This is a genomic window from Terrisporobacter petrolearius (assembly GCF_020748185.1).
In the GTDB taxonomy this organism is placed as follows: domain Bacteria; phylum Bacillota; class Clostridia; order Peptostreptococcales; family Peptostreptococcaceae; genus Terrisporobacter; species Terrisporobacter petrolearius.
This window is the reverse complement of sequence record NZ_JAHZMO010000024.1, coordinates 1-49,922: the sequence shown is the minus strand read 5'-3', so window position 1 is coordinate 49,922 and position 49,922 is coordinate 1. Positions and strand designations below refer to the sequence as shown.

The following is a 49,922-nucleotide window of genomic DNA, read 5'->3' as shown; positions in this document are numbered from 1 at the left end:
AGGTGTACTTGACATGCAATTAAATTGGAATTACATTCAAATTAAGGCATGGATACATAATTTTCATATCCATGCCTTAATAAACTTATCATAGAAAGCTATTTACAGAAAAAACTTCACAGTCTCATATAAAAATAGGTAGCTATATTTAGCTACCTATAAACTTATAAAGTTTTTTTCCACTTAGTTACATAGTCATCAAGTATTCTTCTTAAAGCTATACCAATAGTAGCATATGCTTCATCATATAGGTTAGCAAGTGAAATTCTTATTGACCACTCAGGTCCGGCAAATCCACCACCACCAAGTAAAACAATTGATGAGTCTTGGGCTAAATCAAATAATATATCTACAGGTTTGAAGTTTGATTTTAAATATTTTGCAAATTCTATACCGTGATTTTTTTCAGCCCATTGTAATAAGTCAAACTCAGTATAGTAACAAGCATCATTTGGATCATTATTTAATTCTAAACCTAAAGAATTAAATAACAATTTCTTACGTCTGATACATATATCCATAGTCTTTTTCTTGTAATCATTTTTTCTATCTATAAGAGTGAATGCAGAGAAGAAGGCCATTTGAACTTGCTGAGGAGTAGAAAGACCAGCAGTATGATTTAGAGCAACTTGCCTACTATCAGCAACTATTCTATCTATAAAAGGTACATCTTCTGGTATTGGGTTCATATCAGAGTATCTTTTATTTGTTCTCTTTCTTATAGAATAAGGTAATTGTTTTATTAATTTATCAAATACATTTTCTTCATGTAAAGCAATAGTACCAAGTCTCCAACCTGTTACACCAAAGTATTTTGAATAAGAGTAAGTTCCTATAGTATTGTATGGTAAATCTGCCATTAAAGATCTGAAGCCTGGCACAAAAGTGCCATAAACATCATCAGAAATAATCATTAAATTAGGATTATGATTATTAACTATATCTACTATTTTTGATATGGATTTATCACATATGGATACTGAAGGTGGATTACTTGGATTAACTACAAACAATGCTTTTATATCTGAATCTGCTAGTTTATCCAATTCTTTTTGTGAACATTGCCAAGTGTGTTCACCTTTTTCATCAACTTCATCAGAGTTTATATATACAACCTCAAACTCGTATCTTGGAAGATGAGGAATCTCTAAGTAAGGTGTAAATACTGGAGTCATTATGGCAATTTTATCTCCTTTAAGAAGTAAGTTATTTGCTATTAATGAATCAAATATATAACACATGGCAGCAGTGGCGCCTTCCACAGCAAATACATTAAAGTCTCCACCTTTTTCTAAGTTATATTTCATTTCTGATTTTAAATATTCTTTGACTATTTTTTCTATATGAACAAGCATTCTATCAGGAAAAGGATAGTTATCCCCAATTATTGCATCAGTTAGTTCATGTAAAAAATTGTCAGCATCAAATTTTAAATCATTAATACCATAATCTATAATTTCTTTTAAAGTATTTATGCCTGGCATAGAAGTATTTTCTTCAACAAATTTACAAAAACGATCATATACCCCTGTTTTTTTAGGTATTCCAGTTAAATCACCATTATCCCAAGAATGTCTACTTTCTGTTACGGCAAAATGACCAAAAGTAAAAAATGCTTCTCTAGGTGTAGCAGCAACCCAGTTTGGATTTCCGCGGCCAGCATCAAGTAAAGTTCTAGTACTTTTCCTATTTGATATGGTAGCAAGTTCTATAAGTTTATTTTTGAACTCAAAAGGACTTATTTGACCATATATATTTTCTAATTCTTGTCTATTAAGATTTATACCCGTCATTAAAAGATTCCTCCCTATGTATATTTATAAAAAGTTTTGTCATTTATATTATGTCATTAATATTTAAAATCTACTTATCTTAAGTTCGATTTAATAAGTAAGGTTAAATATTCAAATTAATTATAACATATAAGGTATATTGCTTGGAAGTCTTTAATATAAAAAGATATATTTGAAAAATACAAACTTATTGTAAAGTGGAAGGTTGTTTATTATAATGAGCACATTTATTATTAGGTCACTTACATAAAAAAATGCGCAAGCTATTAAGTTTACGCGTTTTTTATGTAATGAAATTATAATTTATTTATGGTCTAATTCTTTTATAGTTTCACCTATAATTCTAACTCCCTTTTCTATATCATCATCATATAATCGAGATAAACCTAACCTAAGGGTATTTTTACCTTTATCATCAATATAAAATAAGTCACCTGGCATAAAGATTACATCTTTTTTATAGCACTCATGAAGAAGTTTTCTAGTATTTAAATTTTTAAAAACTAGAAACAAATGAAGCCCTCCATCACCTAATATATAATCACATTCTATATATTTTTCAACACACTGTTTGGCAAAGTTAAATTTATCTCCATAAAACTTTCTAGTCTTTTTTATATATTTTTCAAAAGCTCCATTTTGTAAATAGTCATATAAGATGCCTTGATCTAAGAAAGAAACATGAATATTAGTGCATCTTTTTACACTTTCTAATCTATTTATTAAATTTTTATCACATAAAATCCATCCTATTCTTAGTCCTGGAAACAATATTTTAGAAAAGCTTCCAATATAGATGACACCATTACTATTGTTATCTAAAGAACAAATAGGAAATATATGAGAAGAAGAATAAAGAAGTTCTTCGTTGAAGCCATCTTCAATAATTGGTATATTATTTTTTTTCATTAAATTATAAAACTTATATCTATTTTCTGGAGACATAACCATACCTGTAGGATTATGATAAGAAGGAGTAATATAAGAAAATTTTATTTTGCTTTTATATTTTTTTAACTTCGTATCTAAGTCTTTAAAATCAAGACCATTTTCATCCATATTTATTGGTATAATATTAAGACCATAAGATCTCATTATTTTAATAGAGGTATTATGGGTAGGATTTTCACAAAGTATATAATCACCTTTATTAGTTAGTGTTGATATTATAAGATCTAATCCTTCTGTAAAACCGTTGACTATTAGAATGTCTTTATTTATAGTGTTTACACCCTTTTTGTTCATATACCCATGTAAATAATCGATTAATGGTTTGTATCCTTGGGCATATCCATAGTTTAACAACTTATGACCTTCTAAATTAAATCTATTTAAAAAAGATTTTTTTAATTCTTCCATATCAAATAAATCTCCATCAGGAGATATACTTTTGAAAGAAATTTGACCAGATTTCCATCTTATTTCACTTTTTATAATATCCATGTTATTTGCTATTTTCATATAATCATTTTCAAAGTTTTTGTAATTGATATTCCAATGACTATTGCTAATATTATTATCACTATTTACAAAAGTTCCTTTTCCAGAAATAGAATAAATAATACCATCAGACTTTAACTCTTCATAAGCTAATACAATAGAGTTTCTGCTCACATTTAAAAGTAAACTAAGCTCCCTTGTGGAAGGCAGCTTAGAATTGTGAGGAAGAAGTCCTTTTGAAATCATTTCTTCCAAATATTTTTTTATCTGAATATATATTGGTTCATTTTCATTAATTGTTAAATCGGAGAATAACAAATTATCACCTCTAAGCTTTATTTATATAAATTAATTATATTAAATAAACTTATTTTAGTCTAGGTTATTATTTTATTGATGTCTCCATTATTTTGTCTACTAATTGACTGTAAGATAAGCCTTTAGCATTAGCACTTCTTGGGATTAAACTTGTTGGTGTCATTCCGGGAAGTGTGTTTAGTTCAAGAACATAAAATTTCCCGTTAGATAATATAAAATCTACTCTTACATAAGCTCTACAGTAGAATATATCCCAAACTGTTTCAGATGCTTTATCAATTTGTTCTTGTAATTCATCATCTAAATAAACTATTTCTTCTTTTGCTGCATTAGCACCAGTTGAATATTTTGCTTCATAGTCAAAGAAACCTGTAGTACTTGATATTTTTATTGTTGGATAAATTTCACCATCTAAAACGAAAGAAGTGTATTCATCACCTGGTAGATACTGTTCTATCATTACTACGGTATCTACTTCTAAACCAGCTTTTACAGCAGCTTCAACATCTTCTTTTTTTTCTACTTTGAAAGTAGCAACAGAAGAACCACCACTATTTGGTTTTATAAAAACTGGATAACCCATTTTTTCTATTTTGTCATAGTCTATATCATCTATTGATTTTGCTATAGTCCAGTCTGCAGTCGCAATACCTGAATCCCTTAACATTTTTTTAGTAATGTTCTTGTCCATGCACATGGCAGAAGTTAAAGGTCCACATCCAGAATAAGGAATATCCATAGATTCTAATATTGCTTGTATAGTACCATCTTCACCGTATTTACCATGTAACATTAAAAATGCAAACTCGATACCTTCTGGCATTTTATTTATAACATCCATTTTATTATTTAAGATTATTTCATGTACTTCATATTTCTCTCTATCTAAAGCATTAAGAACAGATCTTCCTGAATTTAAAGAAACTTCTCTTTCTGTAGAAATTCCACCCATTAAAACAGCAACTTTTTTCTTCATAATTAACAACTCCTCAATATACCTCATGTATAATACATAAGATAAAATTCACATATTTTATTTTTTCCCACCATCATTTAGCTTTAATCAAGCTAAGAATTTCTAATCACTTGTATTTTGTGGTAAATTTATTTTTCTAATAACAATTATATGTTTAAGTTGTTAAATCTGAAAGTACCACAGATAGCTTAATTTTTAAATACTGTGGTTTTTAAAATAAATACTCCAAATATTTTATATAAACGGTCGACTTTAAAGGGAGTACTTCAAAAATGTGCAGCTTCTTAACTTTATTAAGTTAAATAATATTGAGGTTGATTATGAAAAAGTCATGCCGTAAAGGAGTATTTTTCATGAGTATATTAATAAAAGAATTAATTTTTTATTAAATATCCTAAACTAATCTAAAGAACAAACTGATTTATAGTCTCCTTCTTTCATTTTAAAATTACTAATTGTATCTTTTAGTATTTGAGCTTGTGCTGATAATTCTTCACTTGATGCAGCACTTTCTTCTGCTGTTGCACTATTGTTTTGTACTACGTCTGATATCTGCTCAACACCTATGTTTACCTGGGTTATAGCTACTGCTTGCTGGTTATTTGCATCTGCAATATTTTGTATCACTTGAGCAGTTTGATTAGAGCTATTTACAACTAGTTCTAAGGATCTTGCCGTTTCATCCACAATATTTCTTCCATTTTCTACTGAATTAAGAGCAGTTTCAATTAATATCGCAGTATTTTTTGCACTCTCTGCAGATTTACCTGCTAGATTACGAACTTCATCTGCAACAACTGCAAATCCTTTACCGGCTTCTCCTGCCCTTGCCGCTTCAACTGCTGCATTTAAAGCTAATATATTTGTTTGAAAAGCTATATCATCAATATTTTTTATTATTTTACTAATTTCATTTGAAGCGTTACTTATGTCATTCATAGCTGCAATCATTTGATTCATTTGTTCATGTCCTTTAGTTGTAGCTAAAGTTGCTTCCCTGGAAACTTCTTGTGCTCTTTGTGCATATTGAGCTGTTTCATTTATTTGATTTGAAATTTCATTTACCGTTGATGCTAGTTCTTGAACGGAACTTGCTTGTTCTGTAGCTCCTTGAGCAAGTTCTTGTGCTCCAGCAGATACTTGCTGTGAACCTATAGCAACTTGATCTGAAGTTGATGAAATTTGAGACACCATAAAGTTTAGCCCGTATATTAAATCATTTATATTGGTTTCTAATTTTTTAAATTGACCTACATATTCTTTTTCAAGTTGTATATCTAGATTACCACTAGCTATTTTTTCTAAAGATATAGATATTTCATCTATATAATCTTGATACTTATTAAGTTGAGAAATTGTTTCATTGAAAGCCTCCGCCAGTTGTCCAGCCTCATCATTTGAATCAATATTTAAATCAACATCAAAATTTCCTTGTGATATATCATGAGCTACTTCAGTTATTTTTTTTATTGGTTTAGTTATTGAACTAGCAATAATATAGATTAAACCAGCTACAAAGATTAACACTAGTAGCGCTACACTTACTACTCCTATGATTGTTTTTTTATTACCATCATTTATCAGTCCATCTACAGTATCTATAGGAACTCCACAAAAATATGCACCTATTATATTGTTGCTATCATCATGCATTGGCACATAACCTGTTAAATATTTCTTACCTTGTATCTCTGCTTCTCCAAAATAAGATTCACCTTTTGATAATGCTTTGTATGCTTCTCCTGATGCATCTAAAGTTGTTCCAACAGCTCTTTTACCTTGTTCATCTTTTACAGTTGATAGTATTCTCGTATATGTATCATCTTTTTTAGCAAAAACTGTTGCAACTAAATTCATGCTTTCAGAAAATTTATCAATATAATCATTACTATCTTCTATTGATTTACCATTAACATCAACTAGCTCACCATTGTTATTTTTTATAGATCCAAATTGTTCTTTTAAGTATAACTGTAACATATTGTTGCTACCTTGTATTTTCTCAGTATATTCATATCCTATAACTTGCTCAATCGTTGATGAACTTTTTCTAATTCCCATTCCTACCACCAATAATAAGGAAAGAATAAACATTATTAATACACTAGAAATAATTTTAATTTTTATACTTTTCATTCTGATTCTCCTCTGATTTTCATACACAATATTTTTAATATTACTTATCTTTTATTTACGACATAAACAACAAAATCTGTACATATACACAGATTTTATTTTTAAATAATACAGGATTTTAATAAAATAGATTTACACAACAAATTGCAAGATGTAAAAGTATTTCTTTGTATAGATAATGTAGGTGAAATTTTGGAAGGTGATCTTGAGAAACCAGGACTAACTCTAGAAGTATCGACCTATGTAGGGAAGCAGAAAGTTCCTGTAGAAAACGTAAATAAAAATTCCAGGGTGAACTTCGTATGAATACAGCAACATTTCTAGAAATATTAACAGTAGCAGAAAAACTAAAATGCAATACTAGGCACTCATGGACATCAAGCGGACGCCATGAAAGTGTAGCAGAACATAGGCATTAATGGCATTATTAATGCGTAATGAATTAACAGAACTTTTAAAGGAAATGAATTAACATTAGACTGATGAAGTAAAGCTTTACAAAGCATTAGATAATTTAGAAGCAGTCATTTAACATAACGAGGTGGATATTAGTACTTGGATTCCGTTAGAATATGACTTACAGTTTACTTATGGTTCGGATAAGGTGGAATTATCTCCTTATTTAAAAGAACTGAAGAAAGAAATAGATCAAAGAATCACAGAAAAAATAGCTCAAAAGAATGAAGTTTAGTTATTTAGAATAAATAACAGTTAATATCTCATAAATAAGGATACTAATTTTGATTAATAGTGCAATTTAAAACGTATCACAATTAAGTGATACGTTTTAAATTGCAAGGATAGAATAATACAATATAGATAAGTTAGAAATTTTAATACATTACGAAGTAATTTAAGGTAATTACATTCCTAAATTTTCACCTACTAAAATTACTTTAATCTTATTCGCTGGACGAGAGATTCTAGTTGCTACCATATAGGCACATATACTATCTGGACTCTTGCAATCTGAGCAAGCACCATTTATATAACAAGGTGTTTTACATCCATCAAATCTTTGAGTATTTGCTGGAGCAGCAATTGTTCTTGCTCTAGTGTAAGCATCCTCAGCGCTTTTTACAACTTTGTTCATACCAGCTATAACTATAACGCTTTTAGGTCCAAAACACATGGCTGCAACTCTATTTCCATTTCCATCTATATTAAATAATTGACCATCTTCGCTAATTGCATTGCTACTCATAAGGAAAGTATCACAAAGTAAGGCTTTACGCATTAAATCCATTCTTTCTTCTAGGGTTTTACCTAAATCCCTATCTATTACCTCAAATCCTTTTTCTTTTAAAGTTTCTTGAATATTTAATTCAGATAAAGTTTGAGATCCACCCCAAGATACAACATCTTCCTTTGGTATTAATTCCAAAAGTTTTTCAAGTGCTTCTTGAGATGTAGTGCAATAACATGCATCAAAATGTCTTTCTTTTAATGATTTAACAACATTTGGACCTAATCTATCATATTTTTTTTGCATTGGTAATTCTCTATTCATAAAAATTCCCCCTATTTAATGTTTTTTATTTATATACAACAACTATATTATAACAGTTAATTGACAACCTTATATTTAATATCTATTATAAAAGAATAATTACTTTACGCAAGTACGTACATTTTTGATATTTACTATCATAAATGATAGTTTGGGAGTATATGATTTATCAGTATGATAGACTTGAAAAGGAAATGAACATAATGAATAGTGGCCAAGAAAGATTTTTAAATTTCATAATTGCAAGAGTAAAGTTAGAAAATCAAGATAAAGCAAAAGACTTACTAAGTGAAAGTTTTGCAAGGCAAAGTGAAGGAACTTTTGATAAAGAATATATGAAAAACTTTATTCCAAGAATGCTAGAGCTAATAAATCCTGAGTTTCTAGAGGAAGTTAAAGATATAATGATTAATCATAAAGTATAATATAATATTTTATAATTTCAAAATATTGTCAAAGTAGGCAATACCTTAAACAAATAAAAGATAAGAAGTTCCCAACTTGAGAAGGATGGCAATTTCTTATTTTTTTACTTTATTGCTTCGTATATTTATCTATAAATGCTAAAATATTATCAAAATACTCTTTTATATAGAGATAGTATCAAATTATAATTTAAGTATACAATTTGATTATAATTAGGAAATAGTTAAATAAGAATTTTAGTTGAGGTGAATTATGGATATACAACTTATTTATGAAGTACCAACTGCAAAAGACTATGTAAGTCTAAGATTGCGTTCAGGCATGGGGAGTAAGGATTTACAAAGAAGTGAGATAGCTTTGCAAAACTCACTATTTACAGCATCAATATATGATGAAGATAAATTAATTGCTTTTGGAAGAATAGTAGGTGATGGTGGCATAACCTATGTGGTAAGCGACATTATGGTAGATGAAAACTATCGTAGAAAAGGATTAGCAGATTTGATAATGAAAGAGCTGGATAATTACTTTGAGAAAAATACATATGAGGATAGCTATATTTGTTTAATAGCAAATAATCCTGCTGATTTGCTATATAGCAAACATAAATTTGAGTATTTGTCAGAAGATAAATGTGGTATGTTGCGAAATCAAAAGAGTAGTGAAGAATAAAATGAAAAAAATTATAATACTAATTAATGCGATTCTATCAATAATATTTATAACAGGTTGTACCAATAATGATACAATAGGCAACACAGAGGGAGAAATATAACAATACTTAAATGAAGGTGATTTTTTAGATGTTATTGGCAATGATAATCTAACTATTTTAGATAATGTACATATTGATAATTCCAAAATGGTAGTTTTGTATTAGATACTGGACAAGGATATCTTGTATGCGAAAAAAATAAAAAAGAAGATTATATAATGACTGAGAATAAAGTAGAGGGTGTTGGGCAAGATGGTCTAGGAGTAACTAATTTTGCAGTTAGATATAATCATAATGATGGACTAGATAATAAGCATTTGGCATACATGGAAGTAATGTTTCTACTGTAGAGATGTCAATAAATAACCACATATTCAATGAAAAGCTGAAAATTGGCAAACCATCAATGGTCTTACTAAAGAATGTATTATCAGATGATGAACAAAAAAAATCAATAGATTTTGATTGTAAATATTTTGATAAAAATGGTAAAGAATTAGAGGTTGAATAATTAGTTACAAAGGAACAGTTCACAATTATTATATAATTGGAAATAAATAAACGTTTATTACTATATTATGAATAGGAATTTAAAGAAGTATTAATGGGGGATAAGCATGAAAAATTCATTAGATGGGGTATGTAAGATATTATATTTTATATATGGTATATTTTTGATTTATCCTATAAAAACTCTAACAAATATGGGCTTATTAAATGAGAATATAAAAATATTTAATATTATTAGAGAAATTCCTGAAGGAGAAGAAATTTATTATATTATTTTTCAAATAATCTTTATGGGAGTTTCATATTTTTGTATAAAAACTAGTGAAAAATAACTAATAACAGTGGAAAATGAAGTATGCCAAGAGACAATAAATGAAAATATTTTTGCCTATAAATTAAATATCTTAGTTACTATAATTTTTTCTATGTTTATTATTTATATAACAGGGGATAAAAGTCTACTTCTAACAAGCTTATTAATGCTGATTACTAGTGGATTGATATTTTATGCTAGAAAGTTATATTATAAAGCATGTGAGATAGATAAATTATCAAATTTAAACACTAAAGATAATATTAATAGCATATTGTGGAGATTTAAAGCTTGGCATGATAAAAAAGAGAGGGTAGAATTTAAATATAGAAAAGTAGAAATTATTGTAAACATATTATATATACTACTGAATACGATCATACTTAGAAGCCCTACAATTGGATTTTTTGAATTATTATTTATATATTTTATATTGCAAAATTCTTTTGCTCTTTTAGAAAATATATTTAATGTATTTACATCTATAAATGGCACCTGCACTGGTATATATGAACATAGAACAAGGTTTAATAGAAGTTATTATAAAGTAGTGATTACAGATTATACAAATAAACGAGAAGTTAAGGTGAAAATAGACTCTGATTCATTTATAAGTGAAGGAGATTCTTTAGAGGTAATTCATGGTGTATTCTCGAAGCAGTTAGTTTCTATTAATTGTGTATTGTATTCTAGGGGTAATAATAGTAAGTTAATGTTTCCAATTGAATGTATAATTATTATTTTGCTTTTAAAATAATAATTATATTTAATTTGTAGTTCAAAATTTTAATACGTTGCTAGGTAAAATTCAAATGGCTTGTTAGACTTATAAATTTATCTTGTGAAATATTTTGGATTCTTTGATAGTTTTGCTAATTGTTGGCGGTACAGGCTAGGTGATTATGAAGATGAACGCTTAATTTATAATAAGCGTAGAGCAGGTATGATAGCACTTTATATAGGTTTTGTACTAGCTATTGTATCAAGTGTATTAATTAGGTTATTTACAGTAGATTCACTAACACTTTACAGATTGCAAGTCTTGATAATAGCACTTACTTTTGCAATATCAATGAATTTATGGGCATTCTTAATTTAAAAATTTGATTTAGGATACTAAGAAATTTATTAGTAATTTAAAGAATTAACTCAAGAATAATTAGTTAATAAAGTTAATGTTAGAAGAGAAACTATCGCTCGTTTAGAGAATGGAAAATACAATCCTTCACTTGAATTAGCTGTTAGAATTTCAAAGGAATTAAATACTCCTGTTGAAGAATTATTTATATTTGAATTTGTTACATAGTACTAACGGTTATTGTTCTATTTATCACAAAAGGGTATTTCCTTTAAATCGCAATTCAGCAACAACACTTATTGAAACAGCAGTACAAAATGCACAAAAACATTTAATACATAAATAAAAAATAGTTAATAATAAAGTATTAACTATTTTTTATTTTGAAGGAAAACAATAATCGATGAATATGAATTTAGTTTTGATGATTATGCATATTTTTTTTATTAAAGCTAAATTGTTTGTAGCTGTTTTGGGGAGTATATCAAGTATTAAAAATTATACAATATGGATATTAGAAAATAGCTATAATAAACGCGTCCATTTATATTTTAATGGTCATAGGTTTTTGCATATTTGTAAAAAACAATTCTTTTTATAAAAAATATTATTTGAAACATAGTGAAAAATTTTTAAAGAAAAATCAGAAATATCTGAGTGAGTAGTAAATAAGATTAGAAGATTATGGTGTTTTATATTATATTAATAATACAACTAAAGAAATTGACCTTAATGATATGAAAAAGGTTATTTTAAAAAATAATACTATAGTAGTACTTGGCAAAATAAAGGTACTTCTTTTTATGGTGCCAACTCATGTTTTTGCTAGTGAAAATGAGAGATATAAGTTTATTCAGGCTTTGAATAATAATTCTTAGTTTAATGATTGTAATTTATAAGTCATCTATACACACAGTGAATTTATTTAAATATCATAGAATATATATTATATATGCATAAAAAATGTAATAATGGAGTGATAATATGATAAATAGATGCATTAAAAGTTATATAAACTTATACCAATCCAGCCACTTTTCAAAAAGTATAAACGAAGCTATTTATAATCTATGCAAGCATAATAAAAAATTATTAAGTCTAAATAAAATAGGGGAATCAGTACAAGGAACACCAATACTATCTATAACTATAGGTAAAGGAAGTACAAAAATATTAATTCAAGGAACTCATCATGCTAGAGAAGCTATTACAACTATATTGCTATTAGACCAAATCAACTATCTTTTAAAATTATATAAAATGGACAAAAGTATAAATAATATGAGTATTAATAAACTTTTGCAATATATAACTTTTGTTTTTGTGCCATTAGTTAATCCAGATGGTGCAGATTTAGTAATAAACGGAGGTAAATATATACCTTCAGAGTATAAATATAAACCCTATCTAAAAGAAGAATTGTTTCCTCGTTGGAAAGCTAATATAAATGGAGTAGATTTAAATAGAAATTATCCAACTAAGTACCCGGATGATGATAGTGTAACCCATCCACAATATGCTCTTTATAAAGGTCCGTATTATTTCTCAGAACCAGAAACATATGCCTTAAAATGTTTAACAGAAAAATACTTATTTGATGGGACAATTTCTTATCATTCTTCAGGAGAGATAATTTACTATCAGTATAATCAATTAAATATAGAAAGGGATTTGGCCATAGCTAGCAAAATATCTAAGGAGACAGGATATGTATTAGAAGAAAAACAACCTGTCACAGGTAGTGGATATAAAGATTGGTTTATTGAGAATTATAAAAAACCAGGACTAACTCTAGAAGTATCGACCTATGTAGGAGAACAGAAAGTTCCTGTAGAAAACTATAGAGATATATTTGAAAGAAATAAAAATGTACCTATGTTATTTGCTCAAGAAGTTTTTTATAGGGTAATATAAATATTGAAGTCTCACATTTTTTTATATTACAATGATTTAACAGACAGTATTTAATTAGAATAAAAATTTAATAACATATATAAAATGGTCAAAGTTTACAACTGTTATATAATGCAAAATAAAGAAACGTTTGATACTATATAGATAAACCTGCTAATAAAAATCAAGTCTTTTTTAAAAAATTATTAGATATTTTTAATTTCTTGTTTTTAGTTGTGCATTTTTCTATCTGTTCCTATGAATTTTCCTGACTGGTATGGTGGAGCATAGATACCTGCGTACGAAACTAGAATTTTAGCACTATGAAAACGTCTTACATCACCGATTTCTCCGATTAATCTTGGAGCAATTACATCTCCAATGCCACCCATGGATCTTACAATTTTATATTCTGGTAGGGGCTTGGCTAATTCTTGCATTCGTGGTGATATTTTTGTGAGAGTAGATTCAATTTCTCGTATTATCTTTACCGATTCATGTACCAACATCTTGGTTGATGGGGTACGAGATGGTAAAGTAGAGATACCTTCTTTAGCAAGAGTATAAATCTTTTTAGCTTTATCCTCGCTTTGACGGTATCTATTTTTTTTGATCATCTATTATAATTTTGAATAAATTATATTTAACTCATCTTTGTAATATTATCAAATTTTATTTCATCATCAAATCGACTTATTAATGTTAAAAGATTATTTAAATCATTTTCTGCATGTGTAACCTCAAATGGCTTTATTATAGTCTAACCACATGGTTTTACAATGCATACAGTACTTTTTTCTTTTGAAACATCTATACCTACGCTAATCATAAATAACCTCCGGTTTTAAAGTTCTATAATTGTTTTCCACCCATACTTATTACTATTCATTTTCGTTAGTTACACGAACGCCCTAAAAGGATTTCAACCTGTTTAATCAAATACTTATAATAAGGGGATGGCTGACAGTTTATCTAACGGGTGCGATAACCCAATGGAATTACGTCAAACCAATTATTCACTTACTTATAATAAAAATAAGTACAGATAGTTAAGGTGTTTTTCTTAACATCCATACTTATATATAGTACGAAATAGGAATTTAGAGATTTGATTATTTAAGATTAATAATTGATTTATCATATTAAAACTAGGGGAAGGAGAAATTTAGTTGAATATAAATGATATAATAGATAAAGATTTTAGTGGAGTAATACTTATAAAAAAATGTAAAAATATAATTTTAGAAAAAGCGTTTGGACTGGCAAGTATTTCATATTGTGTACCGAATGAAATTGATACAAAATTTGCTATAGCTTCAGGAGGAAAAGTTTTTGTTGCAATAGCAATTCTAAAATTGATAGAAGATGGAAAACTTGTTTTTGATGATTGTATCGGTGATATTTTAGATATAGATTTAAAAGAGATCAATCCTAAAATTACAATTCATCAATTATTAAATCATACTTCTGGAATTCCAGATTATTTTGATGAATCTGTTATGGAAGATTATGGTGAACTATGGAAAGAATATACTAACTATGAAATAAGAAATTCTATGGATATATTACCACTTTAGATATATTACCACTTTTCATAGATAAGTCAATGATGTATCCGAGCGGAGAGAAATTCCAATATAATAATACAGGGTATGTAGTTTTAGGTCTTATTATTGAAAATATTTTAAATATTCCGTTTGATAAATATTTGGAAGAGATTATATTTAAACCTTGTAGTATGTTAAATACAGGATATTATGAACTTGATAGGCTACCATCAAAATGTGCTACTGGCTATATTTATGATGATGAAAGAAAGGAATTCTATAGTAATATTTATAGTATAGATGTAAAAGGTACTGGAGCAGGAGGTGTATTTACGACTGTTTCAGATATTGAGAAATTTTGGGGGAATCTATTGAATAGAAAAATACTTTCAGATAAAATGTTATCCAAAATGCTATCACCACAAGTAGATGAGCAGTGTTATGGTTATGGAATTTGGTTAAAAAGAGTATCAGATGATATATTTATTCCATATTTGCAAGGATGCGATCCAGGGGTTAGTTTTCTAACATCTTTTGATAGGGAGATAAATACGTGTACCATACTAATAAGTAATTTTGGTTCTAATTTATGGAAACTATATAGGGATATCATAAGTGAGTTATTGTAATAAATAAAAGACAAATTTGATATGAAGTGGAACGGTAAATTACAATTTATGGAATAATTATAGTAAATGGTTTTTATATATTTGAAATTCATACTATATCAATGCTATTTTTTTCTGACTTTATTTTAATAAATATTTATAATATGACACACTCATGTCTATCACCTTAGATATACTTTAAGAAAAAGTAGATAGGAGAATTGGTTATGAATTATGAAATAGTTAATTTAAAAGAGAAACAAGTTATAGGTTTAATAAAAGAAACTATTAATAACAACAATAAGTTAGTTGAAGATATTAAAACATTATGGGAAGAATTTTTAATGAAAGGTCATTATGAAAAGATAAAAAACAGAAAAGGTAATAAAACTATTGGGCTATATACAGATTACCAAGGAAACTTTACTCAGCCATATAACTTTCTTTGTTGTTGTGAAGTGAACAAAATTGATAGAATAGAAAATCCATTAGTAAGCAAAATAATCCCAAGTGGAAAATATGCTAAATTTATTATAAATGGCGATGTTCAAAATTCAGTAGGGGAGTTTTGGATGAAATTATGGCAGATGGATTTAGATAGAAAGTATTCTTGTGATTTTGAAGAATATCAAAATAATACAGAAGATATGCAAAATCAAGAAATTCATATTTATATTTCTATAAACAATAGAATTAAATAACTTTTTATACTAAAATAGGAGCTAAATAAAATAAATTATTCAGCTCCTATTATACTTTGCAACTAGTTAATATCTAAACTCACGACCAGCAGCTTCTGCATCTGCTTTAGTTGGCTGTATTGTGTCTTTTGGATGCTCAGGTGGAGCATAGATAGCATATAGTTTAAGCGGTTCACTTCCTATATTTATAATATTGTGCCACTTGCCAGCAGGTATCATAACAGCATGGTCATCAGATATCTTTTTTTGAAAACTAAGATTATCCTGGCTATTTCCAATTTGAACAAGTGCATCACCATCTTCAATTCTTATAAATTGATCTCCTGTTGTATGAACTTCAAGACCTATCTCATCACCAACATCAATACTCATTAGGGTAACTTGCAAATTCTCACCTGTCCACAATGTTGTACGGAAAGTATTGTTTTGTTTTGTTGCATCTTCAATATCAATCACAATAGGGTTTGGACCATAATCCTTTAATTTGATGTTATCTCTTTTATATATTGTTTTAGTGTATTCAAAAGGGTATGGGTACATATTGTACATTTGTTGGTTACCCCAAAAAGGGTATGAATACATGTTATACATTGGTGGTGGAATAATACAAGGATATGGGTAGGGATTAGGAACATTAGGCATATTTATTTATCACTCCTTTTATAAACTTTATAAAATTATATGATTAACTATTAAATAAATTACTTGGAATTCACAAATAGGTTTATACAGTAGATATTAAGGCTATGACTTGTTTAAAATAAAGTAAAATTAAAAATAGTAATTTATCCAAGTGTTATACTTTTATTTAATCGTAAAATGTTAATAATATGTTATAGAGTAATTTGTATTGATACTAATTTTAGAGGTGAATAATATATATGATTATTTTTATAAATATACTTATAGTATTTTTTCTAGTATTTTTAAATGGATTTTTCGTTGCAACAGAGTTTGCTATGGTAAAAGTGAGGAAATCTAAGATAGAAACACTGATACTTCAAGGAAATAAACGTGCTAAGAATACTTTGATTATAGTTAAAGACTTAAACTCATACTTATCAGCTTGTCAGCTTGGAATAACATTAGCATCTTTAGGACTAGGGTGGGTAGGAGAACCTGCAATTTTACGTTTGTTAATGCCAATATTTAATCTATTTCATTTGCCATCAAGTTTGACACATTCAATTTCATTTGTCATTGCCTTTTCAATTATAACTGGTTTTCACATTGTACTTGGAGAATTGGTTCCAAAATCACTGGCAATTATAAGTTCAGAAAAAGTAGCTTTAAGTACAGCTCTTCCACTTATACTTTTTTATAAAGTAACCTATCCTGTAATGTGGTTATTTAACCATAGTACAAATTGGATACTAAAGGTATTTGGACTTTCTCAAGTTGATGAACATGAATCTGTTCATACTGATGAGGAAATAAAGCTATTAGTTGAAGAAAGTTATAATCATGGCTTAGTAGATAAAACTGAGTTAAATCTTTTATCTAATATATTTGATTTTACTGATAAAACTGTAAAAGAAATAATGGTACCACGTACTGATATTAGAAATATTTTTATAGAAGATTCTTTTGACAATATTATATCATATACATTTAATGAACAGCTTACTAGATATCCTGTATGTAAAGGTAACAAAGACAATGTTATTGGATTTATACATATTAAAGATTTATATAAGCAAAAGATTGATGGTAGTGACCAAAGTATAAAAAATATTATTCGTGAGATAAAATTTGTACCAGAATCTATGCCGATCAGTGAACTTCTCAAAATATTTAAAAAAGATAAAGGACAAGTTGCCTTAATTATTGATGAATATGGAGGAACTTCCGGACTAGTAACTGTGGAAGATATTTTAGAAGAAATTGTTGGTGAAATTCAAGATGAGTTTGATGAGGAAGAAGACGCAATTTTTAAAACTGAAGACAACAGCTACATTGTAGATGGAAAGGTACTTATTGAAGACATAAGCCAACTTTTAAATATAGATATTGATGAGGAAAATATTGATACTATGGGAGGATGGGCTTATACCCAACTAGAGTCATATCCACAAGTAGATGATAAATTTACTTATGAAGATTATGAGTTTACTATATTAAAATGTGATAGAAAAAGAATAAACAAGTTATTGATTAAGAATTTATCTAATAAATAATAAAAAGCCCTTTTGGTAACTAAAAAGAACTAAAGGGGCTTTAGCTGTTTTGCAATTTTTAATTTAGTTAAAATATTTTGATTCATATAATATAATATTGATAAAAGTTACTTGATAGATTATAATTTACATTAAATAAAAATTTACCCAATGGTATTTAATGAATCTTTATTTTAAATTTTAATTATTATTTTAAGGAGGAAGAAATGGATAATTTAGATCCAGACCCCGGGGCCTTTATGCCTCAAATAATTTTAATAGCATTACTTACTGCTATTAACGCATTTTTCGCATCGGCAGAAATGGCCATAGTCTCTGTGAACAAGTCAAAAATAAAACAATTAAGTTCAGATGGAAACAAAAAAGCTCAGTTACTTGAAAAGTTAATGGAAAACCCAAGCAACTTCTTATCAACTATTCAAATAGGCATAACTTTAGCTGGATTTTTCTCAAGTGCATCAGCTGCTACAGGAATATCTACACATCTTTCAACGGTATTAGCTCCATTAAATATATCTTATTCTAAGGAGATATGTATATTTGGAGTTACGTTAATACTTTCATATTTTACATTAGTATTTGGAGAATTAGTACCTAAAAGAATTGCCCTGAAAAAATCAGAAAAGATATCTTTATTTTCAGTGAAGCCAATTTACATGATATCTAAAATTACAAAACCATTTATAAAGCTTTTATCATTTTCAACTAATGTGGTTTTAAAACTGACAGGAAATAACGATAAAGATATTGAGGAGAGCGTAACTGAAGAAAAAATTAGATCATTGATATCACAATCTCAAGAAGATGGATGTATTGAAAATGAAGAAAAACAAATGATATATAGCATATTTGAATTTAATGATAAAACTGCAAAGGAAATTATGACATCTAGACATGATATTTTTGCCGTAGATATTGATGATGATTTAGAAGATATATTAGAAGGTGTAATTACTTCGGGATATTCTAGAATACCTGTATATGAAGACAACAAGGACAATATAATAGGTATATTATATGTAAAAGACTTATTAGCAAAAGCTAAGAAGATTGGATTTGAAAACATAAACTTAAAAACAATGCTTCATGAGCCATATTTTGTATCAAAGTCAATTAGAACAAATGAGTTATTTAAACTTCTAAAGGAGAAAAAAGTACACCTAGCATTATTAATTGATGAATACGGTGGAATAGAAGGATTAGTAACTATAGAAGATTTAATTGAAGAAATTATGGGAGATATTGAGGATGAATACGATCAAACCCAATCTACCATAACACAGATTGATGAAAGTAATTTTATTGTAAAAGGATATTTGACAATAAATGAATTTAACAATAAATTTGATATAGATATAGAACAAGGTGATTACGATACTTTAAATGGATACCTACTTACATTGTTAGGTAATTTCCCAGAAGAAGGTAGAGAAATCGAATTAGATGATATTAAGTTTTTAATTGAAAATGTAAACAAAAGAAGAATAGAAGACATAAGAGTAACTATAAAAAATAGATGTGGAAAAATATCAAAATAAGTTTTTATGTACTTGAAATGTTAACGAGAATGAGTAAAACCTTGCAAAATAGGGCTTTGCTCATTTTTTATATTATGAAGAATTTAAACTAAAATTATACAAAAAATTATTAATTTTAAGTTTTTCTAATATTATAAGGATATTATCTGATAGAATGGTTAACTTATAATAATAAGTTATAAATTTTATAAGAAATGCAAAATATTATTTTATTAAAGGAGTGTCTTCTATGGAATCTAATAACAATGAAAGAGTAAATGATGGTAGTCTAATAAGATGGATAGGGAGATTCATATTAGTTGCCATTATTCTAATGATAACATCATATGTAACACCAGGATTTACGATTAGAGGAATGTGGTCATTTTTAATAGCTGCTGTTGTAATATCACTATTAGACTATTTTGTAGAATTGTTTATGGGAGTTGATGCATCTCCTTTTGGAAAAGGAATAAAAGGATTTATAATAGCAGCAATAATAATATACGCAGCACAATTTTTTGTTCCTAACATGGGAGTATCTATTTTAGGAGCAGTACTGGCAGCTGTTGTTATAGGAGTTTTAGATGCAATATTTCCTGTTAGAGCTATGTAATAGAATAGTATAATTTTTAAATAACACAAAGAGTCATATGATAAGTAATGTAGACAAATAAAAATATTATATAAATCAGTTAAGTATGTATTAATGTAAAAGTTAATACATACTTTTTATTTTTGTATCATATTCAATATTTCAAAATGATATTAGTAGAATGGATAATATGTCTTACAACAATAAAGATAAGTACTATCTATGCAATAAACAATAAGAAATTAAATATTAATTTAATCAATATATGACAAAGATTTATAAAAATTATCAATTTTTATAAATCTTTTTTATATGGTAATCTATAAACAAACAATAGTATAAAATCATTTTGCAAAATAAAGAAAGAGATGGCTGAAAAAGTTGTAGACCTAGCTTGAAGCATCAGCAGGATACAAAAGATTATTTTTTAATGTTTGAAGTTTCCAAGCAATTGATAATATATGGGATTTTAGGAGGAGTATATAATGCATAAAGATGATCAAATGACACCCAGGGAAAGATCAGCAGCGTTTTTCGCAGGAAAAGAAATAGATAGAATACCAACAATGCCTTTTGTTACATCAATATCCGGTAAAGTAGTAGGAATGACATTTAGAGAAAAAACTAGCTGCGCAAGAAATCATGCAAATGCACAAATTGCATGTTACAAAAGATTTGGAAATGATGGTATTTCTATAGAATATGGACTACATGGAGTTGGAACAGCAATAGGAAGTAAAACAAATAATCCAGAAGATAGTGTACCAGCTATAATAGATCACTTTTTAAAAAATCTTAATGATTTAAGTGGTTTAGATTTATCAAAAGTTGAAAGAAAGAATGATCCATGGCTTCAACTAAATTATGATGCCTACAATATAGCACTAGATGAATGTGGAGATGAAGTAGAACCATCATTTAGTATGGTTGGTCCAATAACAGCAGCAGGAAGTCTTTATCCTGTGGAAAAATTATTAAGATCAATTAGAAAAGAACCAGAAAAGGTACATGAATTATTAAGATTTAGTACAGATGCACTAAAAATAGTAATGCAGGACTTTTTAAAGGCCGGATCAGATATATCTTTATGTGATCCAATTGCTTCAGGCACACTTATAGATAAGAAAACTTATAGAGAATTTGTACTTCCATACACAAAGGAATTAATAGATTATGTTCATAAATATGGAAGAACTGTTGCATATCATGTTTGTGGAGATACTTCTCACATGACACTAGACTTAATTGAAACTGGATGTGACATGCTAAGTATAGATAATAAAGTTAGTTTATTAGAGACAAAAAAATTAGTAGGACATATACTGCCTATCGTAGGTAATGTGGATCCAGTGGAAGCAATTATGCTTGGTACTAAGGAAGATGTATATGAATCCGTAAAAAATTGTATCAAAGATGGTTATGATAGCCCTAAAAAATACTTATTAAGTACAGGATGTGGTATACCTATTAACTCACCAGTTGAAAATATAGATGCCATGATGAGTGCTGCCAGAAAGTATGGTAAATGGCCAATAAATCCTAATAATTTTGAATAAAATATAGAAATTAATTTCAGGATTTCTATATTTAATTATATTAAATATATTTATATAACAAAGCAAGGCTATCTCACTAAAATAGTGAGATAGCCTATATTATTCTTACAAAAAGCAACAATGAATCAGAAAAATAAAAATATTACTATAAAAAAAATCGATATATAGGGACGTAATATTGAAAATTGTCGTTTTTTGTTGTTAGCGCCTTATTTGTGTGATACATTTATCAGGTAAAAAAAGTAAAAATTAAAAAATATTTTAGGAGAGAGTAAAATGGAAAACAGTAAGAAATCAAAAGGAAGCTTTTTAGGATTAGTGCCATTATGCGTATTTTTAATTTTATATTTTGCAATTGGTATAGGAACAGGAAATTTCGAAAACATGCCTTTAATGATAGGTATAGCAATTGCAATTGGTGTAGGTTTAGTCTTAAATAAAAAAGGCGAAAAGAAGTTATCTTTTGAAGAAAAAGTTACAATGCTTTGTAAGGGAGCAGGAGATGATACTTTAATACTTATGGTAGTAATATTTTTATTAGCAGGAGCATTTTATGGAATAGTTGGAGCAATGCATGCTAGTGATTCTATTACAAACTTTTGCTTAAGTATATTACCATCTAATATGGTATTGCCTGGTTTGTTCCTTATAGGATGCATATTAAGTTTCTCTATGGGAACTTCAATGGGAACAGTATCAGCTTTAATGCCAATTGCCATATCTCTTGCTAATGCCACAGGGTTTAATATGGCTTTAGTATGTGGAGTTGTTGTAGGAGGAGCTATGTTTGGTGATAACTTATCATTTATATCAGATACTACAATTGCAGCCACTCGTACTCAAGATATACCAATGAGAGACAAATTTAAGGCAAACATGTTAATGGTTTTACCAGCCGTTATTATTACTTTAATTTTATTAGCTTTACAAACAACAGGTGGTTCATTTGCCGGAGTAAAAGGAGAGTACAACCTTATAAATATGCTTCCTTATGTAATAGTTATAGCATTATCACTATTAGGAGCAAATGTTATAACAGTTATGAGTGTAGGTGTGCTTGTTGGAGTGATAATAGGTGTTATGCATGGAGACTTCACTTTAATAGGATCTTTAGCTATTATTCATGAAGGTATGACTTGGATGGAAGATATGTCTTTAATAGCTATATTAGTTGGTGGTTTAGTTGTATTAATGGACTATCTTGGTGGTATAGATTGGTTACTTTATAATTTAACTAAAAAGACTAAAAGTGCTCGTGGTGCAGAGTTATCAATAGCAGCATTAGTAAGTTTAATAGATATATCAACAACAAATAACACTATATCAATAATAACAGCAGGACCTATTGCTAGAGATATAGCTGATGAATATAATATTCCAAGAGCTAGAACGGCAAGTATTCTTGACCTATTCTCATCAGCTTTCCAAGGGCTACTACCATATGGAAGTCAATTACTAACAGCAGGTGCTTTGGCAAGTATATCACCAGCTTCAATTTTACCTTATTGCTGGTATTCTATGTTAATGGTAGTGTTTGGAGTAGTGTCTATATTAATAGGTTGGCCTAAAATGTCATCAAAGAAAGGTTCTAAGGCAGAAAATAATAAACTTGGAGCATAAAAATTATAGTATTAACGAAGATCGGGTTAAGTTTTACTTAACTTGGTCTTTGTAACTCAAGTGAAAAATATGTATAAAAACCGTATCACGAATAAGTGATACGGTTTTTATTATTAAAAGTTATGTTATTATAAATAATATGAGTTAAAAGAGAAGAATATAGCTAATTTTATACAAAAATTATTATTTGGAGGAGATATGAAAAAGAGTATATTAATGATAACTCCTGAAAACAAGGAGATTAATAGATTTAGAAAAAGGCAGATAAACAACTTTATACAAATAACCATGCCATATTTAGCAGCATTTATTGATGAAAATAAATACGATGTTACATTAATAGATGAGTATAATCAAAAAATACCTTTTGGAAAATATTATGACTTAGTGGTCGTTACAGTTAATACAGCAAATGCACCTCATTGCTATAATATTGGGAAGATATTCAGAAATAAAGGAAGTAAGGTTGCTTTTGGAGGACCACATGCAACTCTCTTACCAGAAGAAGTAAAAGAATATTGTGACGTAGTAATTATAGGTGAAGCTGAAGAAAGTTGGCCAAGATTTTTAGATGATTTTTATAATGGAGCTTATGATAGGGAGTATAGGTGTTTAAGTATTCCAACACTAGAAAAGATTCCAATACCAAGAAGGGATTTAATAAAAAGAAGATGGTTTACTAAAGGTGCAGTTTTTGCAACAAGAGGATGCCCTTATAGTTGTTCTTATTGCAATCTAAAACAAATATACGAAGATTCATTTAGGAAAAGGCCAATAAATGAAGTAATAGAAGATATCAAAAATTGCAAAAGTAAGTTTTTTGTATTTTGGGATGATAATTTCTTTGGAGATCTTGAATATGCAAAAGAGCTATTAAAGGAGCTTAGTAAATTAAATAAAAAATGGGCGGCTCAAGTTACTTTAGAAAGATGCAAGGATGAAGAAGTATTGAAGTTAGCTCAAAAGGCAGGATGTATTTATTTCTTTGTTGGATTAGAGTCTTTTTCAAAAGAAACTCTACAGAGTGTAAATAAAGGTCTGAATAATGTAGACAAATATAAAGAGTTAATAGACTCTGTTCACAAATATGGAATTTGTATACAAGCAGGAATAATATTTGGATTTGATACTGATACAAAAGAAGTATTTAAAACAACTTTACATATGTGCAATCACCTAGGAATTGATGGAGTCACAGTTAGTATACTGACACCACTTCCCAAAACACCACTATATTATCAACTAAAGAAAGAAGGTCGATTATTAACTGATGATTGGTCATATTATAATGGAAAAACTAGAGTAGCTTTTAAACCTAAAAACATGAGTGCAGAGGAATTATTTGACGGGTATATGTGGTTTAGAAGAAATTTCTATTCCATAAAATCAATAACTACTCGATTAAGAAAATCAAAAGCTAATATTTTATATAATTTAATAGTTAACTTAGGGTACAAGGTTTCCATAAGAAAAACATTATAGCAAAATAATTTGATAATGATATAGAATTAAAAAATAAAATTTATAAAAAATAGGTAAAACCGTATCACAAGTAAGTGATACGGTTTTATAATTTATAGACAAACCTTTCATAAACTGTAAGTATTATATATGATTATTGTTTTGTATAATAAACTTAAATAAAAACCTAGTAAAAAGTATCAATTTAAAAATTAAAAAGTTGAGCAGTAAAAAATATATCACAGTTCATAAAAAGGAGAAAGTAAAAAATGGCGAAAAAGATATTAGAGGTACAATCTCTAAAAAAATACTATGGAAAAAAAGACAATATTACAAAGGCTATAGATGGTATTACATTTCAAATTATAGATGGAGAGTTTGTTGGAATTATGGGAAGTAGTGGGTCAGGAAAGACAACACTGTTAAATTGTATTGCAACAAGTACTAGTCCAACAGAAGGGAAAATTCTTCTTAAGGGAGAGGATATAGCAAGTTTTAAAGGAAATAAATTAGCTGACTATAGAGGAAATTATATTGGATATTTATTTCAGAACTTTGAGTTAATTGATAATTTAAATGCTAGAGAAAATATTATGTTACCTATTGCAATTCATAATATGATGGGAAAAGAAGATGAAAAAAGAATTGATGAGATTGTAAAATATTTAGAAATTGAAGAGGTAATGACGAAGTTCCCATCTGAAATGTCAGGAGGACAAAAACAACGTGTGGCAGCTGCTAGAGCATTAATTCTAAATCCTGAAGTAGTTCTTGCTGATGAGCCAACAGGAGCACTGGATTCAAAAAATGCAAAATTATTAATGGAAAAGCTTTCTGGTTTAAATGAAGAACAAAATGCAACTATTTTAATGGTAACTCATGATGTAAATGCAGCAAGTTACTGTTCAAGGATTTTATTTATTCAAGATGGACAAGTTTTCCATGAACTTAGAAGAAAAGTTACAGAAGAATCACAACAGGAATTCTACAAAAGAATTATTTCGGTAATGGCGCAGTTAGGGGGAGGAAGTGCAAATGTTCTTTGATTTAGTGAAGAAAAATAGCAAACGAAATAGAAAAGAAAATGGAATGTTTTTCGTTTCCTTGATTGTGTCAATAATAGCATTTTATATTATTTTGTCACTGGAAAATCAAGATGTAATAATCTTTTTAAAAGAAATGGAAAGTGATGCAATAAATCGTTTATTATTATTAACACCTGTTTTATATGCAGTTTCATTATTTATTTTATTTTTCTTAGTATACTTTGCTGGAAAATATCAGTTAGAAAGAAGAAGTCATGAATTAGGAATGTATTTAATGTTAGGAATGCGTCGAAAGAAATTATTTTTAATGCTTTTAATGGAAGAAATTTACAACAGTATGTTATCTTTGCTTATTGGAATTCCCATATCTATTTTTATTTCAGAAATGATTAGTATGATTACAGCTAGGGTTGTAGGTATAGGTATTATAGGACATAGATTTTCCTTTTCTATAGAGGCAGTATTATGGACAGTTTTAGGTTTTCTTCTTATTAGATTAGTTGCTCTGTTGATATTAAGTGGAAGTATAGCAAAAAAAGATATAGATAAACTAATATTGCAGTCTCAAGAGAAAAAACACAAGGTTCATAATAAATTATTTACTACAATAAAACTATTACTGGGAATTGCATTACTATTTATTGCTTATGGACTATCTATTAATGGATACGCATGGCAATCTATGGAGTCTATGGGAATTACTGTTGTTTTGGGCATAGGCGGAACTTTTCTTATATTCCATGGTATGGTAGTACTATTTGAAATTATCCTTAAAAATAGAAAAAATAAAAATGGTTTAGAAGTATTTACTTTTAGACAGTTACAAGAAAATGCGTTTTATAAATCAAATTCTTTAGTAATTTCATCTTTACTAGTTTTAATAGCGCTTTGTTGTTTTGGTTATGGAATTTCAGTGACTTTTAACTCTAGTTCAAAAAATGAACATGTTCTAGATTATACCTTTACAGGAGATGAAAAAGAAATAAAAAAAGAGTTAAATAAGTTTGAAATAAAAGACTATATTAATGAAGTTTTTGATGTTAAAGTAGGAGATTTATATCATAAAGGTGATGATTTAAATGAGGAAGCTGATTTTTCTGTAGAAAAACTAATAGATGCCATTAAAAAGGAGAAAGAGTCTAAAGACAAAGAGAACTTATTAAATAGCTTAGGAAATTTCACAGAACCATTTTTGTTTTCTTTATCAGGATATAATAAAATATTGATAGCAGCGGGAAAAGAACCTATTAGACTTAAAGATAATCAAGCAGCTTTATTTAACGGTTTAGAGTTTTCATTTGGAAAATCAGCAGAAATTATAAATAATGCACTAAAGAAAAATATAAGCGTAGAAATAGAGGATAAACAATTTGACCTTGTAGATAAGCTTTATCAAGATAATATAGTTGCAGAAAGTTCCATACATATTAGTTACGCATTTATAGTTCCAGATAAACAATTTGACATACTTACAAGGGGAGATAGTACTTCTTATTGGAATGCAACGCTAAAGGACCATGTTGTAAAAGAGAAAGGATTAATGCAATCAATTAGACATGTAAATCAATTGCTTGATAAAACAAACTTAGAGTATGAAAGTTATCTACAAAATATGGGAAGACAATTATTCTATACAGTAGCAGCTACTTATACAACAATTTATCTGGCAGTGATATTTTTAATTATGGCTAATACTGTTATAGGAGTACAATTTTTAATGCAGCAACAAAACACAAGTAGAAGGTATCAGACAATGGTTAGAATTGGATGTAACTATAATCAATTACGTAAGTCATCAAGAAAACAAATAAAATGGTATTTCTCTCTTCCAATATTAGTTGCAGCTATTGGAAGTGTATTTGGCATAAGAGGATTATTCTCAGGTATTTCTACTACAGCAATGAAAGGTAACATTAGTGAATTAATGATAATTGCAGTGACTACTGTTATTATACTTTGTGTGATAGAATTTAGTTATATGATTTGTGTAATGAAAACGAGTGATAAACACATATATGAACTAATGGATATAAAAAGAGATGACAATTAAGATAAATATAATGATATACTAAGGAATGGAAAATAGAAAGGAGATTCAAATGAAAAAGATTGTTATAGTTGAAGATGAATTATTTATGAGAGAAGAGCTTGTATCCATATTGCAAAAGGATGGATATGATACTTATTGTATTACTAATTTCATAAATATAGCTGAAAACATCTTAGACGAATTTCCGGACCTTGTATTATTAGATTTAAACTTGCCAGGAGTAACTGGTTTTGAGATTTGTAAAGAAATTAAGACGAAAAGTACAATACCCATATTAATTTTAACAAGTAGAGATCAACTAAAAGATGAGCTACACGCGCTAGGATTAGGAGCAGATGAATATCTTACAAAACCATGTAATAAAGATAGGTTATTAGCCAGAATTTCTAATTTACTTCGTAGATATGAAGATAGGAACTATTTTCTTGAAATAAATGGTGTAAAATTAGATTTACAGACTTATACCATTTATGTTAATGAGAAATCTATTGTATTAACTGAGAATCAAGGAAAAATAATGGAACTTCTTTTATCAAATCAAGGGAATATTGTTACAAAGGATATGCTTTTTCAAAAACTATGGGGTACAACAGATTATATTGATGAAAATGCATTGCAAGTTAATATGACAAGATTGAAAAAGACTATTAAGAATTTAAATATGAGGTATGAAGTTATGACTGTAAGAGGCAAAGGATATAATCTTGTATCAGTAGAGGGAAAAGAAAATGATTAGAAAACTATTTAACATGTTATCAAAATATAAAATATGGATTGTTACAATAGGTATTTTAAACATTATGTTTGGTGTTTTTCTTTGGCTTATGGATGTTAAAGGTTTTATTTATATTTTTCCAACTACAATAATTGGTTCTATTATATTATATAGTTTTGTTGGATTTAAAGTTTACAATGTGGACAAAAGAAAGAAACAAGAGCTACTAAATTTTATAGGAAATTCAGAAATTAAGCAAGAAGAACTATGTCTTAGCTTTTTTTCTAATGAAGAAAAAAATACAATTCGTGCAATTGGTGAAAAGCTACGTGAAAAAGATGATTTGATTAAGCAACAATATTTAAACTTAAAAGAATATGAAGAATATATAGAAAAATGGACACATGAAATAAAAACACCATTATCACTTATGACATTTGTTCTTGATAACAGAAAAGAAGAAATTTCACTTTCAACATATAAAAGATTAGAATATGCAAGAACAAAAATGCAAGAGGATATTGAAAGGATGCTATATTATGCAAGAGTCAAATCTGATCATTTAGACTATCTTTTTTCTAATATATTGCTAGATGAAATATGTGAAGATCTACTTGATGAATATAAAATATTAATAGATGAGCAAAAAATTAGTATAAATAGTAATGTGAAAAATATACAAGTATTTTCAGATAAAAAAGGATTATTATTTATTTTGAGACAGATTTTAAGCAACGCTATAAAATACAAAGATATGGAAGATGAGAATTTCTTCATATCAATATTTACTACAGTTAATGAAGAAAGTAAATACATAATACTTACAATTAGAGACAATGGAATAGGAATTAAATCTTATGATGTACCTTTTTTATTTGATAAAGGATTTACAGGAGATGCAGGGCAACAGAGAAAACAATCAACAGGAATGGGACTTTATTTGGCAAAACAAGTGGCTGATAATTTAAATATAAAAATGGTAGTTTCACCACAATATAAAGATGGTTTTGAAATATCTTTATTATTTCCAATTGTATAACATAAAAGAATATGTATAAAAAAGACTAGTATTAAGCTAGTCTTTTTATGTGTAATTAGTGTATTGCAAGTCTGCTTTAACGTATTCTTAAAATTTGCTATTTGTAACGTAAGTTACATAAATTTTTCACATATTATGGTACATTTATTTGTGAGAAACAAAATTAAGGAGAAAATAAAATGGGAAGATACGAAAAAGAAAGAAGTTTTTTAAAATCCAATTTTAATGAATTCAAAAATATTAAAACTGATAAAATGAAGAAATTACCTCAACCAGAAGGCGTTAAGCCTTATGATTCTAATTCAATGATAATAAACTTGCCAGATTTAAGCGATGACATTATAAAGAAACTAAATATTTATGAATGTATAAAGGATAGAAGAAGTGCTAGGTTTTATAGTGACGAATCAGTTAGTCTTGAAGAATTATCATATCTTTTATGGGCAACTCAAGGTATAACTGGTACTAATAAATCAGGAATGACATATAGAACCGTTCCTTGTAGTGGAGCAACTCATTCTTTTGAAACTTATTTATTCATCATGAATGTGGATGGTTTACAAAAAGGAATTTATAGATATCTACCAATAGAACATAATCTATTATTCATGTCTCAATTAGAAGATGTTGATAGTAAAATAGATGCGATTACACTAGATCAACCTTTTGTACCTAATTTTGCAAAAAAAGCTGCTGTTACCTTTGCATGGAGTACAACACCTTATAGATCTGAGTGGAAGTTTGATATTTCAGCCCATAAAAAAATATTAATAGATATTGGTCATGTTTGCCAAAATCTTTATTTAGCAGGTGAATCTGTGGATATGGGTGTTTGTGCTATTGGCATATATGACCAAGAGGCTGTAGATAATATCTTACAGTTAGACGGAGATGAAGAATTTATAATATATCTTGCAGCAGCAGGGAAAAAGAAAACCGTATCATAAATTGATACGGTTTTTATATAAATATTAAAAAATAAACTTAGCAATATAGGAACAATATAACTTTAATATAGTTGATATACTTTAAGTATCACGTGATGAAAGTAGGTATACAAATTGAATTATAGTAATGTGATATCACAATGTATTGAATTTATTGAAGAAAATATAAAAGGTGATTTAACACCAGAATTAATAGCCAATAAATGTGGATATTCAACTTTTCATTTTTGTAGAATATTTAATATTCATCAAGGAATAACTTTAATGGAATATGTGAAAAAAAGAAGAATATCCTTGGCAGCTGCAAAACTATTTGAGGGAAATAGAATTATAGATATAGCCATTGAGTATGGATTTGATACGCATAATGGATTTTCAAAAGCATTTAAAAAAGAATATGGATTTACTCCTACACAATATATAAAACGAATGGATGGCTATTTTTCTAAAGAATCAATATATAAAATTGGAGGTTATATTATGGATCCTATTATTGTAAAAAGACCTGCATTTAAAGTTGCAGGATATGGTATAAAGACGAATATTTCCAATGGAAATTACACTAAAGATGTTGCTTCATTTTGGAGTAATTATAATGGAGAAAATTTAGAAAGTAAAATGTATAAGATCTTAGAACCACCAAAGCATGGTGAGGTAGGATTATGTATACCATCAAAAAAAGGAGATGGAGAAACTATATACCTTTTAGGGGTTATAGTTGATGACTTTCAACGTGTAACAGATGATATGATGACAATAGATATACCTGAAGCAACATATGCAGTATTTACAACTCCACCAGTAGATACATCAAATGATACAAAGCAAAAGGAATTTGCTAAAATAATAAAGGAAACTTGGAAATATATTTTTAAAGAATGGTTTAAAGAGACCAAATATATATTTGATGAAAGTAAGATGGATTTTGAGTTTTATGATGAGAGATGTCATGGAAGAAAAGATACTGTTATGGAGATATATATTCCAATAATAGAAAAGTAAAATACAAAATATTGTTGATAAGAAAAACCGTATCACAGGTAAGTGATGCGGTTTTTTAATAAATAATATTAATATTAGTCATAACATATTCTTATACTTTACATACCGACCGTTGGTCTTGGAGGTGTAATATGAGTAAAAATAAAGTTTCAGAGAATATTGTTGATAATATAATTGAAATTTCATATAAGCTTTTCGTAGAAAATGGATATGAGAAATCAAGCATCCAAGATATTATTAAGGAGCTAGATTTATTTAAAGGTGCTATTTATCCAAAAGAAGAAATACTATATGCAGTTTTAAATAATGGGTAGGAAAAGAATAATATATTTTTAGATAATGTCATCTCTAAAAGAAAAATAAAAATTATGTAAATTATACAAAAAATATGAACTTTTTTGTCGGAAATGTATATCTTACATTAAGGGTCTCAATAAAGGACTCTCAATATAATATATAGGAGTGATATAAAATGATGTTTAAAAGTTATAGAGGTATAGAAGATAATTATGATTATAGAGGAGGTAGAGAGATGGACTGTGATTGTAAATACAAAAAATATGATGATGATGATTGTAAATGCAAAAAACATGAATGTGAATGTAAAAAACATGATGATGATGATTGTGGACGCAAAAAACATGAGTGTGAGTGTCATTGTGAATGTCATTGCGAATGCAAAAAACATGATGATGATGACTGTAGATGCAAAAAGCATGAGTGTGAATGTAAAAAACATGATGATGATGATTGTGGACGCAAAAAACATGAGTGTGAATGTCATTGCGAATGCAAAAAACATGATGATGATGACTGTAGATGCAAAAAACATGAGTGTGAGTGTAAAAAATATGATGATGATTGTGGACGCAAAAAACATGAGTGTGAATGTTATTGTGAATGTAAAAAACATGATGATGATGATTGTAGATGCAAAAAAGAGCGCTGGTAAAAGTTTTCATTTAGCTTGTGGAACAACTACTTGAGTTGACGATTATTTTAATAGATTCAATTTTATTATTGACATTCAAGCGTCTTTAGTATAAATTCGATGAAAATATATAAAAATCTATTGTGATTAAAAATGTAATTGTATAAAAAATAATAATTAAATTTATGGAGGACTATAAAACAAATTTTATAGTCCTCTTTACATATATTCTATATTTTTTAGAGCGTTTGGAATAAATAGCAATGAACTTTATCATAAATAAGTGAGGTTTTTACTAAATTTGTATAATTAAAATGCAATACTCAAAAAAGCTATGGAATGATTTCAATAGCTTTTTTGGGGTTATATAAAATTACGAGATTTAGGCAATAAATTGAGTTGGAAAATGTTGACAAGGAAACAAAAATATTATAATATTATTTCTGAGGAAACAAAAAACTATAAATATTGTTTAGTTAGAACCCTAAAGGAGGTTTTTTAAGTGGATATTAATATTATTATGAAGAGTTTAAAAAATATATATGAAAAGGAAGAAACTCTAGGAAAATTAGCATTTAAAGGTGAATATGAAAATTATGGAGTTTCAGAAATACATTGTTTAGATTTTATAGGAAAAATAAAAGATCCTAATGTTACTAAAATATCTCAAAGTATGAATATGACTAGAGGTGCAATAAGTAAATTGTGCAAAAAACTTTTGAACAATAACCTTATCGATAAATATAAAAAGCCTGAGAATGATAAAGAAATATATTTTAAGTTAACAGAATTCGGGGAAGGATTATACAAATATCATGAAATAAAACATAAGCAGTGGGAAGAAAGAAATAATAAGTTTTTTAAAAACATAACTAAACAAGACCAAGAAATTGTAGCTAGCTTCTTAATAAAATTTAATAACTATTTAGATGAAATAATAGAATCAGAAGGAGATATATAATATGAATTTACATTTAACGGAATTTAACATTCCAAAGGAAATATTAAAATGGGGAGACTCACAACCAGCACATCAAAGACAACATATAGGAACTCATATAGATTGTTACAATCTATCAAATATAGAGCTACCAGCAGAAATAGATGTTACTGTAATAGATGTTAGAAATCTAGGTATTATAGATATTGATATATTAGACAATATATCAATTGAAAAAAATTCTTTTGTAATATTTAGAACCGGATATTTAGAAAATTACGGATATGGAAGTAAAGAATATTTTAATTCTGAAGCAAGTCCGTATTTAACTAATGAGCTTATAGATAAATTATTAGAGTGTAATATAAAATTAATAGGCATTGACTTAAGTGGAATACAACATGGCAAGTCTCACGTAGCAATAGATAAATATGTTGAAAATAAAGGAGCTTATGTTATAGAAAATATATGTAATTTAGATAAGGTTACTACACAATTCAAAACGAATTTAAACTGGATTCAACTAGAAGATGCTACAGCAATAAAAGTTGAGATTGAAACTATATAACAATAGCCTATATGGATGATAAAACGTTGAAATACGGAATTTCTAAATAGAGAATTACACCATATTTATGTAGAATATATGCAGAAGAATAAACTGTAAAAATCTCACTTGCTATTGTTACGGAGAACTACATCACAAGCAAATGATACGGTTTTTAATAAAAAAATTATATAATATATGGCTAAATCCAGTTTTATTTAATAGAACCTATGAAGAAACGATTAATAGAATCAAATTTATTCAATTTACTATGAAGCAATTAGAGGTAGCTATATAGGTATAGTTTTAATGATAGTTGGAGGGGTTTCTTATTTAGTTAAATTTTATAGTATAGCTGGAAAAATTATCATCTTGGACATAATAACTTTAGGTTCAAATTTATCAATATTAAGTTGTTTAAACAAAAAAGTTGAAAAATAATAAAAGCTTTAATAATCTTGCTCCTTATATTTCAGGCAAAATAGTTTCAGATTTTAAATATGATACAATTGATGTATAATAATTTAAAAAATATATTAAAAAAGGAGTTATCATGGCTAAAGTACGAAAAATGATTGGAAAAGCAGACTCACCATATATTCTATCTATTATGAGATTAATAAAAACACAAAGCAAAAACACAATTGTAAAATGGTGCAATGAATATGCAAGGGAGTACATTCTACCTATTTATGAAAAAGATTATCCAAAAGATTCTCGTTTAAAAAATGCACTAGATGCAATTAATGAATATCTGGAAGGAAACATAAAATTAACAGAAGCAAAGAAATTTATTAAGGAAGTTCAAATAGCAGCAAGAGAAGCAGAAGGAAATCCAGCAGCACAAGCTGCAGCTAGGGCAATTGGAGCAACAACAGCAACAATTAACACTGTAACAAGTTCTTTAGGGCTTGTATTTTACGGTAGTGCATCAATAGCGTATTCAACTGTTGGAGTTAATGAAATCCTTGATGTTTATGATGAAATTGCAGCAAGAGAGTGCAAAAACATGGAAGATGCCCTGCGCAAAGTAGCTATAACAGATGAGCCTAATCCAGCAAAAATAAAATGGAGTTGCTAAAAGTGATTTTGTAGCAAAAACAGAAATTACTTTTTCATTGACTATGACAATGCATAAAGATCATTTTATATATTTATAAATAAATGAAATTTTTTCTATGCCTGACAATATAATATATAAAGAGTATATTTCTCAAAGATATATTCATAAAAAGTGAGGCGAAAAAAATGAAATATTGCAAAAGTTTAATCATCACCTTAGTTATTAGTTTTCTAATGATAATAGGAACAAATACTGTAATAGTAAATGCAGCAGAGTCTAAACCTGGTAGCAATAACTTTGTTTTTTATTTCCTTTTATTAATTATATCTGCAATGGTTTTAGGAAGCATAGTTAGTTTAGTAGGACGAAAAATAAGTAAAATTAAGTCTAAGAAAAAGTAAAATATAAAAAACATTACCATAATAAGTTGGTGAGCTCATAAACTTGCCAACTAAAAGGTCATATCCATAAAGATATGGCCTTTTATTATATGATATTTAAATATACACCACTTGGAGTAAATCAATATGAATTTATGAAAAGTGGAAATATACTTAAATTATAAATAAAATGCTAAGAATATGACAGTGCTTCAATGTTGAAGTGAGAATATGGGAAGATGGATCTATTATTACTGTAAATGATGCAGATAGGATTATACTACTTTAACAATAATAATGAATAATATATTATTTATTATTTGGTTTGTTTTTATATTTAAAATAAGAATGAAGGTAAAAATAAAGGTGAACTCTTTAGAGTAAGGCATTATAGCCGTAAACTAAATAAAGGAAAGGCTTTTTAATATTATATTACACTGTAGCTATTAGTTGAGAAAAAATAAATACATAATAATGGTTAATATATAAATATAATTTATGTGAGGTGATTAAGCTGAATTTTGGAAATAACTTAAAAAAACTAAGGGCAGATAATAATCTATCACAAGAACAACTTGCTAAAAAATTAAATTTACCTTGTCAAGCTATATCAAAATGGGAATTAGGAAAAGAATATCCAGATATGGAGGACCTTGTAATGTTGAGGGATATATTTCATGTAACAATAGATGATCTAGTAATTAATGATAATATAGTAGTGTGTAAAGATTATAAGAAGAGAAAAGTAGTATTAAAAGACATTTATATAAAACCTAATTATAATAAAAATGGAAAATTAGTTGAAAGAAGTGACAATATACGAATTTATTTAATGACAGTTGGATCAATAATTGGGATTGTAGTAGGCATTGTAACTAATAACCCCATATGGGCTGTTATTGGAACTTTAGTTGGAATAAGTATAGGCAATATATTAGAATTAGTTATAAAAAAAGGATAAAGTTTTTATTTTGAAGCTTAAGGTATGTATGGACTTAAAAGTCTATACATACCTTTTTTACTTACTAGGATATTATAGCTTAAAGGGGTAGAAAAGTAATTCGCCGATACGTGGTTTAGGCGAAACAAAATTTTATTCTAAAGATTAGCTTGATAATAAAATAAGGTTATATGAAAAATAAATGTAGCAAAATACATTAATATGTCATAAGTTATATTAATGACTAGAATATTCTAGTTGTTAATATATGATTGAGGGGTGATATAATGGATTCTTTAAAAAATCAATCAGAAAGAGGCCATGAATATTACAAGAAAAAAGGAAAAGGAAGAACAAGTGCCTCTGTTAGTGGATCTAGTGTATCAGAAAGTGGATCCAGCGCATCACAAAGTGCTTCAAGTGCAAGTTCATCATATAGCAGACCATATAGTGAGTAATCTAAAAAAATATTCCACTGGGAGGAGATAGTATAGACAAATATTATACACCTGGTGAAAATATAAAAAATTACACTATTATAAAAATAATAGGTGAAGGTAGATATGGTATAACATATCTGTGTGAAAAAAATACAAATGAGAAATATGTAATAAAACAATTAAAAAAAGAAATGATGGAAAAAAGTAAAGATAAATTATTTTATGAAGAAGAAATAATGAAATCTTTAGATGATAAAAAATTTCCTAAATTCATAGAAAAATTTGATTATGAAGATACAAAATTCTATGTAATTCAATTTATACAAGGAAAAGACTTTTATGAATTATTATCCTTTGACGAATATGAATTTAATAGAAATGAAATATATGATATTGCACAAAAAATTTTGAAAATCATAATTACCTTGCAAGAAAAAAACATTGTTCATAGAGACATTAGAATTTCTAATGTAATAATGAATGAAAAAAAAGATTTAATATTAATTGATTTTGGATTAGCTAGATATATAGATGAGGAGAAATATAAAAAGGAAATAGATTATTGGTATATGGCAGACTTTCTAATACATCTATATTACTCATCTTACGATGATGAAAATTTAGAATTAGAAGATAGGCCATGGTATGAAGAGTTGGATTTAAAAAATGACGAATTAATTTTTTTAAAGAGATTAATGGGAATGGAAAAACCATATGAAAATACAGATGAAATAATGAGACATCTTTTAATAATTAAAAATTCAAATAGTTAGATAAAACAATAAACCATATAGCTTTTAATTTTAAAGTTATATGGTTTATTAATAATAATTTATATTAAGGAGGCGCTTTATTATAAAAAATGTTGTTAGAATAGTAAAGATATATGAAGATACATTTAGAGTAAATAAGTACTCTAAAAAGCCATTTAGATTGATTGGATTAATAGATGTAGATATGGAGTTTTACTATGGCGTAGAAAGAGTTACCTTAGCTTTTTACAGATCTTCAGGAACAAACAACAACAAGATAAAAGGATTATGGTATCCTATTGTAGGTATAAAAACAAAAGAAGGGGAATTTACGGAATTTAGTGAATATATAAATTATGTTCTTTCAAGTACTACATTAGATGCTACGGCAATAAAAGGTTGGCTTGCAAAATCAATATTTTTTGGCAAACAAAATGAAGATTGGAAGATACCAGGTTTTTCAAATACCAAACATTATGAATCACTTTACTATATAGGAAAGACATTGCAACGTCTTTATAATGAGAAAAATTATGAACTAATGAAAAGCTTAAATGCTATGGAAGTCAACAGAGTTTTAGCACTAAGAGAAAAATATTATGGAAACAACCATATACAAAGGGAAAATTTCGAGAGATTTATTGAGGATATATTTCTAGAATTCAAATATTAGAAATATATAGGATATAATGTATGAAGTCATATAAAAGTAATGATGTATGTAATTTGCAATGATTAAGGTATGTATTGATGTAAAAGTTAGTACATACTTTTTTATTTTAAAAAATCAGTTGAATAATTGAGTAAGATTATGCAGAAAATAGAAATAAAGTTTAATAAATAGCAATAAAGTACAATGAAATACATTGACAAAGAGTGTATAGTTAAATATAATGAGTTTATAAAATGAAGGAGATAGGATTGATTTTAATGGAAGAAAAATTTTATACAGTTGACCAAATAGCAGAAATATTAGGAATGCACCATAAAACTATAAGAAAATTTATAACGGAAGGTAAACTTAGAGCAAACAAAGTTGGAAAGCAATGGAGAATATCAGGACATGATTTAAGTTTTTTTATAGAAGACAATAATGTGAATGTTAGGAGCAATAATGAAGTACAAAATGAAAAAATCGAATTTTCTACAAGTAATGCCCATACAAGCAAGAAAACTAATAAGATAAGTATATCTACTGTTGTAGACGTTAACGAAGTAGATTTGGATGAATATAGAAGAATATCAAACATGCTTTTAGCAGTAATGAACAGCAAAGATTCAAAAATGAGCAACTCAACTATTAATTTAAAACATTATCAAAAATGTGAAAATTTAAAGATAATGCTATGGGGAGATATGGACTTCACTAAAGAAATGTTAGATTTTATATCTACCCTTACAGATGATAATAATAAGATGTAAATAGGAATTAGGTGATAAAATGAATTATAAAATTATAGATAAAACAAACACAAAATATATAGAAGTAAAACAGCCAGTTACCTGTGAGTCTGATATATTAGATATTATTGGCATATGTATTTCAAATGATATTAGGTTATTGCTGTTTAAAGAAGAAACATTTACTGAAGAATTTTTTAATCTTAAGCTAGGACTAGCAGGTATAGCTTTACAAAAATTTATTAATTATAATATAAAAGTTTCAGCCATAATTGAAGACAATAAGAAAATAGATGGAAGGTTTGGAGAGTTAATATATGAATTAAACAGATCAAATAATTTTAGAGTTTTTAATAACATTGAAGATGCTGAAAACTGGATTTTAAATATTAAGTAGTAATAAGAATATGTATATAAATTTGAAAGCATGTCTACAATCTAGAAGTACTAAAATTTTCTCTATTCATAGATTACGCTAAGCACTTATACGTTATTAAAAATCCTGGATATCGAATTATCCAGGATTTTTTTGTTAAAAAAGAAATATAAATTATTTGTAGAACTTTTTATAACGATTTATATCTTATAATGAGAACACTCTTTCTAATATCCAATACTATAGTAGTAGAAAGGGGTTGGTTAGAAGTGTATTCAGAAAAAAATAATAAGGATAGAAATGGACAGAATTTACATGATGAATGTAGAAGGTTAATGAATTATCACGCTCTATTTACAATGAGAGATGGAAGTGTATTTGATGGAATTATTGAAAGTGTGGATTCAAATGGTGTTACTGTTTTAGTTGGTGAGGATGTAATGGAGGAAGAACTTGAAAATCCATGTAGTCAACAACGACAATTTGGTAGACCTAGAAGATTTAGACGTTTTAGACGTAGAGTTTTTCCATTTGCTACTTTACTAGCACTATCATTATTGCCATATCCATATTATCCATTTTTTCCATATTAAACAAAGTATTATATAAATATATTATAAAATTTTTATAAACAATTATTAAAACAGAAAACTGACTTAAATACTAAACATATAAAAACCGTATTACGAATTCGTAATACGGTTTTTACTATACTTTAATATATATTTATTTTTGAACGAGACGGATAATTCTATCATCACTCATATCAGGATTTCCTCGTCCATCTCTATTACTTGTTGTAATATAAATTGACCCATCTTTTCCTTGAACTACTTCACGTAAACGTCCATACTCATTCTTAAACCATGATTCTACACTTTCTACTACACTTCCATCTTCATTTAAGAATATAGAAAGGAGTTGTTGTCCACGAAGTGCAGCAACTAATAATTTATCTTGCCAAGGGCCTTGGTTTACAAAGGTAATACCAGATGGGGCCCATGTATCTTCACCACTGTGTATTAATGGCTTTTGTACCATAACTTCTGTAGAATCTTCATCCCCTTGAACAAGAGGCCATCCATAATTTGCTCCTGGATGTATGAGGTTTATTTCATCATGTGCTGATTGCCCATGTTCTGATGAATATAGTATATTTTTTGAATTCCATGCTAAGCCTTGTGGGTTCCTGTGGCCAAAGCTATAAATAGGTGAATTAACAAATGGATTATCTTTAGGTATACTGCCATCCAGCTCTATTCGAAGTATTTTTCCAGCAGTACTTGAAAGATCTTGAGCTAATGAAGAGTTGCCTGCATCTCCTGTTGTTATATATAACTTCTTATCTGGGCCTACTTTTATCCTGCCTCCATTATGAATTTGTCCTCCGGGAATTTTATCTAGATGGATTTTATCAATGTATGCCTTGTTATTGTTTTCAATTAATCTAACAACACGGTTGTAGAGTTTATTGTTTTCTGTGTATGAATGCATAACATAAAAATAATGATTTTGTAAAAAATCAGGATCTAAAGCAATCCCCATTAGGCCACCCTCTCCTTGACTTATAAATGGAGCTGTAAATGTGATGAGTGGCTCTGGATTTAGTGTGCCCTTCTCAATAACTCTAATTGATCCAGTCCTCTCAGTAAAATAGATGTTGCCACTATCACTTATATCCATAGCCCAAGGAATATTTAAATTTTCAGCAATAACTTCAATATTATAAGGTAATTGTCTTGATTTAATTGCCTTAATTTTTAAGTTATTTCTGTTTGGTTTATGAAATATGGTTTTATGATAAATATTAGAAATTATCTTTTTCATATTTTGTCCTCCAAATTAAAATAAGCAATTTAGCAACAAATAGAAATTTTTAATACAAAAATACTATTCATATATTTATAATAATATTCGTTTAGAAACCTAAAGATACTACTTTTATCATATATTAATATTCCAATACATAAAATGTAGAAAACTTATTTTTGGAGGTTAATATGATAAACGATCAAAGCTATGCTATTTTATCACTTGAACTACATTTATTCTTTGGAAGGATAATGAAGGAACACAGCCTTTTTTTAGAAGCTGGATTTACAGCTAAAGACTCGGAGCTAGCTAAAGAGGCAGAACATTATAAAAATCAATTTGAAAAATTATTATCATTTGCAGTAAGTGCCAGCAATGGCATAATAAGATCAAATGTTTTAAACTCTGGAGAAATTATAACTGATTATACATTGGGAGCAGAAGAAAAAACTCAAGCATTGACAGGTATACAGATAGATAAAAATATAACTACTATGGAATCAAGGTTACGTAGTGGAAATAATCCTCAAGTTAGCTCTAATTTAGTAAACTATGTAAATCAACTTAAATATGAATGCAAAAAGGCTACTTAATGGACTTATTAATTTTAAGAAAAGGATATTAAATGGTGTCTTATCATGTAATTTATTTACAGTTAATTATCCATTACTTATTGAACATATAACTCGTGAAGCCCAGTTATATTTATCATTAGTAAATGATCTTGAAAATAGGGTGGATATTGACTCTAAGGATGTTAGAGAGACTGAGTTATTTTGGGATCAAATTATGATGGAACATTCACAATTTATAAGGGGATTACTTGATCCTACTGAAGAGGATTTAATTGATGCTGCAGATGAATTTGCAGATGTATTTAATGATTTAATGAAAGAAGCTCAGGCTATGACTGATATGACCATAAATAGTGTTACAGACCAAACATTAAATCAAACTGTTCAACTTAAGGATTTTAAACAAGCAGGTACAGAGGGCATTTCTAAATGTATAATAAGATCTATAATATTACCTCTACTTGGAGATCATGTACTAAGAGAAGCGAATCATTATATTAGATTATTAGAAACTTATAAAAAAATGTAATTATTTTGATGAACAAATATTGGTGAATGGAAAGGATGTATTATAAGTAAGTGATATTGCTTTTTACAAAAAATATATAGTATCAATATGATATTAAAGAGCTCGCGTATATAAAAATAGTGCGAAGCTCTTTTTTATGCATAAGAAAGTTATTATTATATGTTTATAAATAAAAATATATTGATTTACAATTTTTATTTATTGATTATAAATAAATAAAGTGTCAATATATAATCATGTACGATTTAAGAAAATAGGTAACAACATGAATTTAAGTAATAGAAATTTAAGTATTTTATTAGTACTGTTTATAATAATTATAGGCAAGATTCTTTTTTCATTGCAATAGGTTATGGATGCCCATTTAAGAATATTACATTACTACAACTATCAAATTCTGAAATAGTAAGTGGAATTATAATAGGAGTTTATATATGCCTTGTATCTTTTCTAAAAGCATTGTTTTTGTTAGGTAAATTGATGAAATAGTATATGTTTGTAGCTTATTAAATAAAAAATGAAATAAATTTTAAAAATATGGCAAACTTTCTTGCTTAATTTGTCGTATATATTATAGGTAGGGTTTATAAGGAGGTTTTTATGAAATTTAAGAAATCAATAATAGTATCTATTTGTGTATTATCAATTATTTTTATATCCATTTTGTCATCATACGCAACTTGCTCAAAAATATTAAAATATAATCAAAAGAAGGGAATATATTTATATTGGACTAATTCAAATTTTAAAAATAAAGTAAAAGTTGTAGGTAGAGATAAAAAATTAGTACGGTATTTTGATAGAAGATTTTATCCTAGGAAGTTTTCCTTTGCGTTTATGAAAGGCAAAGGAAGACATGGACTAATTTATTATTAAATAAGAGAAGGTATAAAGTAAGTCAATATCATTACATATAAAAAGGTAGGTGTGGAAAATAAAAGTCCATATCTACCTTTTTATTTATAATAAGTAATGTAATTGAGAAAACATTATAAATTATAAAATGTCTCAATATATGAAATCATCTGATCACCTAAATTCAAATAGTAGTATATATATGTTAAATAATCAGAATGAAAAAGGTGAGTTGCCTCAACTTCGTTGTTCATAATTCCATCAATTAGTACTAACTGTTGATTTAAACTCATCTTATAGGAATCTAATATAAAACTAATTTGTTGAGAAAATAATAAATCTGGCGGAGAGTTATTATATTTTTTATCAAACATTTTTATTGAATTTTCTATTGATGCCATTTCAGATATATAAAAATTTATTTCCCTTTTTATTTTACTAGAACTTTCTTTTACTGTTGCTGGGGTTATAGTTATAGTATTTATATTTTCTCTCAATGTTTCTATTTCACTAAGAAATCCAATTAGTTCATCTTTTCCTTTTAAATTTTTATACATTGGAGGTACTGATAGTTCAGATTGAGCAGCAAAGCTTGTATAATTATTTGTCATGAAAAGCGAAATTAATAATAAACCTACGAGTATGCATTTTTTCTTCATTTTGGTGTCCTTTCTAAATTAATAATTTAAGAATAGTTTATACTGTTGCATTAAAGTTTATTCAAATGTAAGTGGATAGAAAAAATTAAATATTTTAATTTGATTAATAAAATAAAAAAGAGCCATATCATATATAAGTGATACAGTTCTTTTTATAACTATTTAAATTTTTGAGGAAATTGCTTTATTATACCTTGGGTAATAATATCTGCAAATTCAATCATATGATCTTCGCCCTTATTATATGCTTTAATATCTGCATTCCAATCTTTATTTAACCTAGCAACAACTTGGTCTGTAACATATTGTAAATGTTTGTGTAACATGTCTTTTAGAACTTTTTGTGAATAGTTAGGATTAGCAGAACTTAAAAATTCAGCTATTTTATCAGCATTTTCATACCAAAGTTTATTGTATTTTTCTAAATCAGTTTTGTTTCCACTTTTAGCAGAATCAGTAACCTTAACTGCAAGTTCTATATGCTCTCTTAATAATGAAGCAAGTTTATTTCCTGCCTCTTCTCCATAATAAGGCTTAATTGAATTTCCAGTATCATCTTGATTTTTAAGAAGTCTTTCTAATACAGGACCTGTATCTTCTAGTGAAGATAAATCACTAATAATGGTATTTCTAGTCCAAGATACATGATCTATCCAAAGTTTTCTTTGTAACATTCTTAAATCGCAGGTAGCTTTATTGTAAGATACATCATTAGAAGAGATAGTTTCCAAAGCTTGTGATTTAAATGGGATGAAAATAAGCGTTAGTAAAAATAATGATAATAATGAACCTTTAAAAATTTTTTCATATTTAATTCTCCTTTTTATTAAATTCAACGTTAGTTTTTCCAAAGGTAAACACAGATATTCTCTTTAAAGAAGCTTTTATACACCCTTTATAAAAAAATTATAAAAGGATAAATATAACTTACAATTTCATAAGGTTATTCAAATTTATTGATTAATGATATGAAATCAAATAATATATAGTTGAATATATAGATTATTATACTGAAAAGTTAGTCGAGTATTTAAATTCTTACTATACAGAAAATCTTTCAAAGGAGCAAAAAATTTATCTCATAGATGATAGTAAAAAGGTTTATTGAAGTGATAATTTCGATAATAACTAAAAAAATAAAATAGTCATATCGAGTGAATCAACATGATTTTATTTTAAGGAGGGAGTAATGGAAATTGCATTTTTTTAAATCGTAGTAATCATAAAACGAATACGAGCACCAATCATAATAATGTTTAATTATTATTTTAATTAAATTTAATCTAAAAACTAAATTCATAATAAGTTAGGGGTGAGTAATGTGAATGGCGTAGAGGAACAATTACAAGATATATCAACTTCTATGGAGAATATAAGTAGTGCGGTAGAAGAGTTAAAAGAAAACCACGATTGTGGAGATTCTTTTTCAGGTGTTGGAATTGTTATAATAATTGTATTAATCTGTATTAATAACAATATAAAAAAGCTTACACAAGCAATTAGGGATAAGAAGTAAGGTTATAAGCTATTAAAAGGAGTAAATAATATGGAATGGAAGATGACAGTCGGGCAAGCGAGTAGACTATTCAATACTACTGCAGAGACCCTTAGGCATTATGATAGAATAGGTTTACTTAAACCAATAGTAAATGAAGAAAATGGCTATAGATATTATTCAATTAAAGAAATGGAAATATTAGATTTAATATTAGATGCAAAATATTTAGAATTACCACTTTCAAATATTAAAGATGTTATTGGAAATGAAAGTATAGATAATTACATAGAGCTTATAGAATTACAAGAAAAAACAATAGATGAGAAAATTGATCATTTGTTAAAAATAAAAGAACAAGCTAAAGAAAAGAAAAAAATATTAAATGAAATGATGGATTTTAAAAATAACTATAACTTTGAGCAATTAAATATAGTAAAAGAAGAAAATACTATAATATATATCCCTATTGATGCTATTATAAATAGAAAAGTTAAACAAAAAGATAGCTCATTAAAGCCAATGTATTTAGAACAATGGATAACATCATATAAGGCAAAAGATTGTAATTCATTAATCTATGATGAAATGAATATGGGAATATACGAAAAAGATGCATATAATTTAATAATACCTGAGAATAAAAAAATATTTAAAAAAACCTATAGTGAAAAAGCAATAAAAACAAAGTTTGTAGGAACTTTTGATGAATTAGAAAAGTATATTACTTCTATTTTAAACCACTACTATGATAATGATAAAGAATTAAATATAGATATAGGTATAAGCTGGATATGGAGTGTTTACAATGAAAAAGGAACTATAAACTTTATGGAGATTACTGTTCCTTTAGAAATATGATTATGAATAAAATAAATATGTTGACATTTGTGTTACACAAAACTTTATACTTATCAAGAGGTGATAAGTATGGATCAGAAAATATTAAAAACAGAAAAACTTTCAAAATTATTTATTAAATTTACTATTCCAAGTATTATAGGTATGGTATTTTTAGGAATACAAGGAATAATAGATGGACTATTTGTAGGTAATGTTATAGGAGAAAATGCCTTAGCGGCAGTAAACATAGTTCAGACTTATATGCAAATAGTAATGGCTTATGCCCTTGTAATAGGCGTAGGTGCGCAAAGTATAATTGGAATAAATTTAGGGAAGGGAGAAAATGAAAAAGCACAAAATATTTTTAGAACTTCATTAATCTTACTTACTTTAATTTCTACATTAGTAATGGTGTTTGGGATATTCTTTAGTGATAAAATAGCTATATTCTTAGGTGCTAATGAAGTGCTTTTGGAAGGCGCTTCAACTTATATTAAAATTATATCTTACTTTATAGTTTTTGTTTCCCTAATGTTTTTATTTGAAATGATAGTTAGAACAATTGGTAAGTCTAATATTTCACTGGTAAGTATGATTTTAGCAGTATTATTAAACGTGGTTTTAGATTATTTATTAATAAATAAGCTTAGTCTAGGAATAAAAGGAGCAGCTGTAGCTACTGGAATCTCTTACGCATCAGCCTTTTTTATTAACATAATACCTTTTTTAAACAAAAGTACTGTTGTTAACCTATATAAAGGAAAATTTGATGGGAGTTGCTTATTTCCAATGGTATACAATGGATCTTCAGAAGGGATTTCATCACTTTCAAATGGACTTTCAATGTTTTTATTTAATACAGCATTGATGAAAATAGCAGGAGAAAGTGGAATTGCTGCATTTTCTATAATAAACTATATAGCTCAAGTAGGGTATATGGTGTTATTTGGAATAGCAGATGGAGTAGGACCAATAATAAGCTACAATTATGGTGCAGAAAATGAAGAAAGAGTAAATAAAACATTAAAAGCATCAATTATAGTTAATTTATTAATTGGGATAATAATATTTATAGTTATGGAGATGTTCTCACAGCCGCTTATAAATGTTTTCTTAAAGGATGGGAAATCAGTACTAGAAATGGCTACAACAGGTGCAAAAATTTACGGAATAGCATTTTTATTTAATGGTGTTAATATATTAATATCATCATACTTTACTGCAATAGATGACCCTATGTCTTCTATAATAGTGGCAGTTAGTAGAGGCCTATTGTTTATAGCAGTAGGGATTTTTATACTTCCATATATATTTGGAATAAATGGAATATGGGGAAGTATAGTTTTTGCAGAAGTAATAACAATAATTATATGTTTTAAATTATTAAAAAATAGAACTAAAAAACAGACTGAATATTAGTACATTGTTAAATTTAACTTTGTATTTAAGTTTAAACTTGATTAAAGTGTTAAAAAAATAAGTGTAAATGTTAAGTAAAATACTACTTAAATGTTTACACTTATTTTGTTATTTAAATTTGCTCAAAGTTATAACACTTGGTAACCAAAATGTGCAATTAAACCTAATGTTTTAAAATTGTGATTTTAAAATTAATATTATTAAGTATATAGTTAAAAGTGCAAATGAAAGTTACAAAAGAAAATAATAGAAACACAAAATATTGAATGATTACACCATACAAGTAAACTATACGAAACTGTAAGATTATATAACAGTGTTTTAAGATATAATCATATCAAAGAGAGGGGAGATAATATGTGGAAAAGTAGCCAGTTAAAAGAAATAGCAAAAATCAATTTTAAAAGGTATTATTGGAAAGCAGTACTAGTAAGTTTTATAGCATTTGTTTTAGCAGGGGGTATGGGACAGGTAGCCAATGGTATTAACGAAGTTAAAGAGGATTACAATAGTGCCTACAACGAAAACTACACAGAAGAATACGAAGATACATATCTAGATTTAAAAGGAGGAGCTAAAAATATTTTTCAAAATATATTTGCAGATGGTTTAGTCCTACTCTTTATAAACATATTTGTAGTAGCCATTATTTTAAGTTTGCTTATTAAATTACTAATAGCCTACCCTATAATAATAGGTAAAAATAATTATTTTATGGGAATTAGGCATAAAGAAAAGCCTGTAAAAAGTATATTATTCCTTTATAAAAGCGGGAAACTTAAAAGTTCAATATTCACCATGTTTATGAAAGATTTATTTATATATTTGTGGTCACTATTATTTTTAATACCAGGAATAGTAAAATATTACGAATATAGAATGATACCTTATATATTAAGTGAAAATCCTAATATAAGCAGAAAAAGAGCTTTTGAAATAAGTAAAAACATGATGTATGGTAATAAAGGAGGAGCTCTTTTACTGGATATATCATTTATAGGTTGGTACTTATTATCAATATTAACTTTAGGATTACTTACTATATTTTATGTAAATCCATATGTGGAAAGTACAAATGCTGAGCTATATGCTTTTCTTAGAGAAGAGGCTTTAGAGAAGGGGTATGCAGAAGAATGGGAATTAACTGGATTTTAGTGGGGAGAATAGCAAACTCATATTAGCAGGATAAATATGCCATTTTAATTTGCCCATCCGTCCATTGTACTACCATTGAGAAGCAAATATTTTAACTTCAGTGGATTAATATTAGGATCTATGGCTCCAAATTTAATATACTTTGTATTATTTAGCCCAAGTAGTAATTTAGGACATACATTTTGGGGATTTTTATTATTTAATTTACCCATGTGTTTTTTATTAAATTACTTATTTTATTTTTTGTTTTATCTTATTTAATTATAAATCTATCAGATTAGTTAGATAACTTTACATTATTTTCAAAATAGATATAATATATATATCTATATTAGGGGGAGACAGAAAGATGACAAAAGAAAATGAAAAAGATGAATATGTTTATGAAGTAAAAGGCAGAGGTATTATAATCAAAGAATACATTGGGAAAGAGCAAATAATCAACATACCAGAAACAATTGAAAATAAGCCAGTAACAAAAATTGCTAGTGAAGCTTTTGAGGGAAAAAGTCTATTAGAAGTGTACATGCCAGACACTATTAAGGAAGTAGGTAAATTTGCCTTTGCATCAAATATGTGTATGACAGAAATAAAGTTATCAGAAAATCTAAAAGCTATACCAGAAGGAATGCTTGCCTTTTGTGGAAAGCTTAAAGAGCTTAATGTACCATCATCAGTAAAATCTATGGGGAAAAATTCACTTGACTGTGTGAAACTGAGAAAATTAATAATTCCAAGTTCAGTTGAAAAGATTAGCAATAAGATTTTTGGCAAAAACATAGAAGGAAGTAGATCTACTACTTTTGTGGTTGAAAAAGGTAGTTTTGTTGAAGAGTTCTTATCTTCTAAGAGTTTAAATATAGAATATAAAGAAGAAATATAATTATTAAAAACTTGTTATAATAATTTTTAATAGATTAACATAAACATACAGAGAGCACCTATTAACATAGTTATGACCCTGTCAAGTAGACACTCATAAAAAAGGCACTTCAAGCGGCATGTGTTCGGTATTCAACTGGACTCATGCCATTTTTTATTTGTACACGTTCGTGATTGTAGAAATAAATATATTCCTCTATAAGTTTTGTGATTTCTTTTGAATCTCTTGTATCAACTAG

At 27.5% G+C, this 49,922-nt stretch carries 58 protein-coding genes and 1 pseudogene; 48 read left to right on the top strand and 11 right to left on the bottom strand.

Annotation, left to right across the window (positions count from 1 at the left end; translation table 11 throughout):
• Positions 1–164 precede the first annotated feature (164 nt).
• The 4 genes from aspD to K0040_RS13335 form a co-directional block, all read right to left on the bottom strand.
• Positions 165–1,793 (bottom strand): aspartate 4-decarboxylase, encoded by a 1,629-nt coding sequence (gene aspD, locus K0040_RS13350; protein WP_228109265.1) that lies wholly within the window; start codon positions 1,791–1,793, stop codon positions 165–167.
• Between the two features lie 303 nt (positions 1,794–2,096).
• On the bottom strand, positions 2,097–3,551 hold the full coding sequence (pdxR, locus tag K0040_RS13345) for a MocR-like pyridoxine biosynthesis transcription factor PdxR (protein WP_228109264.1): 1,455 nt from the start codon (positions 3,549–3,551) through the stop codon (positions 2,097–2,099).
• A gap of 67 nt (positions 3,552–3,618) precedes the next feature.
• A complete protein-coding gene (locus tag K0040_RS13340) occupies positions 3,619–4,527 on the bottom strand; it encodes a D-alanine--D-alanine ligase (RefSeq protein ID WP_228109263.1) in 909 nt (302 codons plus the stop codon).
• 399 nt (positions 4,528–4,926) lie between these two features.
• On the bottom strand, positions 4,927–6,663 hold the full coding sequence (locus K0040_RS13335) for a methyl-accepting chemotaxis protein (protein ID WP_228109262.1): 1,737 nt from the start codon (positions 6,661–6,663) through the stop codon (positions 4,927–4,929).
• Between the two features lie 541 nt (positions 6,664–7,204).
• On the opposite strand from K0040_RS13335, the gene K0040_RS21095 reads away from it, so the two are divergent.
• Positions 7,205–7,354, top strand: coding sequence for a hypothetical protein (locus K0040_RS21095; protein WP_331476319.1), 150 nt, complete (start codon positions 7,205–7,207; stop codon positions 7,352–7,354).
• 171 nt (positions 7,355–7,525) lie between these two features.
• Here the strand turns inward: K0040_RS21095 and K0040_RS13325 are convergent, their stop codons facing one another.
• On the bottom strand, positions 7,526–8,173 hold the full coding sequence (locus K0040_RS13325) for a lactate utilization protein (protein WP_228109261.1): 648 nt from the start codon (positions 8,171–8,173) through the stop codon (positions 7,526–7,528).
• A gap of 161 nt (positions 8,174–8,334) precedes the next feature.
• On the opposite strand from K0040_RS13325, the gene K0040_RS13320 reads away from it, so the two are divergent.
• From K0040_RS13320 to K0040_RS13280, 10 genes and pseudogenes are all read left to right on the top strand, one after another.
• Positions 8,335–8,598, top strand: a complete 264-nt coding sequence (locus tag K0040_RS13320; RefSeq protein WP_228109260.1) for a hypothetical protein — start codon at positions 8,335–8,337, stop codon at positions 8,596–8,598.
• 253 nt (positions 8,599–8,851) lie between these two features.
• Positions 8,852–9,271: a GNAT family N-acetyltransferase gene (locus tag K0040_RS13315; RefSeq protein WP_228109259.1), complete on the top strand. Its 420-nt coding sequence runs from the start codon at positions 8,852–8,854 to the stop codon at positions 9,269–9,271.
• A gap of 261 nt (positions 9,272–9,532) precedes the next feature.
• On the top strand, positions 9,533–9,664 hold the full coding sequence (locus tag K0040_RS20725; protein ID WP_265588885.1) for a hypothetical protein: 132 nt from the start codon (positions 9,533–9,535) through the stop codon (positions 9,662–9,664).
• Positions 9,665–9,666: 2 nt separating this feature from the next.
• A complete protein-coding gene (locus tag K0040_RS13310) occupies positions 9,667–9,825 on the top strand; it encodes a hypothetical protein (protein WP_228109258.1) in 159 nt (52 codons plus the stop codon).
• Between the two features lie 106 nt (positions 9,826–9,931).
• Positions 9,932–10,156 carry a hypothetical protein gene (locus tag K0040_RS13305; protein WP_228109257.1) on the top strand — a complete coding sequence of 75 codons (225 nt, stop codon included), beginning with the start codon at positions 9,932–9,934 and terminating at the stop codon, positions 10,154–10,156.
• 9 nt (positions 10,157–10,165) lie between these two features.
• Entirely contained in the window at positions 10,166–10,894 is a 729-nt protein-coding gene (locus K0040_RS13300) for a hypothetical protein (protein WP_228109256.1), read from the top strand.
• Positions 10,895–10,978: 84 nt separating this feature from the next.
• On the top strand, positions 10,979–11,236 hold the full coding sequence (locus K0040_RS13295; RefSeq protein WP_228109255.1) for a hypothetical protein: 258 nt from the start codon (positions 10,979–10,981) through the stop codon (positions 11,234–11,236).
• A gap of 39 nt (positions 11,237–11,275) precedes the next feature.
• Positions 11,276–11,443 (top strand): annotated as a pseudogene (locus tag K0040_RS13290) (helix-turn-helix transcriptional regulator); the annotation flags it as partial.
• 509 nt (positions 11,444–11,952) lie between these two features.
• Entirely contained in the window at positions 11,953–12,093 is a 141-nt protein-coding gene (locus tag K0040_RS13285; protein ID WP_228109254.1) for a hypothetical protein, read from the top strand.
• Between the two features lie 106 nt (positions 12,094–12,199).
• Positions 12,200–13,129 carry a M14 family zinc carboxypeptidase gene (locus tag K0040_RS13280; RefSeq protein WP_228109253.1) on the top strand — a complete coding sequence of 310 codons (930 nt, stop codon included), beginning with the start codon at positions 12,200–12,202 and terminating at the stop codon, positions 13,127–13,129.
• 209 nt (positions 13,130–13,338) lie between these two features.
• On the opposite strand, the gene K0040_RS13275 is transcribed toward K0040_RS13280, so the two are convergent.
• Positions 13,339–13,725: a transposase gene (locus K0040_RS13275; protein WP_228109252.1), complete on the bottom strand. Its 387-nt coding sequence runs from the start codon at positions 13,723–13,725 to the stop codon at positions 13,339–13,341.
• 552 nt (positions 13,726–14,277) lie between these two features.
• Between K0040_RS13275 and K0040_RS20720 the strand changes: the two genes are divergently transcribed.
• From K0040_RS20720 to K0040_RS13265, 3 genes are all read left to right on the top strand, one after another.
• Positions 14,278–14,685: a serine hydrolase domain-containing protein gene (locus K0040_RS20720; protein WP_265588884.1), complete on the top strand. Its 408-nt coding sequence runs from the start codon at positions 14,278–14,280 to the stop codon at positions 14,683–14,685.
• 29 nt (positions 14,686–14,714) lie between these two features.
• A complete protein-coding gene (locus tag K0040_RS20715; protein ID WP_265588883.1) occupies positions 14,715–15,284 on the top strand; it encodes a serine hydrolase domain-containing protein in 570 nt (189 codons plus the stop codon).
• A 206-nt stretch (positions 15,285–15,490) separates the two neighbouring features.
• Positions 15,491–15,964, top strand: a complete 474-nt coding sequence (locus K0040_RS13265) for a GyrI-like domain-containing protein (RefSeq protein WP_228109251.1) — start codon at positions 15,491–15,493, stop codon at positions 15,962–15,964.
• Positions 15,965–16,030: 66 nt separating this feature from the next.
• On the opposite strand, the gene K0040_RS13260 is transcribed toward K0040_RS13265, so the two are convergent.
• Entirely contained in the window at positions 16,031–16,513 is a 483-nt protein-coding gene (locus tag K0040_RS13260; RefSeq protein WP_331476318.1) for a cupin domain-containing protein, read from the bottom strand.
• 332 nt (positions 16,514–16,845) lie between these two features.
• Between K0040_RS13260 and K0040_RS13255 the strand changes: the two genes are divergently transcribed.
• The 25 genes from K0040_RS13255 (at position 16,846) to K0040_RS13135 (ending at position 40,052) form a co-directional block, all read left to right on the top strand.
• Positions 16,846–18,141, top strand: a complete 1,296-nt coding sequence (locus K0040_RS13255; RefSeq protein ID WP_228109249.1) for a hemolysin family protein — start codon at positions 16,846–16,848, stop codon at positions 18,139–18,141.
• A 206-nt stretch (positions 18,142–18,347) separates the two neighbouring features.
• Complete coding sequence (locus K0040_RS13250) at positions 18,348–19,679, top strand: hemolysin family protein (RefSeq protein WP_228109248.1); 1,332 nt, start codon at positions 18,348–18,350, stop codon at positions 19,677–19,679.
• 229 nt (positions 19,680–19,908) lie between these two features.
• The gene (locus K0040_RS13245; protein WP_228109247.1) at positions 19,909–20,274 is read left to right on the top strand and encodes a phage holin family protein; all 366 of its coding nucleotides are present in this window, start codon (positions 19,909–19,911) and stop codon (positions 20,272–20,274) included.
• A 464-nt stretch (positions 20,275–20,738) separates the two neighbouring features.
• Positions 20,739–21,809, top strand: a complete 1,071-nt coding sequence (locus K0040_RS13240) for a uroporphyrinogen decarboxylase family protein (RefSeq protein WP_228109246.1) — start codon at positions 20,739–20,741, stop codon at positions 21,807–21,809.
• A 276-nt stretch (positions 21,810–22,085) separates the two neighbouring features.
• Positions 22,086–23,429 carry a Na+/H+ antiporter NhaC family protein gene (locus K0040_RS13235; protein WP_228109245.1) on the top strand — a complete coding sequence of 448 codons (1,344 nt, stop codon included), beginning with the start codon at positions 22,086–22,088 and terminating at the stop codon, positions 23,427–23,429.
• A 198-nt stretch (positions 23,430–23,627) separates the two neighbouring features.
• Complete coding sequence (locus K0040_RS13230; RefSeq protein ID WP_228109244.1) at positions 23,628–24,911, top strand: B12-binding domain-containing radical SAM protein; 1,284 nt, start codon at positions 23,628–23,630, stop codon at positions 24,909–24,911.
• 248 nt (positions 24,912–25,159) lie between these two features.
• A complete protein-coding gene (locus tag K0040_RS13225) occupies positions 25,160–25,936 on the top strand; it encodes an ABC transporter ATP-binding protein (RefSeq protein ID WP_228109243.1) in 777 nt (258 codons plus the stop codon).
• Positions 25,926–27,986, top strand: coding sequence for an FtsX-like permease family protein (locus tag K0040_RS13220; protein ID WP_228109242.1), 2,061 nt, complete (start codon positions 25,926–25,928; stop codon positions 27,984–27,986). The genes K0040_RS13225 and K0040_RS13220 overlap by 11 nt, the downstream gene beginning before the upstream one ends.
• A 49-nt stretch (positions 27,987–28,035) precedes the next feature.
• Positions 28,036–28,722, top strand: a complete 687-nt coding sequence (locus K0040_RS13215) for a response regulator transcription factor (protein WP_228109241.1) — start codon at positions 28,036–28,038, stop codon at positions 28,720–28,722.
• Positions 28,715–29,740, top strand: coding sequence for a sensor histidine kinase (locus K0040_RS13210; RefSeq protein ID WP_228109240.1), 1,026 nt, complete (start codon positions 28,715–28,717; stop codon positions 29,738–29,740). The genes K0040_RS13215 and K0040_RS13210 overlap by 8 nt, the downstream gene beginning before the upstream one ends.
• Before the next feature lie 179 nt (positions 29,741–29,919).
• A complete protein-coding gene (locus tag K0040_RS13205) occupies positions 29,920–30,687 on the top strand; it encodes a SagB/ThcOx family dehydrogenase (protein ID WP_228109239.1) in 768 nt (255 codons plus the stop codon).
• Between the two features lie 114 nt (positions 30,688–30,801).
• A complete protein-coding gene (locus K0040_RS13200; protein WP_228109238.1) occupies positions 30,802–31,689 on the top strand; it encodes an AraC family transcriptional regulator in 888 nt (295 codons plus the stop codon).
• A 131-nt stretch (positions 31,690–31,820) separates the two neighbouring features.
• Positions 31,821–32,003, top strand: a complete 183-nt coding sequence (locus K0040_RS13195; RefSeq protein ID WP_228109237.1) for a TetR/AcrR family transcriptional regulator — start codon at positions 31,821–31,823, stop codon at positions 32,001–32,003.
• 158 nt (positions 32,004–32,161) lie between these two features.
• Positions 32,162–32,641 carry a hypothetical protein gene (locus tag K0040_RS13190; RefSeq protein ID WP_228109236.1) on the top strand — a complete coding sequence of 160 codons (480 nt, stop codon included), beginning with the start codon at positions 32,162–32,164 and terminating at the stop codon, positions 32,639–32,641.
• A gap of 481 nt (positions 32,642–33,122) precedes the next feature.
• Positions 33,123–33,581: a MarR family transcriptional regulator gene (locus K0040_RS13185; RefSeq protein WP_228109235.1), complete on the top strand. Its 459-nt coding sequence runs from the start codon at positions 33,123–33,125 to the stop codon at positions 33,579–33,581.
• A 1-nt stretch (position 33,582) separates the two neighbouring features.
• Entirely contained in the window at positions 33,583–34,128 is a 546-nt protein-coding gene (locus K0040_RS13180; RefSeq protein ID WP_228109234.1) for a cyclase family protein, read from the top strand.
• Between the two features lie 532 nt (positions 34,129–34,660).
• Positions 34,661–35,188, top strand: coding sequence for a putative immunity protein (locus tag K0040_RS13175; RefSeq protein WP_228109233.1), 528 nt, complete (start codon positions 34,661–34,663; stop codon positions 35,186–35,188).
• A gap of 167 nt (positions 35,189–35,355) precedes the next feature.
• The gene (locus K0040_RS13170) at positions 35,356–35,571 is read left to right on the top strand and encodes a hypothetical protein (protein WP_228109232.1); all 216 of its coding nucleotides are present in this window, start codon (positions 35,356–35,358) and stop codon (positions 35,569–35,571) included.
• 484 nt (positions 35,572–36,055) lie between these two features.
• A complete protein-coding gene (locus K0040_RS13165; RefSeq protein WP_228109231.1) occupies positions 36,056–36,511 on the top strand; it encodes a helix-turn-helix transcriptional regulator in 456 nt (151 codons plus the stop codon).
• A gap of 266 nt (positions 36,512–36,777) precedes the next feature.
• Positions 36,778–36,948 (top strand): hypothetical protein, encoded by a 171-nt coding sequence (locus K0040_RS13160; RefSeq protein WP_228109230.1) that lies wholly within the window; start codon positions 36,778–36,780, stop codon positions 36,946–36,948.
• Between the two features lie 11 nt (positions 36,949–36,959).
• Positions 36,960–37,703, top strand: a complete 744-nt coding sequence (locus K0040_RS13155) for a protein kinase domain-containing protein (RefSeq protein ID WP_316720060.1) — start codon at positions 36,960–36,962, stop codon at positions 37,701–37,703.
• A gap of 160 nt (positions 37,704–37,863) precedes the next feature.
• Positions 37,864–38,355 carry a hypothetical protein gene (locus tag K0040_RS13150; protein ID WP_228109229.1) on the top strand — a complete coding sequence of 164 codons (492 nt, stop codon included), beginning with the start codon at positions 37,864–37,866 and terminating at the stop codon, positions 38,353–38,355.
• 233 nt (positions 38,356–38,588) lie between these two features.
• Complete coding sequence (locus K0040_RS13145) at positions 38,589–39,104, top strand: helix-turn-helix domain-containing protein (RefSeq protein WP_331476317.1); 516 nt, start codon at positions 38,589–38,591, stop codon at positions 39,102–39,104.
• A gap of 19 nt (positions 39,105–39,123) precedes the next feature.
• Positions 39,124–39,480 carry a DUF4180 domain-containing protein gene (locus K0040_RS13140; RefSeq protein ID WP_228109228.1) on the top strand — a complete coding sequence of 119 codons (357 nt, stop codon included), beginning with the start codon at positions 39,124–39,126 and terminating at the stop codon, positions 39,478–39,480.
• Between the two features lie 248 nt (positions 39,481–39,728).
• On the top strand, positions 39,729–40,052 hold the full coding sequence (locus K0040_RS13135; RefSeq protein ID WP_228109227.1) for a hypothetical protein: 324 nt from the start codon (positions 39,729–39,731) through the stop codon (positions 40,050–40,052).
• Between the two features lie 133 nt (positions 40,053–40,185).
• Here the strand turns inward: K0040_RS13135 and K0040_RS13130 are convergent, their stop codons facing one another.
• Positions 40,186–41,286, bottom strand: coding sequence for a PQQ-dependent sugar dehydrogenase (locus tag K0040_RS13130; protein WP_228109226.1), 1,101 nt, complete (start codon positions 41,284–41,286; stop codon positions 40,186–40,188).
• Positions 41,287–41,459: 173 nt separating this feature from the next.
• On the opposite strand from K0040_RS13130, the gene K0040_RS21090 reads away from it, so the two are divergent.
• From K0040_RS21090 to K0040_RS13120, 3 genes are all read left to right on the top strand, one after another.
• A complete protein-coding gene (locus K0040_RS21090) occupies positions 41,460–41,864 on the top strand; it encodes a DUF2935 domain-containing protein (RefSeq protein ID WP_331476316.1) in 405 nt (134 codons plus the stop codon).
• Positions 41,842–42,375, top strand: a complete 534-nt coding sequence (locus tag K0040_RS21085; RefSeq protein ID WP_331476315.1) for a DUF2935 domain-containing protein — start codon at positions 41,842–41,844, stop codon at positions 42,373–42,375. Before K0040_RS21090 ends, K0040_RS21085 begins: the two co-directional genes overlap by 23 nt.
• A gap of 600 nt (positions 42,376–42,975) precedes the next feature.
• Positions 42,976–43,251 carry a hypothetical protein gene (locus tag K0040_RS13120; RefSeq protein ID WP_228109225.1) on the top strand — a complete coding sequence of 92 codons (276 nt, stop codon included), beginning with the start codon at positions 42,976–42,978 and terminating at the stop codon, positions 43,249–43,251.
• 113 nt (positions 43,252–43,364) lie between these two features.
• Here K0040_RS13120 and K0040_RS13115 read toward each other — a convergent pair whose 3' ends face one another.
• Positions 43,365–43,889 (bottom strand): hypothetical protein, encoded by a 525-nt coding sequence (locus tag K0040_RS13115; RefSeq protein WP_228109224.1) that lies wholly within the window; start codon positions 43,887–43,889, stop codon positions 43,365–43,367.
• Positions 43,890–44,047: 158 nt separating this feature from the next.
• Positions 44,048–44,740: a glycosyltransferase gene (locus K0040_RS13110; protein ID WP_228109223.1), complete on the bottom strand. Its 693-nt coding sequence runs from the start codon at positions 44,738–44,740 to the stop codon at positions 44,048–44,050.
• A 470-nt stretch (positions 44,741–45,210) separates the two neighbouring features.
• Here K0040_RS13110 and K0040_RS13105 point away from each other — a divergent pair, with 470 nt between their 5' ends.
• The 6 genes from K0040_RS13105 to K0040_RS13080 all read left to right on the top strand — a co-directional run bounded on the left by K0040_RS13105 (position 45,211) and on the right by K0040_RS13080 (position 49,684).
• The gene (locus K0040_RS13105) at positions 45,211–45,405 is read left to right on the top strand and encodes a hypothetical protein (RefSeq protein ID WP_228109222.1); all 195 of its coding nucleotides are present in this window, start codon (positions 45,211–45,213) and stop codon (positions 45,403–45,405) included.
• A 30-nt stretch (positions 45,406–45,435) separates the two neighbouring features.
• Positions 45,436–46,245: a MerR family transcriptional regulator gene (locus K0040_RS13100; protein WP_228109221.1), complete on the top strand. Its 810-nt coding sequence runs from the start codon at positions 45,436–45,438 to the stop codon at positions 46,243–46,245.
• A 69-nt stretch (positions 46,246–46,314) separates the two neighbouring features.
• On the top strand, positions 46,315–47,646 hold the full coding sequence (locus tag K0040_RS13095; protein ID WP_228109220.1) for an MATE family efflux transporter: 1,332 nt from the start codon (positions 46,315–46,317) through the stop codon (positions 47,644–47,646).
• A gap of 357 nt (positions 47,647–48,003) precedes the next feature.
• Positions 48,004–48,801 (top strand): DUF975 family protein, encoded by a 798-nt coding sequence (locus K0040_RS13090; RefSeq protein WP_228109219.1) that lies wholly within the window; start codon positions 48,004–48,006, stop codon positions 48,799–48,801.
• A gap of 75 nt (positions 48,802–48,876) precedes the next feature.
• Entirely contained in the window at positions 48,877–49,062 is a 186-nt protein-coding gene (locus K0040_RS21500) for a DUF4184 family protein (RefSeq protein WP_265588881.1), read from the top strand.
• Between the two features lie 88 nt (positions 49,063–49,150).
• Positions 49,151–49,684 carry a leucine-rich repeat domain-containing protein gene (locus tag K0040_RS13080; protein WP_228109218.1) on the top strand — a complete coding sequence of 178 codons (534 nt, stop codon included), beginning with the start codon at positions 49,151–49,153 and terminating at the stop codon, positions 49,682–49,684.
• Positions 49,685–49,793: 109 nt separating this feature from the next.
• On the opposite strand, the gene K0040_RS13075 is transcribed toward K0040_RS13080, so the two are convergent.
• The coding region (locus tag K0040_RS13075) for an IS3 family transposase (RefSeq protein ID WP_228109266.1) at positions 49,794–49,922 on the bottom strand (129 nt) is incomplete at its 5' end.

What these genes read in the sequence shown, in the direction of transcription:
- aspD (WP_228109265.1), bottom strand. Translation starts at nt 1,793, where the DNA reads ATGACGGGTATAAATCTTAATAGACAAGAATTAGAAAATATATATGGT.
- K0040_RS13340 (WP_228109263.1), bottom strand. Translation starts at nt 4,527, where the DNA reads ATGAAGAAAAAAGTTGCTGTTTTAATGGGTGGAATTTCTACAGAAAGA.
- K0040_RS13335 (WP_228109262.1), bottom strand. Translation starts at nt 6,663, where the DNA reads ATGAAAAGTATAAAAATTAAAATTATTTCTAGTGTATTAATAATGTTT.
- K0040_RS13325 (WP_228109261.1), bottom strand. Translation starts at nt 8,173, where the DNA reads ATGAATAGAGAATTACCAATGCAAAAAAAATATGATAGATTAGGTCCA.
- K0040_RS13320 (WP_228109260.1), top strand. Translation starts at nt 8,335, where the DNA reads ATGATTTATCAGTATGATAGACTTGAAAAGGAAATGAACATAATGAAT.
- K0040_RS13315 (WP_228109259.1), top strand. Translation starts at nt 8,852, where the DNA reads ATGGATATACAACTTATTTATGAAGTACCAACTGCAAAAGACTATGTA.
- K0040_RS20725 (WP_265588885.1), top strand. Translation starts at nt 9,533, where the DNA reads ATGACTGAGAATAAAGTAGAGGGTGTTGGGCAAGATGGTCTAGGAGTA.
- K0040_RS13310 (WP_228109258.1), top strand. Translation starts at nt 9,667, where the DNA reads ATGTCAATAAATAACCACATATTCAATGAAAAGCTGAAAATTGGCAAA.
- K0040_RS13305 (WP_228109257.1), top strand. Translation starts at nt 9,932, where the DNA reads ATGAAAAATTCATTAGATGGGGTATGTAAGATATTATATTTTATATAT.
- K0040_RS13285 (WP_228109254.1), top strand. Translation starts at nt 11,953, where the DNA reads ATGAAAAAGGTTATTTTAAAAAATAATACTATAGTAGTACTTGGCAAA.
- K0040_RS13280 (WP_228109253.1), top strand. Translation starts at nt 12,200, where the DNA reads ATGATAAATAGATGCATTAAAAGTTATATAAACTTATACCAATCCAGC.
- K0040_RS13275 (WP_228109252.1), bottom strand. Translation starts at nt 13,725, where the DNA reads ATGATCAAAAAAAATAGATACCGTCAAAGCGAGGATAAAGCTAAAAAG.
- K0040_RS20715 (WP_265588883.1), top strand. Translation starts at nt 14,715, where the DNA reads ATGATGTATCCGAGCGGAGAGAAATTCCAATATAATAATACAGGGTAT.
- K0040_RS13265 (WP_228109251.1), top strand. Translation starts at nt 15,491, where the DNA reads ATGAATTATGAAATAGTTAATTTAAAAGAGAAACAAGTTATAGGTTTA.
- K0040_RS13260 (WP_331476318.1), bottom strand. Translation starts at nt 16,513, where the DNA reads ATGTACAATATGTACCCATACCCTTTTGAATACACTAAAACAATATAT.
- K0040_RS13255 (WP_228109249.1), top strand. Translation starts at nt 16,846, where the DNA reads ATGATTATTTTTATAAATATACTTATAGTATTTTTTCTAGTATTTTTA.
- K0040_RS13250 (WP_228109248.1), top strand. Translation starts at nt 18,348, where the DNA reads ATGGATAATTTAGATCCAGACCCCGGGGCCTTTATGCCTCAAATAATT.
- K0040_RS13245 (WP_228109247.1), top strand. Translation starts at nt 19,909, where the DNA reads ATGGAATCTAATAACAATGAAAGAGTAAATGATGGTAGTCTAATAAGA.
- K0040_RS13240 (WP_228109246.1), top strand. Translation starts at nt 20,739, where the DNA reads ATGCATAAAGATGATCAAATGACACCCAGGGAAAGATCAGCAGCGTTT.
- K0040_RS13235 (WP_228109245.1), top strand. Translation starts at nt 22,086, where the DNA reads ATGGAAAACAGTAAGAAATCAAAAGGAAGCTTTTTAGGATTAGTGCCA.
- K0040_RS13230 (WP_228109244.1), top strand. Translation starts at nt 23,628, where the DNA reads ATGAAAAAGAGTATATTAATGATAACTCCTGAAAACAAGGAGATTAAT.
- K0040_RS13225 (WP_228109243.1), top strand. Translation starts at nt 25,160, where the DNA reads ATGGCGAAAAAGATATTAGAGGTACAATCTCTAAAAAAATACTATGGA.
- K0040_RS13220 (WP_228109242.1), top strand. Translation starts at nt 25,926, where the DNA reads ATGTTCTTTGATTTAGTGAAGAAAAATAGCAAACGAAATAGAAAAGAA.
- K0040_RS13215 (WP_228109241.1), top strand. Translation starts at nt 28,036, where the DNA reads ATGAAAAAGATTGTTATAGTTGAAGATGAATTATTTATGAGAGAAGAG.
- K0040_RS13210 (WP_228109240.1), top strand. Translation starts at nt 28,715, where the DNA reads ATGATTAGAAAACTATTTAACATGTTATCAAAATATAAAATATGGATT.
- K0040_RS13205 (WP_228109239.1), top strand. Translation starts at nt 29,920, where the DNA reads ATGGGAAGATACGAAAAAGAAAGAAGTTTTTTAAAATCCAATTTTAAT.
- K0040_RS13195 (WP_228109237.1), top strand. Translation starts at nt 31,821, where the DNA reads ATGAGTAAAAATAAAGTTTCAGAGAATATTGTTGATAATATAATTGAA.
- K0040_RS13190 (WP_228109236.1), top strand. Translation starts at nt 32,162, where the DNA reads ATGATGTTTAAAAGTTATAGAGGTATAGAAGATAATTATGATTATAGA.
- K0040_RS13180 (WP_228109234.1), top strand. Translation starts at nt 33,583, where the DNA reads ATGAATTTACATTTAACGGAATTTAACATTCCAAAGGAAATATTAAAA.
- K0040_RS13175 (WP_228109233.1), top strand. Translation starts at nt 34,661, where the DNA reads ATGGCTAAAGTACGAAAAATGATTGGAAAAGCAGACTCACCATATATT.
- K0040_RS13170 (WP_228109232.1), top strand. Translation starts at nt 35,356, where the DNA reads ATGAAATATTGCAAAAGTTTAATCATCACCTTAGTTATTAGTTTTCTA.
- K0040_RS13160 (WP_228109230.1), top strand. Translation starts at nt 36,778, where the DNA reads ATGGATTCTTTAAAAAATCAATCAGAAAGAGGCCATGAATATTACAAG.
- K0040_RS13145 (WP_331476317.1), top strand. Translation starts at nt 38,589, where the DNA reads ATGAAGGAGATAGGATTGATTTTAATGGAAGAAAAATTTTATACAGTT.
- K0040_RS13140 (WP_228109228.1), top strand. Translation starts at nt 39,124, where the DNA reads ATGAATTATAAAATTATAGATAAAACAAACACAAAATATATAGAAGTA.
- K0040_RS13130 (WP_228109226.1), bottom strand. Translation starts at nt 41,286, where the DNA reads ATGAAAAAGATAATTTCTAATATTTATCATAAAACCATATTTCATAAA.
- K0040_RS21090 (WP_331476316.1), top strand. Translation starts at nt 41,460, where the DNA reads ATGATAAACGATCAAAGCTATGCTATTTTATCACTTGAACTACATTTA.
- K0040_RS21085 (WP_331476315.1), top strand. Translation starts at nt 41,842, where the DNA reads ATGAATGCAAAAAGGCTACTTAATGGACTTATTAATTTTAAGAAAAGG.
- K0040_RS13120 (WP_228109225.1), top strand. Translation starts at nt 42,976, where the DNA reads ATGAAATTTAAGAAATCAATAATAGTATCTATTTGTGTATTATCAATT.
- K0040_RS13115 (WP_228109224.1), bottom strand. Translation starts at nt 43,889, where the DNA reads ATGAAGAAAAAATGCATACTCGTAGGTTTATTATTAATTTCGCTTTTC.
- K0040_RS13100 (WP_228109221.1), top strand. Translation starts at nt 45,436, where the DNA reads ATGGAATGGAAGATGACAGTCGGGCAAGCGAGTAGACTATTCAATACT.
- K0040_RS13095 (WP_228109220.1), top strand. Translation starts at nt 46,315, where the DNA reads ATGGATCAGAAAATATTAAAAACAGAAAAACTTTCAAAATTATTTATT.
- K0040_RS13090 (WP_228109219.1), top strand. Translation starts at nt 48,004, where the DNA reads ATGTGGAAAAGTAGCCAGTTAAAAGAAATAGCAAAAATCAATTTTAAA.
- K0040_RS13080 (WP_228109218.1), top strand. Translation starts at nt 49,151, where the DNA reads ATGACAAAAGAAAATGAAAAAGATGAATATGTTTATGAAGTAAAAGGC.